The sequence below is a fragment of the Microcella sp. genome (genome assembly GCF_046296455.1).
Taxonomy (GTDB): Bacteria; Actinomycetota; Actinomycetes; order Actinomycetales; family Microbacteriaceae; genus Microcella.
Genome location: NZ_JBKBLF010000003.1, coordinates 109821 through 162155, shown reverse-complemented (window position 1 = coordinate 162155; position 52335 = coordinate 109821). Strand labels below are relative to the sequence as shown.

Below are 52335 nucleotides of genomic sequence, written 5' to 3'. Positions count from 1 at the left end.
CCCCGGCAGAGCATCCGCTCTGCCGGGGCCCGGCCGTGTCCGGCGCGCTTCCGCGCCGGTCGTCGGTGGTCTAGGCCGCCTCGGCCCGGCGGCGTGCGATCAGCAGCAGCATCGTTCCGACGACGAACAGCGACGCGATCACCCAGAGCCAGAGCATGATCTCGACGCCGGTGTCGGCGAGCGAGAGCAGGAACACGTTCGAGAGCGTCGAGTCATTCGCCCCGCCGCCGAGCGTCAGGTCGCCGGCCTGCAGCGCGCCGCCCATCCAGACGAGCTGCGCGGTCGCGCCGCCGCTGTCGACCTCGTCGATCGAGCACACGGAGGTTGCGGGCAGGTCGTCGAAGGTCACCGTCACGCCGTGCGCGATCTCGGAGGTCACGCTCGTCGGCGCCTCGGGGTCGGTCTCACCCGGCACCGTCGGCCACCCGCCGGGCAGCATCGAGACGATCACGCCGTCGCGGTTCCACGTGCAGGCCGTCTCGATGATGAATACCTTGTCGCGGCCCTCCGCGGCGAAGGGTCCGGTGACGGCCTTCGTGATCGAGAAGCTCGCCAGCATGAACGTGTTCTCGATGCCGACGACGTGCTCGTCATCGGCGGCGACAACGAACTCGGCGTCGGTCAGCACCACGCTCGTGGCACCGCCCGTGCGGGTCTCGGTCACGGTGCAGTCGGCGCCCGCGGGAATCTCGTCCCACCGAGCGCTCCACCCGCCGGTGTCGGTGAGCTCGCGCGTCGCACCGCCCGGAATGTCGAGCTCGGTGACGACCCCGTCGATCTCGAGCGTGCACGCGAGGCTCGCCTCGAACGGACCCTGCACGTAGACCCCAGCGGCGTCGCCCGCGAAGGTCTTGTCGACCCGCACGCTGCCGACGTCGAAGGTGTTGGTGACGACGAACCCGACCGGCTCGTCGCCGACGACGACGCTTTCGAGGTCGATCGTCGACGACGTCGCCCCGGCCGTGCGGGTCTCGGCGGCCTCGCACTGCGCGTCGTGCGGCAGACCGGTCCAGGTCGCGCGGTAGAGGGTGTCTGAGCTCAGCTCGCGCGCCGCGCCCCCGGGCACCTCGATCGACTGCTCGACGCCGTCGATGTCGCGCGTGCAGGTGAGCTCGACCTCGAACGGCCCAGCACCCCAGGTCTGCCAGCCAGCGCCGTCGCGCTCTTTCGTCACCGAGACCTCGCCGAGGTCGAAGCGGTTCGTGACGGTCACCTCGTGCGTGATCTCGTCGATCACGACGCCCGCCGTGAGGCCCGCAAAGGGCTCGCCGCCGTCGACCACGATCGAGGTGGCGGATGCTCCGCCGGTCTTCGACTCGGTGACGGTGCAGAGCGCGCCGACCGCGAGGTCGTCGATCTGGATCGGGTCGTCGCCGCGCTCGACAGTGAACGACCCGGTGTAGACGGTGCGCTCGCCGGTGGCGTCGTCGAGCTCGCACACGACGTCGAGCTGGAAGGGAGCATCCGCCCAGGCATCGGCCCCCACGCCCGTGACGGCCTTTGTCAGCGTCAGGGCGCCCACGGGGTAGCTGTTCGTGATCGCGACCGAGCTCGAGGTTCCGAGCACGACGTCGGCGGTCGCGTCGTCGACCGAGACCGGGTCGCCGCCGTCGACGACGACGACGAGCGCCGTGCCACCGGCATCCATCGTGTCGGTCTCGGTCACGGTGCAGAGCGCCCCGTTGGGCAGCCCGTCGATCGTCCAGGTGGCGCCATCGGCGAGGCTCGAGCGCATCGGCGTCTCGGCCGCGTAGCCCGTGCCGTAGACCGCCGATCCCTCGAAGAGGCAGTCGACGGCGATCGGGAATGGACCGAACTCGATCGCCGCACCCGTCTCGTCGACCGCGGCGCTGTCGACGGTCTTCGAGACGCTGATCGAGGCGAGCTCGAAGGTGTTCTCGACCTCGAGCGCGGACTGCGCCTGATCGTCGAGCAGCACCGTGTCGTCGACAACGACCGTGAAGCTCGTTCCGCTCGCGACGTCGTCCGTCAGCTCGGCGCCGTCGGCATCGAGCAGCCGGCTCGACGTGGCCCCGGCCGGATCGGTCTCGGTGAGCGTGCACTCGGCACCCGAGGGCAGCAGGGTGTAGCTCACCGTGCCGCCGGGGCTCACCGAGCGGGTCGCCCCGCCGACGATCTCGACGGCGATGCCGTCGCGCTCGCACGCAAGGCTCACCTCGAAGGGTCCGGCACCGAAGCCCGCACCGGCGCCGACGACCGACTTGGTCACCTCGAGCTCGCCCGTCAGGTAGTAGTTCTCGAGGGTGACGCGGCCGGGCTCGGTCGCCGTGATGACGATGTCGACGCCGTCGATGACCGTGCCCTCGTCGTCGACCATGCGGTGCGCGTCGGCGCCCGTCAGCGCGACATCGCGCTCGAACACGGTGCACGTCGAGCCGTCGGCGAGGTTCTCGATCGTCGTCACGCCGTCGGCCGGCACGGTGACATCGCTGTCGAACGAGACGATGCCGTCGGCGGTCTCGCAATAGAGCGCCGCCGTGAACGAGTCGGGGGCGAACTGCCCGACGCCGCCGCCGATGACGTCTTTACTGATCGTGAAGCTCGAGACGCCGTAGCGGTTCGTGAACTGCGTCGAGTTGCGGGTGACGGGGCTCGTGGCGTCGGCCGCGAGCGAGGGGATGCTCACGGTCGTGCCGTCGATCGAGGTCGCCGTGCCGTTCACGGTGCGCAGCACCGCGGTGGAGTCGGCGTTCTGGTCGTTCGTCTCGGTGACCGTGCACGCCGCGCCGGCGGGAAGGCCCGTGAGCGTGCGGGTCTCGCCGTGCCGCAGCGAGAAGGCCATGGGCGAGGAGGCGAAGTCGTCGGCGAGCACGGTCTCGGACTGGAAGGTGCAGGCGACCTCGTACTCGAAGGGATCGGCCGGGTAGACCGGCTCGCCCTCTGCGTCGACCGCCGCGGTCTGCACCGTCTTGCCCACGGTGATCGAGGCGAGATCGAAGCGGTTGGTGACCGTTCGCGACACCGTCGAGCCACCCACGATCGTGACGTTCGTGGGGTTGGTGACCTGCGTGGCACCCGCGCTCGCGGTCTCAGTGATGGCGCACGACGAGCCCGCGGGCAGGTTGTCGATCGTGGCCGACAGGCTCGTCGCCGCGCTGAACGACAGCAGGCCGTAGTAGACCGAGTTCGAGGGTGCTCCGACGGTGGCCGGCGAGGCCGAGGCCGAGGATCGCGTGCAGCTGACGCGCACCGTGAAAGTGCCGTCGCCGTACTCTGCGGCACCGGCGCCCGTGATCGCCTTCGTGACGGTGAGCGAGCCCACCGCGATGGAGTTCGTGTAGTCCACCGCGTTGGTCGGTGCGCCGAGCTCGGTGTCAGGGGCGAGCACGATGCCTGAGGCCGTCGCCCCGCTCGTGGACGAACCGGCGACCCCGCCGACGGTGACGATCTTCGTCACGGTCGCGCTGCGCGTCTGGGTCTCGGTGACCGTGCAGACGGCGCCCGCGGGCAGGTCGGTGTAGGTGCGCGACCCGCCGTTGTTGAGCGTGAAGGTCGAGGGCGTCATCGTGACTGCCACGGGCCCCGAACCGGTGTCGTACGTGCACGCGACGCTGAACGAGAAGCTCGATTGCATGACGGGGTTGCCCGCCTCGTTGACGGCGCCATTCATGTTCACGGTCTTCGTGATGGTGAGCGAGGCCTCGTCGTAGGTGTTGGTGACGGTGCTCTGCTCGATCGCCGGCCGGTCGTCGAAGGCGGGAACGGGGTCGAGCACGGTCGAGGGGCTCGTGGGCAGCGCTCGCGAGACGACCTCCTGCGGGCTCACCACGGTGTCGGCAGCGCCCGTCGTGCCGACCTCGCTGACGTCGCACACGGCATAGAGCGGGATGCCGAGGATGCGCGTGGCGGCCGCGTCGCCCGTGAGCGTGAACGGCGATCGGTTCGCACCCGTGCTCGAGAGCAACTCGATGGGCTCGGGTTCGTGCTCGGTGCCGGCGCCGTCGATATCGACCGTGCAGGCGAGCGCGACGCGGAAGGTGCTGGGCGCGAAGCGCTCACCGGCCCCCTCGACGACCTTGGCGAGGTCGACGGCACCCGTCGCGAGCGCCACGCCCACCTTGCGGGGCTCGGTGACGAATCGGTAGGGCAGGTCGTTGACCCCGTCGAAGCCGCGCGCCGCGCCAGCGATCGAGTTGTAGGCGATCGAGTCGCGCGCGAGGTTCGCATCGGTCTCGCGCAGTACCGGCTCGAGCGCCGTGCGCGTGCGGTAGGCGACCGAGACCGACTCGCCGGGGGCGAGGCCGACGGGCGTGATGCCGCCGTCTTCGAAGTCGATGACGAACTTCAACGCGACGACGCTCTCGAGCAGCTCGGTCGAGGGCACGGCGGGCATGACCTGCCAGCCGGTCGTGGCGTTCTGCCGATCGAGCAGGCCGCCGGGGGCACTGCTCGTGACGCAGGGCCAGTACGACTCGACCATGGGCGGCGAGCTCGTGGGCGACATGCCCAGATCGTTCTGGATGTCGGCGCCGTTGCACGCGGGCGTCGCCATGTCGAGGCGGTCGGTGTAGTACACCGTCATGGCCTGGTCGGGGTAGCCGACGAGGCGCGGGCGCTCGAGCAGGATGGGCGCCCAGCGCGAGCTGCGGGCGTCGTTGATGATCACACCGCGGTCGTTCTCGCGGGGCAGCACATCGATCGACGAGATCTGGTGCACGCGCACGTTGCCCGCGTTAAAGAAGTAGCCGACCCACTCCTCGGTGCCGCCCGGGCGGGTGATCGGCACGCAGGGGTAGCGGTAGTAGAGCTCGCCGTCGACGGCCAGCGTCGGCTCTTCGCACGTCGCGGGGTTGCTCGCGACGGTCTTGATGACGCCGAGGTCGTCGTAGGGCGCGCCCGTCTCGGGGTCGATGAGCGCCGTGCCGTCGAGGTCGAGCGGCCCGGCTTCGACGCCCTTGACACCCTTGATGATCGTCATGGGCGCGCTCGGCAGGGCCCAGACGCGCGTCGACGCGGTGCACGACGGCACCTCGGTGATCGTGGCCTGCAGCACGCCGTCGACCGCGGGGGTGCACTCGTCGAACTCTTGGTCGCTCGTGACCGTCGCGGTGTTGAGCACGAAGTTCTCGGTCGCGCTGCCGGCCTCGAAGAACTGGCGGAACTGCAGCGGCGCGCTGATCGTCATCGACCAGTCGTGCTCGAGCACGAAGGCCGGGTCGATCGTGATCGTCAGGGGCTGGCCCGTCGGCTCGGCCGTGCCGAGCACGGCCGTGAAGGTCGGCGCGGTGACGGGAGCGTTCGCCTCGTCGAGCACCTCGATCTCGACGACATCCTGCGGATCGAACGTCAGACCGGTCTCGGGGTCGAGGCCGAGCACGAGCTGCGGGCCCGAGCCGTCGACGGGGATGAGGTCGACGACCTCGAGCCCCGTGAGCTGCTTGTCGAGCCCCGTGCCGCGGTTCGTCACCTCGATCTCGTAGGGCACGGGAGCCCCGAGCGTGAGCGGGCCGTAGGGGGTCTTGACGATCTGCACCTTGGCGGGGCGGTGCTGCACGAGCAGCTGCTTCGAGTCGTCGTCGGTCGCCTGCCAGAGCGGGGCATCCACCCCGTTATCGGCCCACGCGGTGACCGTGAGGTCGTTCGTGAACACGCCGATCTCGGTCTCTCCCGGAGCGGGCTGCGTGTAGATGTAGAGCGTCGACGGCACGGGCTCGCCCGCGGGCTCGACGAGCACGTCGCGGCGGGTGGCCGTGAAGCGCAGCGTCTGGCTGGGGTTGAAGGGGCGCTCCCACGCGGCGCCGTCGGAGCGCGTGTACTGCGCGCGCAGACCGCGGATGTCGGAGACCGTGACCCCGGGAGGCAGGGTGGGCAGGGCGAGCGAACTCGCGAGCGCACCCTCGACCCAGCAGGCGCTGAGATCGGTGCTGCCCTCGCATTCAACAGTGATCGCTCCCGTGCCGCCGTCGATCACGTAGTCGACGCCGACGAGCACGTCGACCTTCACACGGTTGATGGGAGTCGAGAACGAGTGCGAGCCGAAGGCGGTGAACGTGTAGGCGTTCCAGAAGCTCGGGCTGATGTCTTCGAAGAGCATGTCGGTCGAACGCACGGTTCCCGAGGGCTGACCCGTGAGTGTGACGGTGGCCACACGCGAGTTTCCGACGATCTGGGTCGCGGGAGTGCTCGGGGTCGCCGTCGTGTCGGCGACGATGCCCTTGGTGGCCGTGACGCCGTAGGTGTAGTCGACGACCGTGACCGCGGCCTCGTCGCGCGCCGTGAGCGTGACGAGCGTCTCACCGTCGGCCGGTGCCGTGACGCCGCCCGGGTCGACGATGCGCGCCTCGGCGGTGTTGTCGACGATCGGGCTGCTCGTCGAGTCGACGATCGTGCCCGGGTCGCTGCGCAGGGTCGGCCGCAACTGCGTGTCGACGATGACGCGCGTGCTCGCCTGCACGTCGATGCGACCCGTGTGCACGACCTCGAAGCCGATGACGTCGGCGAGCTGCGCCGTCGTCAGGGCGAGGGCGGCGGCGATCGTGTGCGTCGTCACGCTCGGTCCCTCGCGCGTGAGGCGCACCTCGCTCGCGGTCGCCCCCGACGGCACGGTAATCGAGACGATGTCGAAGAGATTGACGGCATCGAAGGGATCGGTGCCCGCGACGGGGTCGACGATCGCGAGCTCGTCGACGCGCGACACCGACTCGTTCGTGGCCTGCACCGTCATGCGCGCGCGGGGGTAGAGCGACTGCGGGGTACCGGGCGGCGGCGTGCCGAGCGGGCCATCGACCCAGGTCTTCGTGATCTCGACCGTCAGAGGCGTGTCGAGGATGAGGATGTCGTCGGCGGCCGTGCGCGACAGCAGCACCGCACCCTCGGCGTCGCGCCCCTGCATGAGGGCGGTGTTGCGCACCTGGCCGACCTGGCCCGGGATGTTGTACTCGGCCAGGCGCGTCGCCCCGAGCACGGCGGTGGCGGGGTCGGAGCGCCGCACATCGCGCACCTCGAAGACGAGGCGCAGGTCGCGGCTGAGCGACATCGACGGGGCAACGCCCGTGCCGACGGGCGGCGCCGTGGGCGTCGAGCCGATGCGCGCGGCGCGCGTCGGGCTCTCTTGCACCACGAGCCGCACGCCCGTGGCGTTCGCGCTCTCGCTCGCGCTGAGGGTGTAGCCGGGGAACGTGCCGTCGCACGCGCTGCCCGCGCAGGGGTTGCCGCTCGCGGCGGTCCAGCCCGATCCGGGCAGGTAGAGCTCGACGGCGACGACGCGGTCATAGGTGAGCAGCGGATCCATCGCGGGGGTGATCGCGGGGATGCGCACGAGATCGAAGGCCTCGAACACCGTGTCGGCGACCGGCGTCGTCGCGGGGTCGCTCGCCGAGTCGCTGATCACGACCGAGTCGAAGGCCGCGCCGCCGGTGCCCCAGCTGATCTCGACCGTGGCCTCGTCGGCTGAGCGCGCGTTGACGGCCTGCGTGCCCGTGCTCGCGACCGGCAGCCAGGTCTTGCTGATGGCTGTGACGTTGCCCGAGCCGTCGCCGCCCTCGGTGGCCGTCGGCAGCAGCGTGATCGACTCGGCGGCGTCGGCCGTCGCCTCGACGGGGTCGGCGGTCGGGTTGGCGACGCGGCTCTGCGCCGCGTTGGCGATGACGACCGCCTCGAGGCGCGTCGACGATGCGGCCTCGCCCGTGCCGTCGCGCAACTGGTCGCGCAGGCTCACCGACAGGTTGGGCTGGGCGCTGAACCCCGGGTTCAGCAGGGTGCCGAGGGTGTCGTAGTCGGCGTGCCGGTAGGTGAAGCGCACGCCCTCGATCGACTCGCGCAGGGCGGGGTCGATGGTCGTCGAGAGGAACGACGGCCCGGCGACATCGGTCGCCCCGGGCAGCGGCAGCCAGTCGGTGCCGTCGAAGTACTCAACCGAGAGCACGGTGCTGCCCGGCACGGCCGTAGCGACGATGGCGGTGAGATCGAACCAGTTCCAGAACTCGTCGGTGCTCGCGTCGAGCGGGTCGGTGATCACGAGCGACGTCGAGCCGACGGTCGAGGCGGTCGGGTCGACGGCCGCGGTCGGCAGCGGCGTGACCCGGGCCGGGATCGAGATGAGCGTCGTCGCACCGGCGATCGCGTAGAGCTCGTCGGGCAGTGCGGTCTTGCCGATCGAGGTGTTGACGCGCGAGGTACGGCGAGTGAGGTCGTCGCTCGCCTCGGCCGAAGCGATCGCGTCGGCGAGCGTGACGACATCGACGCGCACGGTGTTCGACTCGGTCGCATCGCTCACGACCGCGTCGGTCATGGCCAGGAAGGGCAGCACGGCGTACTGGCCCGGAGCCATGCCCTGCGGCAGGGTGCTGAGGAACCGCACGCGGATGTCGGTCACGAGCGCGGCATCCACCGGCTCAGGAAGCGAGTCGGCCGTCGTCGTGACGATCGCGGCCGCGAACTCGGTGTCGCCCGCGTAGCGGTAGCTGACCTCGGCGCTTGTGGCGCCGACGGGCCACTCGATGTCGGCCTGCACCCAGCTCGTGAACGAGAGCCCCTGGTCGGCGAGCGAGGTCGAGCCGGGCGCGGGCTCGGTGAGCGTGAGCTCGCGCAGGCCGAAGTCGCCGCCGTTCGAGCCGCCGAGCGTCGCGAGCACCTGCTGCCCACCGATGATCGAGTTCACATCGAACTGCTTCGTCGCGACGGGCCGGATGCTCGGCGGTCCGATGACGATCGAATCGGTCGCCTGCACCGGCGTCGTCGACTCGCTGTCGGCGACGACCCACGACGAGGCCGTGTTAACGATCGTCGTGGGCTCGGTGACGAGGGCGGCGGTCGCACTGAGCTCGGTGTCGAGCGTGATCGCGGCTGTCGCGCCGACGGCGATGCGGCCGCCCGTCGAGCTCGTGAAGACCAGGCGCAGGGCACGGATATCGGCCGCGTCGACGCCGCTCGGCAGGCTCGCGGTCGGCGCTGCGGTGCCCTGGCTCCACACCGAGCCGTCGAACCAGTCGACGCGCACCCGGTCGGCGCCGCTCGGCATCGTGAGCCCGCTGAACCCGGTCGGCTGCAGCAGTGAGAGCACGGTCGACGAGGTGTCGGCGGGCTCTTGCACGACGAGCGAGTCGACCGAGCCATTGCTCGAGTTCGTCGCGCCGAGCGCGATCGCGACGGGCGTGCCCGCGACGGCGGTGGCGGAATCGGGCGTGACGGTCTTGGTCACCTGCGAGGCGAGCGTGCGCTCGACCTCGAGCCGCACCTCCGCGCTCGACTCGACCGAGCTCGGGCGCGGCGGGTCGAGGGCGAGGTCTTCGCGGTTGGCGACGCTCACGGTGGCCGTGTTGGGCAGCACCGCGCCGTCCCAGTCGGCCGAGAGGTCGGCGGGCACCGTCGCGGTGGCATTGATCTGGATGCCCGTGCCGGCCTGCAGGCCCACGAGCCCGCCGCCGAGGTCGTCGATCACCCGCACGCTGAAGGTATTGCCCGTGATCTCGACGTCGATGGGCGGAATGGACTGGGCGGTCGTGACGGTCTGCAACTCAAGCGGCTCAGGCACGACGTCGTCGAGCGTGAGGTCGAGGCAGTCGGTCTCGAGCGACGAGCAGTTGATCGTGAACTGGTAGGTGACGGTGCCGCCGGGGGCGACGGCGGCGTCGGCGGCCGCCGGGATGGCGTCTTTCTCGAACTGCACGAGCACGGGCTCGTCGGGGTCGCCCTCCGCTGCCGTCGCGGGCTGGAAGGCGAGGAAGGGCGCGAAGAGGGTGAGCAGGGCGACGACCGCGATGCCGGGCAGGGTTCGACCGAACGGGCTGGAACGGCGCAGCATCCCGAATCGTGCCGTCGATCGACGAGGTGCACTGGATGCTGCTGCGGTCATGGTGCTGGTCCCCCCGGGTGCGCACCCGAGAGCGGGATCAGGCGACCCTGACCCCCGAACGGGTTACGTGAACACAGTTCATGCTTCGATGAACGGTTCTCAACCTAGCGGGAGCGGGGTTCGTTTTGCGTACCCCACGAGGGGGGCATTTGCCTCCCCTTTCGGGGGGCACGCGCCGCTCAGGGCAGCACGCCCACCGAAGCGAGGCCCGCGCGCAGCAGCGCGCCGCGCCCGCCCTCGAGCTCGTCGGCCACGCGCTGCGAGGCGGCCTCGTCGGGCGTCATCCACGTCAACTCGAGCGCGTCCTGCCGCGGCTCGCACGTGCCCGTCACGGGCACGACGTAGGCGAGCGCCACGGCGTGCTGGCGATCGTCGCTGAAGCGCGTCGGGCTCGGGAAGGGAAAGTACTCGGCCACCGAGAACGGCGTCGGCGAGGCCGGCAGCTGCGGGAACGCCATCGGGCCGAGATCCTTCTCGAGGTGCCGGAAGAGCGCCTCGCGCAACGTCTCGCCGTGCATCACCCGGCCGCTCACGAGCGTACGCGTGATGCTGCCCGCCGGATTGACGCGCAGCAGCACGCCGACCTCGGTGACGGCCCCCATGCCGTCGACCCGCACGGGGATCGCCTCGACGTAGACGAGCGGCAGGCGCTGACGGATCTGCTCGAGCTCGTCGTCAGAGAGCCAGCCCGGGTTGGGATCGGGGGTGCGCACGGTGGCCATGCTCCATTGTGTCTCGTGCGGCGGCCGCTCGGGGGCACCTGACACGATGGAGCCATGAGCGCGATGCAGCTGATCGACGAATCCGCCATCATCTGGTCGGCCGCCGAGGCCGATCGGGTGGGGCGGCCGCTGCTGGTGCTGCTGCACGGCTACGGCTCGACCGAGGGCGATCTGTTCGGCCTCGCGCCGCACCTGCCTCTGCAGCCCGTCATCGCCTCGCTGCGGGCACCCCTGCGCGCCGGGCCCGGGTACGCCTGGTACGAGCTCGACGGGGCGACCAACGAGAGCCGCCTCCAGGGAGCCGACGCCGCGGCGCGCGGACTGCTGCACTGGCTCGACAGCGTGCCGGCGACCTCGGTGGGGCTGCTGGGGTTCTCGCAGGGCGGGGCGATGAGCATCCACCTCATGCGGCACGCGCCCGAGCGCTTCGCCTTCGCCGTCTCGCTCGCCGGGTTCGTGGTGCCGGGCGAGGCCCCCGCCGACGCGCGGCTCGCGTCGCTGGCGCCCCCGGTGTTCTGGGGGCGCGGCACGCGGGACACCGTCATTCCCGACTCGTTCGTGACCGCGACGCAGCGATGGCTGCCGCACCACGTCACGCTCACCGAGCGCATCTACGAGGGCCTCGGCCACTCGGTGAGCGAGAGCGAGCTCGCCGACGTGCTTACGTTCTTGCGCGCGCAGTACGCCTGACCGCGGGCTGTCAGGGCAGAGGGCGAGAATGAGGGGATGACCGCGCTCGAGCCCGCCGCCGTGCTGGGCCGGTTCGCGCCCGCCACGCGCGAGTGGTTCACGGGCGCGTTCCCCGCGCCGACGCCCGCGCAGCTCGGGGCGTGGGACGCCATCTCGACCGGCCGCCACGCCCTCGTCGTCGCGCCGACCGGCTCGGGCAAGACGCTCGCCGCCTTTCTCTGGTCGATCGACCGCCTCGCGGCCGAGCCGCCGCCCGACGACCCGCGCCGTCGCACGCGCGTGCTCTACATCAGCCCGCTCAAGGCCCTCGGCGTCGATGTCGAGCGCAACCTGCGCTCGCCGCTCATCGGCGTGACGCAGACGGCCCTGCGGCTCGGCGGCACCGCGCCCTCGATCACCGTGGGCGTGCGCAGCGGCGACACCCCGAGCGCCGACCGCCGGGCGCTGCAGAAGTCGCCCCCCGACATCCTCATCACGACCCCCGAGAGTCTCTACCTCATGCTCACGGCGAGCGCCCGCGAGACGCTCGACGGCGTCACGACCGTCATCATCGACGAGGTGCACGCGGTCGCGGGCACCAAGCGCGGCGCGCACCTCGCCCTCACCCTCGAGCGGCTGGATGCCCGGCTCGCGACCCCCGCGCAGCGCATCGGCCTCTCGGCCACCGTGCGCCCCCCGGAGGAAGTGGCCCGCTTTCTGGGCGGAGCCCAGCCCGTGACGATCGTGCAGCCGCCGGCCGCGAAGACCTTCGACCTCAGCGTCGTCGTGCCCGTCGACGACATGACGCAGCCGCCGGCGATCGGCGGCGCCGACCCGCTCGACGCCTCGGGCGCCCCGCAGACCCCGTCGATCTGGCCGCACGTCGAGGAGGACATCGTCGATCGCGTGCTGCAGCACCGCTCGACGATCGTGTTCGCCAACTCGCGGCGGCTCGCCGAGCGGCTGACCGCGCGGCTCAACGAGATCTACCAGGGGAGAACCGAGACCGACGACCTGCTCGCGCGCGCCCACCACGGCTCGGTGAGCAAAGAGCAGCGCGGCGAGATCGAAGAGGCCCTCAAGACGGGCCGGCTGCGCTGCGTCGTGGCGACGAGCAGCCTCGAGCTCGGCATCGACATGGGCGCGGTCGACCTCGTCATCCAGGTCGAGGCGCCACCGAGCGTCGCGAGCGGCCTGCAGCGGGTCGGGCGCGCGGGGCACCAAGTGGGCGAGATCAGCCGCGGCGTGCTCGTGCCGAAGCACCGCCTCGACGTGCTGCACGCGACGGTCACGAGCGAGCGCATGACGGCCGGGCTCATCGAAGAGCTGCGCGTGCTCGCGAACCCCCTCGACGTGCTCGCCCAGCAGACCGTGGCGCACGTCGCCCTCGAACCGTGCGACATCGAGCAGTGGTTCGAGCAGGTGCGCCGCAGCGCGCCCTTCGCGACTCTGCCGCGCTCGGCCTTCGACGCCGTGCTCGACCTGCTGAGCGGCCGGTACCCGAGCGACCGGTTCAGCGAGCTGCGCCCGCGCATCGTGTGGGATCGCGTGAACGGCACGCTCACGGGCCGCCCCGGCGCGCAGCGGCTCGCCGTGACGAGCGGCGGCACCATTCCCGACCGCGGCCTGTTCGGCGTGTTCATCGCCGGTGAAGGAAACGGCCGCCGCGTCGGCGAGCTCGATGAAGAGATGGTCTACGAGTCGCGGGTGGGCGACGTGTTCGCCCTGGGCACCACGAGCTGGCGCATCCAGGAGATCACGCACGACCAGGTCATCGTGACCCCCGCGTTCGGCCAGCCCGGCAAGGTGCCGTTCTGGAAGGGCGACGGGCTGGGGCGCCCGGCCGAGCTCGGCCGCGCGCTCGGGCGCACGACGCGCGAACTGGGGGCGGCGACGCCGGATGCCCGGCACGAGCGCCTCGCGGCCGCGGGCCTCGACGCCCGCGCCGAGGCGAACCTCGGCGCGCTGCTGCGCGAGCAGGCCGAGGCCATCGGCCAGCTGCCGAGCGAGCTGACGCTCGTCGTCGAGCGCTTCCGCGACGAGCTCGGCGACTGGCGCGTGGTGCTGCACTCGCCGTACGGCATGGCCGTGCACGCGCCGTGGGCCCTCGCCGTGACGGCGCGCATCCGCGAGCGGCACGGCTACGACGGGGCGGCGATCGCGGCCGACGACGGCATCGTGGTGCGGCTGCCCGACACCGAGGCGCAGCCGCCCGGCGCCGAGCTGTTCCTCTTCGAGGCCGACGAGCTGCACGACCTGGTCACCGCCGAAGTTGGCGGCTCGGCGGTGTTCGCCGCGCGCTTCCGCGAGTGCGCCGCCCGCGCCCTGCTGCTGCCGCGCCGCGACCCCGGGCGGCGCAGCCCGCTCTGGCAGCAGCGCCAGCGTGCGAGCCAGCTGCTCGAGGTCGCCCGCGAGTTCCCCGACTTCCCCATCGTGCTCGAGACCGTGCGCGAGGTACTGCAAGACGTCTACGACCTGCCGTCGCTCGTCGAGCTCGCGGCGGGCATCGCGCAGCGCAGCATCCGCATCGTCGAGGTCGAGACGCCGAGCCCCTCACCGTTCGCGCGCAGCCTGCTGTTCGGCTACGTCGCGGCCTTCCTCTACGAGGGCGACAGTCCGCTCGCCGAGCGGCGCGCGGCGGCGCTCAGCATCGACCCCGCGCTGCTCGCCGAGCTGCTCGGGCGCGCCGAGCTGCGCGAGGTGCTCGACCCGGCCGTCATCGCGCAGCTCGAGGCCGAGCTGCAGCGCCTCGCCCCCGACCGCCGGGCGCGCGACGCGGAGGGCGTCGTCGACCTGCTGCGCATCCTGGGCCCGCTCTCTACGCCCGAGATCGACGACCGCACGCTCGACGAGGTCGACGTGACCGCCGAGCTCGAACGGCTCGCGCGCGAGAATCGGGTGTTCCGCGCGACGATCGCGGGCGAGCAGCGCTGGGCGGGGGTCGAAGACGCCGCCCGCCTGCGCGACGCCCTCGGCACGCCCATCCCGCACGGCGTGCCGGCCGCGTTCCTCGAGCCCGTACCCGACCCCGTCGGCGACCTCGTCGCGCGCTTCGCCCGCACCCGCACTCCCTTCGCCGCGACCGACGTGGCGAGCCGCTACGGCCTCGGCATCGCCGTGGCGACGGATGCCCTGCGCCGGCTCGCCGCCGACCGCCGTCTCATCGAGGGCGAGTTTCGCCCGGGCGCCTCGGGCACCGAGTGGGTCGACGCCGAGGTGCTGCGCCGCCTGCGCTCGCGCAGTCTCGCGGCGCTGCGCAAAGAGATCGAGCCCGTCAGCCACGGCACGCTCGGGAGGTTTCTTCCCGCATGGCAGCACGTCGGCAGCGCCGGCGCGGGCACGGGTGCGGCACGACCGGGGTTGCACGGCATCGACGGTGTGCTGCAGGCGATCGAGCAGCTGCAGGGGGCGGCGCTGCCGGCGAGCGCGTGGGAGACCCTCGTGCTGCCGAGCCGCGTGCGCGACTACTCGCCCGCCTGGCTCGACGAACTGTGCGCGAGCGGCGAGGTCGTCTGGGCCGGCGCGGGCAGCCTGCCCGGCAGCGACGGCTGGGTGAGCCTGCACCTCGCCGGCACTGCGCCGCTGAGCCTCGCCGAGCCCGACGAGCTCGAGCTCACCGAGCGGCAGCGGCGCGTGCTCGAGGCGCTCGCGGGCGGCGGCGGCTTCTTCTTTCGGCAGCTTGCGAGCGCGGTGGCCGTCGCGGGCGAGGCCGGCGGCGACGACGCGGCCCTCGTCGACGAGCTCTGGCAGCTCGTGTGGGCGGGGCTGCTGACGAACGACACGCTCGCGCCGCTGCGCGCCACGCTCGGGGGCACGGCGACCCGCAAGACCGCGCCGCGCACCCGCGGCTACCGGGGGTACGCGCGCCCGGCATCCGTCACGCAATCGGGGCCGCCCACGGTCGCGGGCCGCTGGTCGCTGCTGCCCGCGCGCGAGACCGACCCCACGCGCCGAACGGCCATCGCGATCGACCGCATGCTCGAGCGCCACGGCATCGTCACGCGCGGCGCCGTGCAGGCCGAGGGGCTGCGCGGCGGCTTCGCGCTCGCCTACTCGGTGCTCGCGCGCATGGAGGAGGCCGGCTCGGTGCGCCGCGGCTACATCGTCGAGGGCCTCGGCGCGGCGCAGTTCGCGACGCCCGCCACGATCGACCGGTTGCGCACCTTCAGCAGAGACGCGGATGCGGCCCCCGCCCTCGCCCCCCTGGTTCTCGCCGCGACCGACCCCGCCAACCCCTACGGCGCGGCCCTGCCGTGGCCCGCGAGCCTGCCCGACGCGGCCGCGGGGTCGACCGCGCACCGGCCCGGGCGCAAGGCCGGATCGCTCGTGGTTCTCGTCGACGGGCACCTCGCGCTCTACCTCGAGCGCGGCGGCAAGAGCGTGCTGACCTTCACCGACGAGCCCGCCGTGCTCGAGCCGGCCGCCGTCGAGCTCGCCGCCGTCGTGCGCGCGCGCTTGCGCTCGCTGCGCGTCGAGCGCGTCAACGGCGCGAGCGCGTTCGGCACGCCGCTCGCCGAGGCGCTGCAGGCCGCGGGCTTCGTCGCGACGCCCCAGGGCCTGCGCATCAGGGTGTGAGGTGAACCATGCCCGAGGGTGACACCGTGCACCGCGCGGCGGCGCGGCTGCACGCCGCGCTCACGGGCCAGACCGTGCTGCGAAGCGATGTGCGCGTGCCGCGCTTCGCGACCGCCGATCTGAGCGGCGAGCGCGTCGACGAGGTCGTCGCGGTCGGCAAGCACCTCCTCATGCGCATCGGCGACGTGACGGTGCACTCGCACCTCAAGATGGAGGGCGTCTGGCACGTCATGCGGCGCGGCGAGCGCTGGCGCCGCCCCGCCTTCGAGGCGCGCATGCTGCTCGAGACGACCGCGACCGAGGGCGCCCCCTGGCAGGCCGTGGGCTTCGCCCTCGGCGAGCTCGAGCTCGTCGCCCGCGGCGCCGAGGACGAGGTCGTCGGCTATCTCGGCCCCGACCCGCTCGGCCCCGACTTCGACCGCGACGAGGCGCTGCGGCGCCTCACCGCCGACCCCGACCGCCCCATCGGGCTCGCGCTGCTCGACCAGCGCAATGTCGCCGGCTTCGGCAACGACTACCGCAACGAGCTGCTCTTCTTGCGCGGGGTGCTGCCCGAGACGCCCGTCGGCGCGGTGGATGCCGCGGCGGCCCTCGACCTCGGCGTGCGCCTCATCCAGGCCAACCGCGACCGCGACGAGCGCACGACGACGGGCAACACGCGCCGCGGCGAGCGCCTGTGGGTCGCGCACCGCGACGGACAGCCGTGCCGACGCTGTGGCACGCGCATCCGTCGTGGCCTGCTCGGCGATGACGCGCTCACCGAGCGCATCACGTGGTTCTGCCCGAGCTGCCAGCGCTGAGGCGATGGCCTAGCGCTCGCTGATGACCTCTCTGATGCGGCTCGGCCGCCAGGCGACGATGCGCAGCGCGGTCGCGGCCACGATGGCGATGACGCCCGCGATCACGAGCGGCTGGGCCACGGCCTCGGCGATGCGCGGCACGACGTAGACGCTCGGGTCGTAGATGCCCGAGGCCGGCGGCACACTGAAGGCGAACTCGGCGTAGACCGTGAGTGCGAACCCCGCGAGCACCGCGATGGCGCCGACGATCCAGAGTGCTCGCAACCAGGGGTTGCCGGCGACGACGAGCTCGAAGTGGCGCTCATCGGGCCTGTCGTCGAGCACGTCGAGCGGCAGGATCTCGCTCGAGGGCTGCGGGGGCGTGGCGCGCGCGGTGCGCACGATCGCCGCGCGGCCCGCAGCGGGGGCCGCCCCGCGCGCGACACCGTCGTCGACCACGGGGGCCGCACCGGGGCCGCCGCGCTGAAAGCCTGCGGGATACCGGGGGTCGATGCCGCCCGACGATGCTCGTGCCATGGTGCTCCTTCGCTGCCCGGTCGACCGCGGCCAGCCTAACCCCGCGCCCCGCTCGTGTCAGAGGGCGCCCGGTAGCCTCACAGCATGATCGCCGCCGCCCTGCGCCCGCTCGTCGTCGTGGCCCTCGTCGGCGTCATCGGCTCGCTCGACGGCTGCCTCGACCAGGGCGGCACCGCCACCCCCGCGCAACCGGGCTCGCCCGCCGCCTCGGCCGAGGGCGTCGGCACGGTCACGAGCATTACCGACGGCGACACCCTGCGGCTCGAGGTCGACGGCGTCGAGTTGCGCGTGCGCCTCGTCGGCATCGACACGCCCGAGGTCTACCCCGAAGTGGAGTGCTTCGGGCCCGAGGCCGAGGCCGCCCTCGCGGCGCTCGCGCCCCCCGGCAGCACTCTCGCGTTCGCCTACGACCGCGACCCGCGCGATCCGTACGACCGCGAGCTGATGTACCTCTTCACGGCCGACGGCACCTTCATCAACTACGAGCTCGTGGCGCAGGGCGCGGCCCGCGCGGTGCTGTTCGAGCCCAACGACCGGTACTACGACGATCTCGTCGCCGCCGAGCGCGCGGCGCAGAATGCGGGGCTCGGGCTCTGGGGTCAATGCTGACCGAGGCCCCGCCCGGTCAGGCCCCGACGGGCTCGATGAGCTGAGGCCCGTCGCCCTTCAGGGGCGCGACGGGGTGCAGCACGAGCCGCTCGAGAACCGCCTCGCTCTCGTGCACGATCATCTCGACGAGATCCTGGTCACCCTCGACCGTGGGGTCGAGCCATTCATCCCAGACCTCGCGCGGCAGCATGACCGGGGCGCGGTCGTGGATGCTCGCCGCCGGCCCGTGCGCCGCTCGCGTCAGCATCGTGGCCGTCAGCAGCCACGGCGTCGGGGTGCCGCCCTCGGGGAACGGCGCGCGCCACCACGAGTAGAGCCCGGCGAACGCGTGCTCGCCCGCCTCGGGGTCGGTGATGTAGTGCGGGGTCTTGGTCGACCCGACCGTGTGCCACTCGTAGTAGCCGTCGGCGGGCAGGATCGCCCGCGACCGCACGAGGGCGTTCTTGAAGGTGCTCTTCTCGTGCACGGTCTCGCTGCGGGCGTTGAAGGTGGGGTACTTCGAGGCGAGCTCGGTCGCCCACCGCGGCACGAGCGACCAGCGGGCCGCGGTCACGAGGCGCGAGGGCATCCCGTCGGGGTCGTCTTTCGGCACGCGGTCGACGACGATCGGCACCTGCTGGGTGGGCGCGATGTTCCAGCTCGGGGGCATGGCGACCGCGTCGACCTCGTCGGCCTCGAAGTACTGCCCGAGCTCCTCGCCGCTCTTCGTGTTGGCGTAGCGACCGCACATCAGCAACCCCTCTCGGCGAGCGCCGCCCGCAGGCGCTCGGCATCCACTCGATAGATGGTGTGCACGGCGTCGTCGATGAGCACGACGGGGATCTCGTCCCAGTACTGCTCGTGCAGCGCGGGCTCGTCGAGGATGGAGCGCTCGACGAAGCGCACCCCCGCGCGCCCCTCGAGTACGCCCGCCACCACGGCGCGAGCATCGTCGCACAGGTGGCAGCCGGGCTTGCCGATGAGGGTCACGGTCACGAGGGGCACGCCCCCAGCCTAGGCACCTGCCTATGCTGGTCGGGATGCCCACCCCCGACAGCGACGCCGGACCCGGCGAGAGCGCGCGCGGCTCAGCGCCCGTGATCGCATTCTTCGACGTCGACAACACCCTGCTGCACGGCGCGAGCGTCTACCACCTGGGGCGCATCGCCTGGAAGCGCGGCCACGTGGGCTGGCGCGATCTCAGCCGCTTCGCCTGGCAGCAGGCCCGCTTCAAGTCGGTGGGCGAGAACCACCGGCACCAGCTGGCGGTGCGCGACCGGGCCCTCGAGCTCGTGGCCGGCCACTCGGTGCTCGAGCTCGAGGCGATCGCCGTCGAGACCTACGACGCCCACCTGCAGGCGCTGCTACTGCCGCAGGTCGTCGAGCGCGCCCGCGCGCACCTGGCGCAGGGCCACGAGGTGTGGCTGCTCACCGCGACCCCCGAGGCCTGCGCGCGCGTCATCGCCGAGCGGCTCGGCCTCACCGGCGCGATCGGCACCCGCATCGAAAGCGTCGACGGCGTCTTTACCGGTGCGCTGCTTGGGCCTGTCATGCACGGCGGGCACAAGGCCGATGCCGCGGCTCGGCTCGCGGGCGAGCGGGGCGTGCGGATCGCCGACTGCTGGGCGTACAGCGATTCGCGCAACGACATCCCCCTGCTCGAGCTCGTCGGGCACCAGCAGGTCGTCAACCCCGACGCCGCGCTGGCCCGTCACGCGGCGTCGCGCGGCTGGCCCGTCATGCGCGACCGCCCGCGGGCATCCCGCCCCTGAGCCGCCTTCGCAACCGTCGCCAGAAACGACGAAAGCGCCCGACCTGACGGTCGAGCGCTTCGCGCGGGCGGATGCCCTACTTCTTGTTGCGACGCTGGTGACGCGTCTTGCGCAGCAGCTTGCGGTGCTTCTTCTTCGCCATGCGCTTGCGGCGCTTCTTGATGACAGAACCCATGGGAAATCCTCTGATCGTCGACTGAACGGGAGCAACGGCCCGTTCAGGACCGTGTCATGTACCGGCCGAGTCTAGCCGACGTCGGCGATGGGCGTCTCGATGGCCGTGGCGACCGCCGATTCGGGGATGCGGAAGCTGCGGCCGAACCGGATTGCGGGCAGCTCGCCCGCGTGCACCATGCGGTACACCGTCATCGTCGAGACGCGCATCATGTCGGCCACCTCGGCGACGGTGAGAAAGCGCACCTCAGAGAGATCACGGGCCATCGGCAGTCTTCCTGTCGCTCACGCGCCCAGCGCCCTCGTGGCGCATGTGCACGGAGTTCAGAGTAGGGGCTGGTGTGACTCGTGTAAAGACGCCCGAGAGGGGGTCAGCGGCCCTCGTCGTGGTTCTTCCAGGGCAGGCGCTTGGTCACGGCCTCTTGCACGTCGTGCAGCTTCTCTTGCGCGCCCTCGATGATCGACCGGGCCTGGTGCGAGGCATCGGCCGCGACGCGGCCGACCGTGCTGCCCGCGCCGCTGACGTCGGCACCCGACCACGCGGCAAACACGGGCGAGCCGCTCTCGGGGTCGAAGTCGGCGCTGAGGAAGGGGATGATCCAGTCTTCGACGTCTTCGAGCGGGGCGGGATCGACGGCGTAGTAGCGGTGCTGGCCCTCGTCGCGCACGGTCACGAGGCCGTGGTCGCGCAGCACCTTGAGGTGCTTCGAGACGGTCGGCTGCGTCGCGTCCATGCGCTCGACGAGCTCGCCCACGCTGAGCTCGCCCGTGCCGCCCTCCCCCCGCAACGAGGCGTCGAGCAGGTGCTGCAGCAGTTCCCGACGGGTGGCGTCGGCGATCACGTCGAAGATGTCGGCCATGCCACCAGGCTAGTCAGCCCGGCCCGGGAGTACCATGACACGCGGTCTGCAGGCCGGTGAGGAGCGTCGATGGCCACGAGCAACCGCATCCGCGGCAACCGCCGCGACGAGCGCACAACGCCGCTCGCGCGAGCGTGGGCCGCTCTCGGCGAATCCGCCACCGCCTCGCCCGCGCGCTTCGCGATCCTCATCTTCACGGGCCTCATCCTCATCACCACGCTGCTGCTGACCCTGCCGATCGCGCGCGCCGGCAGCGGCACGGGCGGCACGCCCCTCGCCGACGCCGTCTTCACGGCCGTCTCGGCGATCTGCGTCACGGGCCTGACGACGGTCGACATGGCGACGCACTGGTCGCCCTTCGGCAACGTCGTCATCATCCTGGCCATGCAGATCGGCGGCATCGGCGTGCTGACGATGGCGAGCATCCTGGGTCTCGTCGTGGCACGCCGCATCGGGCTGCGCGCCAAGCTCATCGCCGCGAGCGACACGAACGCCGCGCGCGTGCACGGCGGCCCCGTGAGCGAGTCGCAGGCCGTGCGGCTCGGCGAGATCGGCGGGCTGCTGTTCACGGTCGCCGCGAGCGCCATCGTCATCGAGCTCGCGATCACGGCGCTCGTCGTGCCGCGGCTGCTCATCGAGGGCTTCGACCCGTGGACGGCCATCTGGCAGGGCTTCTACCTCTCGCTCTCGGCCTTCACGAACACGGGCTTCGTGCCCTTCGCGCCCGGCATGGAGCGCTTCGCCTCCGACCCGTGGATGCTCTCGGTACTCTCGATCGCGGTGTTCCTCGGCGCCATCGGGTTCCCCGTCATCTTCGCCCTCGCTCGCTGGCTGCGCACGCGCGCCCGCCTCACGATCCACGCCCGCATCACGCTGATCACGACGCTCATCCTCATCGCCGTCGGCTCGCTCGCCATCGCCGTGCTCGAGTGGTCGAACCAGGCGACGCTCGGCGGCCAAGACGGTCTCACGCGCCCGATGACGGCCATCTTCACCTCGATCATGTCGCGCTCGGGCGGACTGAGCACGATCGACATCGGCGAGATGAACGGCTCGACCCTGCTCGTGCTCGACATGCTCATGTTCGTGGGCGGCGGCTCCGCATCCACCGCCGGCGGCATCAAGGTGACGACGCTCGCCGTGCTGTTCTTCGCGGCGGTCGCCGAGGCGCGCGGCGTCGACGACATGGAGGCCTTCGACCGCCGCATCCCCAACGACGTTCTGCGCCTCTCGGTCAGCATCGTGCTGTGGGGGGCGACGATCGTGGCGACCTCGTCGATCATCATCCTGCAGCTCACCGACGAGCCTCTCGACCGCGTTCTCTTCGACGTGATCTCGGCCTTCGCGACGTGCGGGCTCTCGACGGGCCTCACGAGCAACGAGCTGCCCGACGCCGCCAAGTACACGCTCGCGGCCACCATGTGGGCGGGACGCGTTGGTACAGTGACCCTCGCCGCGGCCCTCGCCGCCAGTCAGCGCCGGCAGCTGTTCCGCCGGGCAGAAGAGAGGCCCATCGTTGGTTGAGAGAATCCGCCACGACGCTCCCGTGCTCGTCATCGGTCTGGGCCGCTTCGGCGCAGCCACGGCCGGCCAACTGCAGCGGCTCGGTCGCGAGGTGCTCGCGGTCGACGAAGACGCGGGCCTCGTGCAGAAGTGGGCCGAACGGGTCACGCACGCGGTGCAGGCCGACGCGCGCTCGCTGGATGCCCTGCGCCAGATCGGCGCCGACGAGTTCAGCATCGCCGTCGTCGCGACGGGGTCGTCGATCGAGTCGAGCGTGCTCATCACGGCGAACCTCGTCGACCTCAAGATCCCCCAGATCTGGTCGAAGGCCATCAGCCAGTCGCACGGCAAGATCCTCGCCCGCATCGGGGCGAACCACGTGATCTACCCCGAGGCCGAAGCCGGTGAGCGCGTCGCCCACCTCGTCTCGGGCCGCATGATCGACTTCATCGAGTTCGACGACGACTTCGTGCTCGTCAAGATGTACCCGCCGAAGCCCATCCGCGGCCTCTCGCTCACCGAGTCGCAAGTACGCAGCAAGTACAAGATCACGGTCGTGGGCGTGAAGAGCCCGGGCAAACCCTTCACCTACGCCACCGAGCAGACGGTGGTGTCGAACCACGACCTCATCATCGTCTCGGGCACCGAGGCCGACATCGACCGGTTCGCGTCGCTCGACAACTGAACCGGTCGATGCCGTGTGCGGCTATTCGGTCGGCTCGCTCGGCGCGGGGATCGTGCTCGGGTCGATGCCCTGCTCTTCGAGCCACTGCTCGAACTGCGCGCGGCGCTCGTCGCGGTTCTCGGCGCGCTGCTCCATGCGCTCGTCCAAGCGCTGCTCGACCCGCTCGCCGAGGCGCTCGAGCTGCTCGCCACCCCGATCGCCGTGCAGGCCGATCGCGATGATCCCGCCCGGTCCGCGCCCATCGGGCAGCGCCTGACCGAGCGCGACCCCGCCCGCGAAGGTGAGACCGAGCAGCAGCGCCGAGCCGACCGCGACGCCCGTGATGGCGAGCGCCTTCGGAACCCGCGAGCGCGCGGGGGCCGGGCTCGCCGGGGCGGTTGCGGTGGGCGCGTCGTCGGATGCGGACTGCGGCGTCGCGTCGGGCGTGGTGTCGTCGTTCGTGGCCATGGGGTGCTCCCTCGGATCAGTGACCCGCGACGGTTCGCGGATCGACGACCCCACGGTGCGAGCCGACCCTATGCGCTCCCTATGCGGCGCCTATGCTCCGGCAGCCAGTTGCCGTGCGCGTTCCTGTGCGGCACGTGCGGCTCGCTCGAACAGCTCGGCGAGGCGGGCATCCTGCAGCACCGCGATCGCTCGCTCGGTCGTGCCCTTCGGGCTCGTGACGCGGCGGCGCAGCTCGGCCGGGTCGTCGCCCGTCGCCTCGAGCAGCAGGGCCGCGCCCGTGACCGTCTGCTGCACGAGCAGGCTCGCGACGTCGGGCTCGAAGCCCATCGCCTCGGCCGCGCGCGTGAACTCCTCGATCAGTAGAAAGACGTAGGCGGGGCCCGATCCGCTGATCGTCGAGAGCGCGTCGATCTGCGACTCGGGTAGCTCGACGACCGTGCCGACCGTGCGGAAAAGGTCGTCAGCGAGCGCCAGGTGTGCGGCCGTCGCCCGCGAGCCGCCGCTGATCCCCGTGACGCCGCGGCCGATGAGCGCGGGCGTGTTGGGCATGGCGCGCACGACCGGGTTTGCCACGACGGCTTGCATCGACTGCGTCGTGATGCCGGCGGCGACGCTCACGACGAGCGCCTCGGGGTGCAGGCTCGGGCCCACCTCGGCCAGCAGCGCCGTGATCTGCGCGGGCTTCACGCCGAGCAGCACGAGCCGCGCATCCGCCACCGCCCAGCGGTTGGCCTCGGCGTCGTGCTCGGTGCCCCGCGCCTCGATGCCCTCGGCGCGCAGGGCCGCCGCGGAGGCGTCGGAGCGCGTCGTAGCGCGCACCGAATCGACAGCGATACCGGGCTGCCGCAGCCCGCGCAGGATCGCGCCGCCCATCGAGCCGGTGCCGAGGATCGCGATCGCGGGGAGGGAGGCGCTCATGCCACGAGTGTAGGTTGGTCGGGAGCCATCATCCGGGGGGAACGGCGCACGAGGGAGGCAGGAATGCAGACATCGGCGATCCGAGAGGTGCTGCTGGCGACGGCCGGGGTGCAGACCGTGGGCGCGGTCGGCGTCGTCGAACGGGCCGAGGGCGGGCACGTCGTGACCGCGCGGCTGGGCTTCGGACCGAACACCCCCGCGGGCGACGTCGTCGCCATCCTCGAGGCGGTGCGGGCCGGCATCCGGGCCGTCTCGCCCGACGCCGTCGACATCGTGCTCGAGCCCGAGATCGCCGCCCCGCGCGGCGACGCGAACCCCCCGACCGACGTCTTCGTCATCCGCGGCGCCGACTGACCTCTGCGGGCACGCAGATCACTACGCTGTGACGTGGCACGGCACCGTGCCGATCGGTATCCCCCTCGCGTAGGAGCTCCCCATGGACGTGCTGCACTCCGTCATCCTCGTCGGCCACTTCATCGGCCTCGCCGCCATCGTCGGGCCCTTCCTCATGCAGGCGCGCTGGAAGGGCCAGTACGCCTTCCCCGTCGTCCTCGGGGGCGCGATCACGCAGCTCGTGACCGGGCTCGTGCTCGTCGGGCTCGCCGAGATGGGTGGCGACGATGACGATCCGCTCAACTACGCCAAGATCGGCGTCAAGCTGACGATCGCCGTCGTCATCTTCGTCGCGGCGCTGCTCGGCTTCCTCAAGCAGCGCAAGACCGAGGGCGGAGGCGGCCGCGAGCTGCTGCCGTTCTTCCACGCCGCGGGCGGCCTCGCCCTCGTGAACATCGCCCTCGCCGTCTTCTGGTGATCCGTCGCCGTCTCGCCGCCGTGAGGTCGCGATGAGCGCCTCCGGCGGCGGGAAGGCCATCATCGCGGCGCTGCTCGCCAACACGGGCATCGCCGTGACCAAGTTCGTCGCGTTCCTGGTCTCGGGGTCGAGCGCCATGCTCGCCGAGAGCGTCCACTCGGTCGCCGATGCCGGCAACCAGCTGCTGCTGCTCGTCGGCGGTCGGCGGGCCCGCAAGGCGGCCGACTCCGAGCACCCCTTCGGCTACGGCCGCGCGCGCTACATCTACGCCTTCGTCGTGGCGATCATCCTGTTCTCGGTCGGTGGCGTCTTCTCGCTGTACGAGGGCGTCAGCAAGCTGCGCGACCCGCACCCGCTCGAGAACGCCTGGCTGCCGATCGTCGTACTCGTCATCGCGATCGTGCTCGAGTCGTTCTCGCTGCGCACCGCCGTGCGCGAGTCGAACCACGTGCGCGGCACGCAGGGCTGGATCCAGTTCATCCGGCGCGCGAAGGCGCCCGAACTGCCCGTCGTGCTGCTCGAAGACGTCGCCGCGCTGCTCGGGCTGACGTTCGCGCTGCTCGGCGTCGGCCTCACGGTCGTGACCGGAGACTCGCTGTGGGACGCCGTGGGCACGATCATGATCGGCGTGCTGCTCGTGCTCGTCGCCGTGGTGCTGGGTCTCGAGACGGGCAGTCTGCTCGTCGGGGAGGGCGCCTCGAACGACGACGTGCGCGCCATCCGCCAGGCGCTCGACGCGCACGAGGGCGTCACCGGCGTCGTGCACATGAAGACGCTCTACCTCGGGCCCGACGAACTGCTCGTCGGCGCGAAAGTCACCTTCACCCCGGGCATCGACATCGAGCGGGTCGCCGCGATCATCAACGAGCTCGAACTCGCCGTGCGCGCGGCCGTGCCCATCGCGCGCGTGATCTACATCGAGCCGGGGCTCGCGAGCGTCAGCGCCGCTCGCTGAAGAACGCGGCGAGCAGGGATGCGCACTCCCGCTCGTCGACCCCGCCGACCACCTCGGCCACGCGGTGGGGCAGGCGCCGCTCGCGCAGCAGGTCGACGACGCTGCCCGCGGCTCCGGCCTTCGCATCCCACGCCCCGAAGACGACGCGGTCGATGCGCGCGGCGAGGATGGCGCCCGCGCAGAGCACGCACGGCTCGAGGGTGACGACGAGCGAGCATCCGCTCAGCTGCCAGTCGCCCGTCGACGCGGCCGCCTCGCGCAGCGCGACGACCTCGGCGTGCGCGGTGGGGTCGTGCGTCTTCTCGCGCTCGTTGCGGCCTCGGCCGATGATCGCCCCGGCGGCGTCGAGCACGACAGCGCCGACCGGCACGTCGTCGCTCGCGAGGGCGGCGCGGGCTTCGGCGAGCGCCGCGGCCATCGCCGCCCGGTCGCTCTCGGTCACCGTGGTCATGGGCCGCCCTTCCACTAGATTGAGCCTATGCGAGTCCACGTTGCCGACCACCCGCTGATCACGCACAAGCTCACGGTGCTGCGCGACCAGTCCACGCCGTCGGCCACGTTCCGCGCGCTCACCGAAGAACTCGTCACGCTGCTGGCCTACGAGGCCACGCGGCACGTGCGCACGCACGAGGTGACGATCCAGACCCCCGTCGCCGAGACGGTGGGCCTCGCCATCAGCGAACCGCGGCCGCTCATCGTGCCCATCCTGCGCGCGGGCCTCGGCATGCTCGAGGGCATGGTCAAGCTCGTGCCGAGCGCCGAGGTCGGCTTTCTCGGCATGGTGCGCGACCACGACACGCTCGAGCCGAGCGTCTACGCCGAGCGCCTGCCCGACCACCTCGAGGGCCGGCAGTGCTTCGTGCTCGACCCCATGCTCGCGACGGGCGGCTCGCTACTCGCGGCGATCGAGTTCCTCTTCGAGCGCGGGGCCGACGACGTCACGGCGGTCTGCATCCTCGGCGCCCCCGAGGGCCTCGAGATGATCGAGAAGGCCACGGCGGGTCGCGACGTCACGATCGTGCTCGGCGCGCTCGACGAGAAGCTCAACGAGAAGGGCTACATCGTGCCCGGCCTCGGCGACGCGGGCGACCGGCTGTACGGCACCGTCGGCTGAGCCCGGCGCCGCGCGACTTGACGCTCTGCGGCGCGCTCGGGGATACTGACCCCATGACCGTCACCGCGAACCTCCTGACCGCCCCCGAGGCTGTGGAGTCCGCTGGCATGATGATGCCGGCGAGCGCTGACGTGTGCTGTCGAATGTGCGCCTAATCGGCCCCCTTCTGACACGTCCCGTGTCTGCCCGAGCCGCCCCGGCGACCCGATCCGGCGTCGAACGATGACCGATCGCCCCGCCGACGCGCTCTCCGCATCGGGCCCGGATGCTCCGGCTCCCGATGCGCGCACCCTCGACTCGCACCCTATGAACGGCACCGCCCCCGTCGGCGACGAGCCCTTCGACTCCGCAGAAAGCGTCTCCACCATGTCTCTCGCCACGCTGGCCCCTCGCTCCGCTCCCCCCGCCCTGACCACCGCGCCCTCGATCGCCGCCGCCCCGGCGCCAGCCGAGACGGCGACCCCGACCGCGCCGACGCCCGCTCCGCGGCTGCGCGCGGTGCCCGAGGGCACCGAGGCGCGGGGCTTCGTGCTCTACGTGGGCCTCGACGAGGCGAAGGCGGCGGCCGCCGGCATCGACCTCGGCCGGCTCGTGCTCGAGCTCAAGCGGCTGACGGGCGAGCTCGCCCCCGGCGCCGAGACCCACGCCGCTGTCGCCCTGGCCCCCGCGGGTGCGGGCGGCCGCGACGTCGATGTCGTGCGGCTCGCGCTGCAAGACCCTTCGGCGCTCGCGCGCTACCGCCGCGCCGACGAGCCCGCCGTCGAGAAAGCCCCCGACGGCGTGGTCATCGACATCTCGCGCAAGCGCGTGCTGCTCGACGGCGACACGGCGGCCCTGACCTACAAAGAGTTCGAGCTGCTGCAGTACCTCGTGCTGCGCGAGGGCCGCACGATCGAGCGCGCCGAGCTCATCGCCTCGCTGTGGGCCGACGGCGCCGAGGGCGATGACGATGTGCCGAATGAGCGCACGATCGACGTGCACGTGCGCCGGTTGCGCGCGAAGCTCGGCGGCTACGAAGACATCGTGCGCACCGTGCGCGGCGCGGGCTACCGCTTCGACCGCCACGCCGACGTCTCGATCCGCTACGCCTCGACGCCGAGCCCCGACTTCTTCTAGCGCCCGTCGCGGTCACGATCGGGCGGCGGAGAGCATCCCGAGACGAATCTGGAAAAATAACGGTTCGATAACTAGACACCGTTATCTTTCCGTTATACATTCGTCATGCGTCGATCGTTTGCTGTGGCGGGAGACGCGGAATGTGATTGCAGGACACTCTTGGTGCAAGGGAAGAGGGCCGGTCGCCCGCCTCGGCGACCGGCCCTTCTCATGCCCCCCGGCGACGCGCGATCGCGACGTGCGCCGACACAAGCTCATTCCCACGCATAGAGTTGGCGCATGACGGAGAAGGCGATCGCGGTCGGAGCCTGGGAGGCCCTGTTCCGCGCGCAGGTCTCGGTGCTGCGCCAGCTCAACGCCGAGTTCCCGACCAGCGAGATCTCGTTCACCGAGTACGACGTGCTGTTCAACCTCTCGCGGGCGCCCGAGCGTCGCATGCGCATCCGCGACCTCATCCCCCACCTGCTGCTCAGCCAGCCGAGCGTCAGCCGCCTCATCGACCGCCTGGCGGCGCGCGGCCTCGTCGACAAGCTGCCCGATGCGACCGACGCGCGCGGCACGATCGTCGCGCTGCGCCCCGAAGGCTACGAGCTGTTCAAGCGCGTCGCGGTCGTGCACGCCGACGCCATCGCGCGCCGGGTCGGGTCGCGGCTCGACGCGGACGAGCTGCAGCAGCTCACCGAGCTCTGCCGCCGATTGCGCGACTGAGCGCACCGGGCGACCGTCGTCGGCGCGCGGCGCCCCCGATGCCGAGCGTTTGTTCGGCCGAGCGCGGCTAGCCTCGCCTCATGGCCTCATCCCCCAGCATCGTCTGGCTGCGCGACGACCTGCGCCTCGCCGACAGCCCAGCGCTCACGGCGGCCGTCGAGCGCGGCGGGCCCACCGTTGTGGTGTACCTGCTCGACGAGGTCTCGCCGGGCGCTCGGCCCCTCGGCGGTGCGAGCCGCTGGTGGCTGCACGGCAGCCTGCAGTCGCTCGCCGCCGATCTCGCGGCGCTCGGCGGCAGCCTCACCCTGCGGCGCGGTGCCGCCGCCGAGGTCATCCCCGCGCTCGTCGCCGAGACGGGGGCCGGTGCCGTCTACTGGAACCGCCGGTACGGGGCGCTGCGCGACGTGGATGCTGCGCTCAAGTCGAGCCTGCGCTCCGAGGGGCTCGTGGTCGAGAGTTTCGGGGCCGCGCTGCTGCACGAACCGTGGACGATCACCTCGGGCTCCGGTGATCCGTACCGGGTGTTCACGCCGTTCTGGCGTGCGTGCCTCGCCGCGGGCGATCCCCGACCGCCGCTGCCGGCCCCCGCATCCATCGACGGCCTCGCCGCCGCCGGAGACGGCCTCGACGACTGGGACCTGCTGCCGACGCGCCCCGACTGGGCCGCGGGGCTGCGCGAGGCGTGGACGCCGGGCGAGCGGGGAGCGCGCGACCGGCTCGAGCGCTTCGTCGAGGAGGGCCTGCCGCTCTATCACCGCCGCGACGAGCCCGGCATCGAGGCGACGAGCCGCCTGAGCCCGCACCTGCGGTTCGGCGAACTCAGCCCGCACCAGGTCTGGACGCGCGTACACGGGCCGCTCGAGCCCACCGCGGCGGCCAATCGCGCGAAGTTCCTGAGCGAGATCGGCTGGCGCGAGTTCTCGTACAGCATCCTGTTCCACCAGCCGACGATCGCGACCGTCAACGTGCGCCGCGACTTCGACGCGTTCCCGTGGGGCGAGCCCGACCCCGCGCAGCTCGCGGCGTGGCGGCGAGGAACCACCGGCATCCCGATCGTCGACGCGGGCATGCGCCAGTTGTGGACGAGCGGCTGGATGCACAACCGCGTGCGCATGATCGTCGCCTCGCTGCTGACGAAGAACCTGCTCATCGACTGGCGCATCGGCGAGCAGTGGTTCTGGGACACCTTGGTCGATGCCGACGAGGCGAGCAACGCCGCCAGCTGGCAGTGGGTCGCGGGCTCAGGTGCCGATGCCGCGCCGTATTTTCGGGTCTTCAACCCCGTGCTGCAGGCCGAGCGCTTCGACCCCGACCGCGCCTACGTGCGGCGCTGGGTACCCGAGGTCGACAGCCCCGAGTACCCGCGGCCGATCGTCGATCTCGCCGCCTCGCGCACCGAGGCCCTCGCGGCCTACGAGGCGGTGAAGGCCGCCAAGAGTTCGGCCAAATGAGAGGCCTCTCATCCGATCCTCCTGGTGGTCTCATGCACGGGCGCGAGTCTGTAGTCATCACGGAGCGGGCGCGAGAGCGCACCGCATCCCCCACAGCTCGAAAGGACACTCTCATGGACGCGAAGAACTGGCTCGCGATCGGCGCCGCCTCGGCCCTCGGACTCGGCGTCATGGCCGCCGGCGCGGTTTCGGCGGCGAGCGCCCTGCCCCTCATCTCGGGCTCGACCAACGTCGAGGTGCCCGGCATCTCGGTCACCGACGACGTCAAGGGCACCGGCGGCGTGCTCGACTTCTCGGTCTCGAGCGACAGCATCGTCTCGCCCGAGCCGAGCTCGAGCCCCAGCCCGAGCCCCACCTCGAGCGCGAGCCCCGTCTCGCCCGCCTCGGCGCCGAGCCCCGTGACCCCGCCCTCGCCCGTCTCGCCCGCGTCGCCCGCCTCGGTCGCATCCCCGGCCTCGGTCGACAGCCCGGCGAGCGTCGGCTCCTCCGACTAGCCCCCGACCGCGTCCGGCGTTCGGGTCGTCGGACGCTCGCAGAGAACGCGCCCCGCTCCTCCTCGTGAGGGGCGGGGCGCGTTCGCGTGCGCTGATCGCGCGCTGTGCCCGCTCAGGGCTGCCCGGGCGGGCGGCCGCCCGGCTGCATGACGGCCATGCCGGCGATGCGCACCCCCTCGTGCGCGGCGGCGGCGAGGTCGGCGCCCGCGACGAGTGCGGTGATGAGCCCCGCCGTGAAGGCGTCGCCCGCTCCCGTCGGGTCGACCGCGGCGCGAGGCTCCACCGGCACCTCGACAGCGGGCTCGCCCCGGCGCGCGACGAGCACGGAGCCGGCTCCGCCGGTGATGACGACGGCCGGGCAGCGCTCGAGCAATACCTCAGCGACGTCGACGCGGTCGCGGCGGCCGGAGAGCATCCGGCCCTCGTCGAGGTTGGGCAGCAGCACGTCGATGCCGGCCAGGGCCGTGCGGAAGCGCTCGAGGCCGAAGTCGGCGATGAACCCTGTCGAGCCGGGGTCGAAGGTGACGAGCACCCCGTGCGCGTGGGCGCGCTCGACGAGGGCCGCGACGTCGTCGAGCGAGAAGGCGTCGAAGAGGCTGTAGCCGGTGAGGTGCAGCACGGCAGCGTCGGCGAGCAGGGCATCCGTCACCGCCGAGGGCGGCAGCGTCGCGTTCGCACCCCGATCGGTCAGCATCGTGCGGGTCTCGCCGTCGACGACGATCACGATCGTGCCCGTCGGAAGCGTCGGGTCTTCGCCGAGGTGCGCATCGACGCCGGATGCCCGCAGCGCGCTCGCGTGCCGGTCGGCGTCGCCCGCCCCCACCCGCCCCACGAGGTCGACCGGCGCGCCGAGCCAGCCGAGCCACGCCGCGGTATTGCACGCGGAGCCCCCCGGGTGGCGCGTGATGCTCGCACTCGTGTCGGTATCGGTGCGGATGGGACCGCGCGGCACGACGATGATGTCGTCGATCACGTCGCCGACGACGAGGGCGCGCGAACCGGTCACGGCGGGGCCGGTCAGGCTCGGGCTGACCATGCCGCGGCAATGCGGCCCGCGACGCGCACGTTGTTGCGCGCGAGGTCGAGGTTGACCTCGAGGCTGCGGCCCTCGCTGAGCTCGACGATGCGGCCCAGCAGGAACGGCGTGACCGCCTTGCCCCGGATGCCCTGGCGCTCGGCCTCGGCGATCGCGGTGCTCAGCACGCGGTCGTGCTCCTCGCGATCCCAGGCCTGCTCGGCGGGGATCGGGTTGGCGACGACGATGCCCTGCGTGTGGCCGAGCGCATCGTGCGCCGCCATGATGTCGGCGACCTGCTCGGCGGTGTCGACCGCCCAGTCGAGCGTGAAGGCGCTCTCGCGCAGCCAGAAGCTCGGGAAGACGGTCGTGCCGAGCCCGACCACGGGCACCGAGTAGGTCTCGAGCCGCTCGAGGGTCGCCGCGATGTCGAGCACGCTCTTGACGCCGGCCGAGACGACCGTGATGGGCGTGACGGCGAGGGTCGAGAGGTCGGCCGACTCGTCGAAGGTCTCGCTCGCACCGCGGTGCACGCCGCCGAGGCCGCCCGTGGCGAAGACGCGGATGCCGGCCTTTGCGGCGAGGTGGGCCGTCGCGGCGACCGTCGTCGCCCCGCTCGCTCCCCGCGCGGCGAGGATCGGCAGGTCGCGCACGCTCGCCTTGGCGAGGTCGTCGTCGGCGATGCGGCGCACGCCCTCGGCGTCGAGGCCGATGCGCGGCACACCATCGAGCACGGCGATCGTCGCGGGCGTGACGCCCGTGCTGCGCAGCAGTTCTTCGAACTCGATCGCGGCCGCATGATTGCGCGGGCGCGGCAGGCCGTGGCTGATGATCGTGGATTCGAGGGCGACGACAGGGCGACCAGCGGCGAGCGCCGCGGCCACCTCGTCAGAGAGCTGCAAGGCGGGATTCACTGCCCCAGGCTACCGGGCAGTGGGGGCATGGCCGTCGTCGTGCGCCGACGAGCGCTCGGCCTCGGCGCGGCGCCGGCGAGCGTCGCGCCACAGCTCGAACGGCAGCGGCAGCGACGACAGCACGATCACGATGATGACGGCGAGCTCGAGGTTCTCTTTGACCAGCGGCACCTGCCCGAGCAGGAAGCCGCCGAGCATGAAGACACCGATCCACGCGACGGCGCCGATGAGGTTGAGCACGACGAAGCGACGGCGCGGCATGCCCGTGATACCAGCGAGCACGGGCACAAGCGCGCGCAGGATGGGGATGAACCGGCCGATGATGATCGCGCGCGCGCCGAGCCGCTCGAACACCGCGGTCGTGCGGGCCACGACCGTGTCGGTGAGCGGCCAGCGCCGCCGGCGCAGCAGCGGAGGGCCGACCGCGCGGCCGATCTCGTAGCCGACCTGTGTTCCCCCGATTGCCGCCGCGAGCACGAGCGCGAAGGCGAGCCACGGCGGGATAACCGAGGGCAGCGTTGCGACGGTGAGGCCCGTGATGAACAGCAGCGAGTCGCCCGGTAAGAACGAGGTGGCGAGAAAGGCCGTCTCGACGAAGATGATGAGCGTCACGACGATGACGACAGCGTCGCCCGCCGCGTCGATGATCGACTGCGCGTCGAGCCAGTTCAGAGCGCCACCGCCGGGCTGCGCACGAGGCTCTGCGCGTCGCTGTACGCGTCGAGCAGCAGGGCGTTGTTGGCCTGCCACGAGCGCCCGACCACCGATCGGCGCGCGGCCTCGCCCATCGCGGCTCGGCGCGGGGGGTCGGCCGCGAGCGCGAGCGCCGCCTCGCGGAACGCGCCGGGCTGCGCCGGATCGACGAGCACACCGGTGCGGCCCTGATCGATGAGGTGCACGGGTCCGCCGACCGCGGGCGCGACGACGGGCAGCCCCGCTGCTTGTGCCTCTTGAATGGTCTGCCCGAAGGTCTCCTCCGTGCCGAAGTGCACAAAGACATCGAGCGCCGCGTAGGCGTCGGCCAGCTCCAGCGCTTCGAGTCGGCCCGTGAAGGTCACGCGATCCGCAGGTAGCTCGGCAGCGAGGCGCGCGCGATCGGGCCCGTCGCCGACGACGAGAAAACGGGTGCGGGGCATCCGGAGCAGTTCGCTCAGCCGGCCCACCTGCTTCTCGGGGGCGAGGCGCCCGACGTAGCCGATCAGCAGTTCGCCATCGGGTGCCGCTTGCGCCCGCAGGGCCTGCGCGCCGGGGCTCGAGCGGCGACGCGGGTGAAAGAGCTCGCTGTCGACCCCGCGCCCCCACACGCCGACACGCGGCACGCCGAGCTCGCGCAGAGCCGTGGCCGAGCTGGGCGTCGGTGCCAGCGTGAGCGTCGCGGGTTCGTGGATGGCGAGCACGAGCCGGTCGAGCACGGGCCGGGCGAAGCCCGCGCCATAGCGCTGCAGGTAGCCGGCGACGTCGGTCTGATAGATCGCGACCGTCGGGATGCCCACGCGCGCACCGTGCAGGATCGCCTGGCGCCCGAGCAGGAACGGCGCCGCGACATGCATGACGTCGGGAGCGAAGTCGTCGATCGCGTCGATCACCGCCCGCGTCGGCATCGCCACCGGGAACTGCTTGATCGGGATGCTCGGCACGCGGTGCACGGCGAAACCGAGGTGCCGCGGGCTCGGTGCCGTCGGGGCGATGACGATGGCCTCGTGCCCGCGCTGCCGCAGGGTCTCGAGCACCCGCAGCACCGACGTCGTGACGCCGTTGACCTGCGGGAGGAACGATTCGGTGACGACCGCGATGCGCACGGTTTGACCGTGACAGGCTCGATCGAGCATGAGGCGACCACGCCGCGACGCTCGGGTGAACGTCGCGGGAACGAGAAAGCCCGGCAACGAGAAGGCCCCCCGCTCACCGCGGGGGGCTGTTCGCGCGCCCGAAGGGACTCGAACCCCTAACCTTCTGATCCGTAGTCAGCGATCCTCCATGAAGGCATGTGGATGCATCGGTGTGCACACCGCTCATTCACACACTCTTGCGCAGCACTTTGGAAAGTGAATCATGCGCATTTCTGGCGAATGGATGCATGGTTCGGCATCGTGAATTGCACGAGGGTTGCACGAGGCAATCCAGCGGCAAGCAAGGAGAGTGCCCCGACGATGGTCAACAACAAGCGGCCTAAAAAGAAGTCACGTGAGTCCTGGGGCGCGATTCGCAAGCTCCCGAGCGGCCGCTATCAGGCCAGTTACCTGTACGAGGGAACCCGCTTCTCTGGCCCAACAACGTTCGACGCCATCAACGACGCGCGCGCCTGGCTCGCACGCGTTCGAGCCGACATCCAACGCAACGCCTGGCGAGATCCACGAGCCAAAAGCGTCGAGACGTTCGGGGACTATTCCACGACGTGGGTGGAACAACGGCTTTCGAGCAAAGGGGAGCCGCTACGCCCGCGCACGCGAGTTGAGTACCGGCGTCAGCTTGACAAGGGTCTGAGCGAGCTCGCGCACCTCCGTCTTGAGTCCATAACTGCTCCTGTCGTTCGGGGATGGCACGCTTCTCGATTGGAGAACAGTGGGAAAACTGCGGCAGCCCGGGAGGCAACACTGCTTCGCGCAATCATGTCGACTGCCATCGCCGACGGAGTAATCGATCGGAATCCGGTCGAACCAAAGATGTGCCGGTCCGATCCCGAGAAAGACTATGGCGCACCTACTGACAAGGAGTTCCAGACGCTGGTGCGCGAGATTAGCTCCTCAGAGCCCCGCCTCAAGCTTGCGATCCTGCTTGCGGCTTATGGAGGTCTCCGAATCTCCGAGTGGCGGGCTCTCCGACGAAGCGACCTTGTGATCAACGGAAGTCAATTGATGGTTCAAGTCGTTCGCCAAGCTCAGTACATACCGGGCGAAGGTTGGCACGTCGGGCCTCCCAAGTCTAAAGAAGGAGTGCGCGTGGTTGACCTTCCGGCGCATCTCCTCGAGGAAGTCCAACATCATCTAGCGGAGTTTGTGGAGCCTTCCGGGGACTCTCTGCTCTTCAAGCTACGCCGCCAGTCATCCTTTCTGCACAACTCTCAGTTCAATCGGCATTGGAACAAGGCCCGCGAGCTCGCGCACGTTCGAGAACAGAAGGACGGCAAGTGGGTAAAGCGCGTACGAAGTCACGACCTCCGGCACTTCCATCTCTCACGCTTCAGCGCCACAGGGGCGACGATTGCAGAAGTTCAAGCTCGCGGCGGGCACGCAACTGTAGAGGCGGCCATGGTTTATCAGCACGCCCTGAAGGGCCGTGGCGCAGAACTTGCAAACATGATCCCAAAGCTCCACTGATGGTCTCCGACAGGGTGCGACACGGCCGGCCCACGCCGGTCCTGTAATCCACGGCCTCATTAATGCCACCGGGAAGTTGCTACTCATGCCCCGGGTCGAAGAGGCCTTCGCTCCCAAAGGCATGGGGCAAGTGGGGCAGGTGAACCGCTTGGAATCAGAGAAATTTCTGGCTCTCGCCCCCCACGTGAAAAGCGCGCCCCGCCCGAAGCCGCCCGAGGTCTTTCCGGCGCCGTGGAGAAGTATCGATACGGAAGCGCGGGCCATGAACAATGCGGAGTTCCCGAAAAGCGGCACTGGTACGACGGGCATCGCACTTTGTCGCTTGGCGGCGACCGAGCAGAACCGGGCCGCCCTAGACCTGGCAGAGACACCGAGAACAGGACGTGGGGGATCCACCGCGCCGAACCCTCGACACCAACTCCCCGGTCCCGGACGCAGGCCTTAATCACGCCTGCGAGCCTCCAGATGGTGCAGAAAGGTCACATAGTCCGGGGTACTTGCCGCTGCGATCCAAAGGCTAGGGCAGGGGGCCGCGAAGCGCAAGAAAGGCCCGGCCAGGGGCCCCGCCTGAAGATTTGGGCCACGTCGCCGTCATACTTTCTGGACATTGCCTATACGTAGGCTGTACGTTACCTGTAAGAGCAGATTGCTCGGGAAGTGAGGCAAGAGTGAACGAGAACAGCACCCCGACCGCCGCCGGTGAACATCCATTGGCGCGCTGGGCGACGATAAACGAGGCCGCGGAAATCTTCCGCGTCAACCCCTCAACCTGCCGCCGTTGGGCTACGCAAGGCATTTTGCGGGCTGTGCGGATTGGCAAGACCACCCTGCGCGTAGACCTTTCATCCTTGCGTTACGAGTTGATTGGGGCGGCGGCATGACGAAACTGACTCCCGAGGCGAAGGCCCTGGTATCAAAGGCTGGCGCGGCCTGGGCCCGACACAAGTTCCTGCGCATTGCGGCGGTGACCGAGATCCGGGCGAAGATAGAGGCCGAATATGCGGAGGTGGAGCGTCGGTCTGCCCTGGACGTGAGCGAGGCTATTCGCATCGCGCTCGAGGGCGGAGCGACCCAATCCGCATTGCGGGAAGTCACGTCCAAAGACCAACGCACCTTCCAACGATTTCGCCTCTTTGACGGACTTGGGCCACTGCCGTGACGCGCCTGACGGTCTCGCAGGAGGCACTGGTCGCCGAGGTTTCGAATGCATGGCGGATGTACAAGGCTGAACGAGCCGGAGCCGAAGCTCGTATTCGGGCCCTCGTCGCGGCAGACGTCGCAAAGTCCGTTGCGACCGCTCGTCAGTCAGTGACCGCCGCGCTGCTAGTAGCTCTCGGGGCCCGCGTGCCCAAGCGTGCACTTAAGGAGGTCACAACCAAAGACCGCCTGTCCTTCAACGCTCTCCTTCCGATTACGGAGGCAGAGGAGGACGCAGCGGAGCTTGATCCCGCAGCGCCGGCTTTCGAGTGCTGGTGGGATGGCGACCTGATTCACGTCCGCCTCGACTCGGAAGCTCTGCCTGGTTCCGAGTGGAATCCGAACGAGCCCGACCACTGGACCGCGGTGTTCGACTACTTCGTCCGCCCGTCGGATGGCATGGTGTTCATCGATCCGCCGCTTGGACCGGCCGGGGTGCGCGGGAGTGCGGTTCGTGAGTGGATCCGAGTTGGTGAGAACATGAGGAAGATCGAGCAATGGGCCGCAGCAACGGCTCCCTCTTGATTCGTCCTTTCCGACACCCGAAGGCGGCCCCCACCTATCGGTGGGGGCCGTTTTCGCGCCGCACGCCTTTACCCCTAGCTATATAGCTATTACAAATATTTAAGTATCTATACAAGTAGAAGTAGAGGTCCGGAGGGAGGGCGGGACCCCTGCATCTATCCCGGAGTCGGATTGGCCAAAAATGGCGGAAGGGTCACGATCCGCAGAGAGACACGCGAACCGACTGATTTCGAGAGGTTCGCGGGGCGATAAACCTCCCCGATGCCCCATCGCACATCCGCCTCGCCGCCAGAGCTGACCCATGACTCTGACTAGCGAGGAATCAGGACGCGGGAACCGCGGCAGCGGTCATGGGGGCGTCGGCTGAAAAGAGAGAGCAGCGCGCCACTCCAACCGGGTCGCGTTCGGGAACGCAAGTTCGTAGATTGCCCAAGACGCTTCCTCTTCTCCTGAGACGGCCAATCGCACCACGGCGTCCAGCAAGGTCTTCGACAGCCGAGCGCACTCGTCACGCAGCCGATGGAGTTCGTCTGCGCTGTCCCCGGTCGAGCCACACCACTCCCGCAGCAACCGCGTCAGCGGAATTACGAAGTCGTTCTGGTACTCCAGCTCCCAAGGATCAAACTTGGTGAATCGGCCACGATCGTCCAGCCCCGGGCGGGCTTGCAGGACGCGCCGCGCCTCGGCCTCCATCGCACGCACGTGTTCGAGTACGCGCTCGGAGTGCAGACCCGCTGCGCGGTGCGCCAGATCAACGGCGGTAGACCAGCCATATGAGACGCCAGTGGAGTCCTCTATGTGTTGCGCCCCGGCGACCAGGAGCCGTAGCTCCCCTCCCAGCACTCGGTTGATGCGAGCCGGGTCGATGATCGTCACGGTTCCTCGCTTTGCCTTGCTCGAGTTAACGGTGACCGTGTCCCCGGCCAGGAGATTAAACACGTCGACAACGGCCTGCGACTCGACTTCGTCCGGCGTGGACGATAGAGCGCTCCAGACCGCCTCGGCACCGAGGAACTCATGTCGATCGGGCCAGCGACACTTCAGCTGGGAGGGAGGAACCAACTGAGTCGGCGCGTCGCGTTGCTGGACGAAGCTGACTTCCACGCGGGCCGGAGGCCCAGGTCGCACCCCGGTTATCTCGACTTCGACGCCCGCTTTGGCGATAGACGGTCGGTGAAACCAGCGGTCGCCCACCAGGAACTCTTCAAGCTCGGACATGACACCCATTTCGATTGTGGACTTCGTCCTTTGGCACTGCTCAGGCCCTTCCTTCTACCTCGGGCGAGTCCACCCGGCCCAGCGCTCCGAGAAAGTCGCAAGGTACGACGTGAAGGTGAAACCTGCGCTCTCGCGCTTGAAGAAATGCATGGGATCCTTCCGATCAAAAGTATGTGTGTGTGCACGTTACTATATAAGTGCATACGCACGCAAATCGATAGATTCAAGTCATGACTTCCGAAGCTGAGCAGACCTGGCGCGCGATCTACCGTGCGTACACCCGCTTGGCTCCGACGATCGACAAGCAGTTGAAGTCTGCAGTCGGCATGACCTACTCCGAATATGAAGCCCTCTCCCAACTGAAGGCAGCGGCCGGGGCGTTGACGATGGCCGACCTCGCCTCGTACGTCGCTGTAACCCGAACGCACGCCAGCCGATTGGTGGACGCGCTGGAGCACGCCGGATTAGCGAAACGAGAGCCGAACCCGGACGACAAACGAAGCATCTTTGTAGCGATCACGCGCGAAGGAGTGCGACGTCTTCAGACGTCCGCGCCAGCGGTCGAATCCATACTCGCCACGAGTATCGGAAGTGTTCTGTCGGGAGAGGAGATTCATCTTCTTTCGTCACAGGCTGATCGGGTGGCGACACACGAGGCTTGATGAGTTCGACACTTGACCGCAAGGCGAAGCGCCTGCGCAGACGAATCGAGCCAACGAGCGGGTGACTTGCGGACGGCAGCTCCCAAGAGACACGTCAGACACTCAGCCAGCGATCGCTGAGCCATTGGCACTGCCCCTACTGGCGTCAACCCACGCAGCATCCGACACACTCCAGAACGGATGCTCCGCCGTCGCCACCACCGACCCCGAGGCGGTACTCACCGTGACGAGGTCTTTCACACCCTCACCCTCGATTAGCGCCGTCACCGGACGCGCGCCCGCCTCACCCGACTCGGGGTCAGCTGCGCACACCTCGTCGCCGAGGTCGATGTGCTCGATCGGCTCGGTGGAACCGTCGGTCATAAGCACGAGCGTGGCGGGGGCGAAGCTGTTGCCGATAGCGCAGGAAGCCCCATCGTCTGTACGACTAGCGACGTTGCCAGCTGGGCGAGCTCCGCCTCCCGAGACGGCCGGCGGCCGCACTGGGGCTGGCGCGGGCCGGAAGCTCGGGGTGCTGAGCACGTTCGAGATAGCCATACGCAAGGAGGCTGCAAGGGGCCTCCGGAGAGTGGGAGTGGCGGCGATGCTCGCCAGGCTGGTCTGCACCCCAACTTGGTTGAGCTACTCCTAGAAACCCGGGATAGACCGTATCTGCTACGGCAAATCCTCGAGTGGGGTCACGTGAGACTTCAATACGACTCCCAGCAGCCGTGACGCCGTTTCGTCCACGAAAATGTGGCCGTGATGACTTTCCAACTCAAGATAGGCGAGCAATACGTAGTCCCCGGAAGCCCTGATCAACTCTCGCTTGAGATCAGTGAGAGGCCCGTTGTCGGGTTCGCGACGAGCACGGCGTGAGTAGATGGTCACGAGCTCGTCTCGAACAACGGCACGGGTACCGAGGACTTGATTGCCGGGCTGTTGCATAAGCTCGTCAACCCAAGAAGCGTGCGGCACACGGCCATCAGCTACCGCGGCCTTGACCAAGTTAGTCAGCTTGTCCATTGTTATGCGATGAGTCATCGGAACGGACCAAGTTCTGCTTTTGCGCCATCTACCAAGCCCCTAATCAACACCTCAGCTTCATCGTAGATGTCCGGGCTTGCAAGCAAACGTCTCGGATCAATTGCCACCGGATCTAGCTCGAGAAGCACCCCAGGTCCGTTTCCTTCATTAGCAATCTCTTCTGCTATCGATCGGCTGGTTGTCCAGGACGTGAACTGGCTGTTCGTATCACCTCCGTTGTGAAGCGCAGGGTCGGCATGTCCTCCTCGAGGTCGAGCGACCCCGTGAACGGCGTCATCGTAGCCTGCGTGACCAAACGGAACACCTCGGTACAGCGTTTCACCTGCCTCTTGGAGAGTTGCCGTACTCGACGCCACCCCTGGACGCACCGCACCACCACCAGGAGCTACTTGCGGTCGCACGGGAGCAGGTGCGGGCCGGAAACTCGGGGTGCGATTGAGCACGTTCGAGATACCTGTGCGCACTGCCGTGATCGCCGAGGCGCCGGCACCCGATGTCGTGATCGACCGGATCGCAGAACTCAGCAATGGCCCAGCCGCACCACCGACGGCACCCAAGGCACCACCGACGGTGGTGTCGAACAGGAACGAGCCCACATCGAACGGTTTGCCGCTCTCGGACTGCTTGATGACGTTGGTTACCGCAGCCCCGGCAGCGCCGCCGGCGATCGCACACGCCACCACACCGGCACCGGCCGTGGCAACCGTGCAGCCGATACCGACGGCCAAACCGACCACGACTCCGGCGATCTCCGCCTTGTAACGGTCAACGAACGAGGCAGTGGCGTTCCACGCTGACTTGATCAGGTTCGTCGTCTTCTTCCACGCCGACTGAACGCCCGCCCACAGGTTCCCCCAGAACAGACCCGACGGGTCGGACCACGTCACCGGATTGTTCGCCGAGTAGACGTAGGCGTTGAACTGCGCAGGCACTCCGGGACTCAAGAGCGGATCAACGCTGATGAAGGACCCGACTTCAGAGTCGTAGTAGCGAGCTCCCAGGAGGGTCAGGCCCGTGTTGTCTTCCACCGCCCCCAAGAATCCGCGATCACCAGGCAGGTCATCGGATGCACCGCGGGTGCCACCGAATGGGTCGGTGTAGATGCGCTCGACGGCGGTCGCTGCCCAGTTGGTATTCGGAACTGCTGCGACCAATGTGCCCTGGTGATCAGCCACGAAGGACGTCACAGCCCCCAACCCGCCCGAGTTGCGCATGGCGACAATGCGCCCGGCGAAGGAGTAGTGGCGAGTGGCCGACAGCTCCGGCTCTTCTGTGGTTCCGGCGATGAGCAACTCTTGCCCGCCGGGCAGATACACCGTGAGCCCAGCGGCGCTGTCGCGCAGCATTCGGTTGCCGGACGCATCGTAGGCGTACTCCTCGCCGCCTGCGGCGGACAGTTCCCCCTCGACATCCCACACGAAGCCTTGCGTTACACCGCCTGAGCTGCTCGATACCCGGTTGCCAGCCTCGTCATATGCAAACTCGGTCATGGTGCTTGAGCCGCCTGCGACCGCTTCGACCATGCTCGTCAACTGGTGCGGACCAGCCGTCGCGGCACCGTGGGTGTACGTGGTCGTGATGGTCGCGTCCGCGCCAACCCCGTGCTGCACCATGCTCGTACGGTTGCCGAGCGGGTCGTAGGTGTACTCCGTCCAATAAGGGGAAACTCCGCCCACGTCGCCCGCGGTGATCGCCTCTTGATCGGTGGCGCAGTTGCCGTCCCCAGCCGTCCAGGCGACGCTCAAGCGTTGCAGGCCGTCGTAACCGAAGCACTGGTTATCGTGCAGGGCTGAGCTGGATCCCGACTGGTCTTTGATGCTGATGACATTTCCGGCATCGTCGTAGGCGTAGCGCAAATCAAGATCAGTGGCTTGTTGTTCGCGTTGCAGCGAGATTCCGGCTAGGCGCTTCGTTTCTGCCTCGTAGGAGTAGCCGACGCGGGCAGCGTAGGTGTTGCCCAGATCGAGTGCCTGCAGGCGACCGTCAGCTTCGAAGCCGCTGTCGGCCACGTACACGCCCCACCCGAAACCGCCGCCCATCCAGGCCGGGATTGATGCTGTGTCGAACTGGGTGGTGACCACCTCGGAGCCCAGCGCGATCGCGCCCGTGCTGTCGGTGATGCCTGGGTGCTTCACCGTCGCTACCTGACCATCGGCCGTGTAGGTGTACTCGGTAGTGAAACTCAACGACTCCAGCATGTCGGTATACGGCGCGATCTCGGGAAGGGTCATCGTGGTCGACAGGGGTCGGTACGCGTCGTCGTACACATCGACAGAGCTGGTGTAGGGGTTGCCGTCAACGAACCGTGTCGACGAAGCCTGCGCCCCCAGGACGGAGTCACCGTTTTCGTCAAGGGCCGTGTCGTACTGCCACTGGGCGCGCACTGCACCTGTCGGTGACCCGTCGCGCAACGTCAGGGTGCGGCCGAGCGCGTCGTAGGTGTAGGCCACGGTCTGCCCGTTGCCGTTAGTGCGCGTGACCGCTCGATTGAGTGCGTCGTACGTGGTGGTCGTGGTGCCACCATCGGGGTCGGTTGCGCTGGTCTGTCGGCCGGCGAAGTCGAACTCGTAACTCCAGAGGTTGTTCTCCGCGTCTCGCATCTCGACCATTTGGCCGGCGCTGTCGAACTCGTACGTCGTGCTCTGATGCTGCAGTGCCAGCACCTCAGCGGGCGTGTCCGCATCGGCGGCTTGGTCTGCGTCTCGCACGTACTGGCGCAGCTCGATCGTCCGGCCGCGCCCATCCATGATGGCCATTTGCGGTGTTGCGCCCATCGGAGGGATTTGCAGAGTTCGCGCACCGTCGTAGTGCGTCACCGACCGCCACTGCTCGTTCTCAGGCACGGTGGGGTTGCCAATCCAGAACACCTGGCCGATCTGACGTCCGGCCGCGTCGTACTCGAACGTGGTCTGCGAACCCACACCACCGGGTGTTTCGATCGGCGTCATCGATGGAACGCCCGTGGCGTGCCACGGACTCGTCTGGCCCTTAATGCGGCCTGCAGAGTCATAAAAGACATGTGCCACAAGCTGCCCGCGCTCCGACGCGCTATCGTCGCGGTTCACGCCGGCGTTCACTGACTCAGACTGGTACTGGAATGGTCGAAGCAACCCGTCGTAGTGGGTCACACTCGTGTGCTGGGTTACCCCATCCGCTCCGAGCGAGCGAGTAAGGACAGAATTCAGGCCCGTCTTCTCCACCGAGTACTCGTACTCCAGCGACGGGTCTGCAAGTCCCACATGTTGCGGGAAGACCACGGAGACAAGGCGCCCCAAGGCGTCATAGGTGCCGGTGGTTGTGCGACCGTTTGCATCGGTCGTAGAGGTGACCATGCCGGTCAGCGGGTTGAAGGTGGTCGTTGACGTCATCGGCACGGCCGGTCCAGCACCGTCGGGGTCTGCTGTTGTCGATGTGATGGACTGCACCAACCCGCCGCTGGACTGCGTATAGGTCATGGTGGAGACATTGCCCAACGCGTCCGCCAAGGAGGTGGGGCGTCCGCGAAGATCGTAGGCGAGGACTTCCTTCACGAGCACCTGTCCGACGCCGTCGGTTGGGTCAAGGCGTCGCGAGAGGTGCGTTTGACCTTGCGCGTCGTACTCGGCGGTATCCCATGAAATCACCGCCGCCGTGGAAGCTCCTGTGGCGTCACAGTCGGTCGCGGTTACCTTCGTAGACTCCACCAGCGACACCTGGAACGACGCTGCGAGAGCTGCGGCGACGCCTGACGTTCCGGCGTGAGCGTAGGCGACCTGCGTGCACACGTCATCGCTAGAGACCGCTACGTCGCCAAGGTCGTTTACCGATACCAATTGGGCGTATGCGTTGGAGTTCGTCACGGACTTCGTTCGGAAGTCCACCTCGCCCGCGGCATTGAAGGTGAACCCGTGAGTAGTCGTCGACGGGATCCGGGTGGAGTTCACGTCCTTGTTGTTCGTCGCAACAATGACCGGATCTCCGGGGACCGTGATGACCTGGCTCACAGGGGTTGCCCCGTTGTACTCGACGGCGGAGAACACTTGGCCTTGGAATCGAAGCCGGTCAGTGGCCGTGACGACTTCTCCAGCTGGCCCTGCGGTGAGGGTGACTGTGGTTCCCAGTCCGCGGAAGTACTGGGTTCGACTTGACCGACTCTCCCCCTCCGCGCCGACCGTGGTGAGAACCTCCGCGAAGCCTCTGAACTCGGAGTACGTGACTTCCTTGGGTTTCACCAGTGCACTGGTGGGTTTCGCCCATGCGGCTCCACCCAGATAGTCGAACGCCGTCACCACGTTCACGGATCCGGTTATCAGCTCGTCACCCTCAGCAGTTCGCGCTGCGCCGGACTCGGCGATCTCCTTGACAACGTACTTGTGAAAGAAGTCGACGATTTCGTTCTCTTGGCCCTCCGGAGTCCACTCCACCGGATAGCAGAGTCGGTCATTGTCGCGCAGAGCCGTCTCGCTTGTGCCCGGAACTCCCCCGTCGTTGATTCCACACTCCGTCTCATAACCCACGGTCACCGTCGCACCGGTTTCAGTGCTGATGCTCGAGAGGCGAGGTCGGGGCAATGGCAACTGGTTGTCGTTGGGTACTTCGACGCGGTTGCGAAGGAACTCGTACGTGAAGTCGATGCTGGGTCGTTCTATGTCGTCCGTGGTGCTCGTCGTGCCGGCGTGACCGGTCTCGGTAATGGAGGAGAGGACCAACATCGGGTCAACCGCGAACTGCAAGTTCGTCCCAGCCCCCTGGGGTCGGAACGTCTGTCCCAGCTTCCACGACGTCACTGGTTGGTAGGCCGCGCCGTCGAATGCGTGAGTTTTGATGGTCGCGAGGCGATACCGGCTAAAGAAGGCTGGCGTGAAGCTGCAGTCCTCATCAGTGGCCGCCGTGCACACGACATCGATCGGGGTATCGGGCCAGTGATTGTCATCAACGGAAGTTTGGGCGGCGGAGCAGAAGGAGCTGGGATTACTGAGGTCTGTGATGCAGCGAGGACCGTAGCTGAACTCCACTTTTGCTGGCGCCTGGCCTGTGCTGTCGGTGCGGGTACCGAACTCGATTTTCGCCAGGCGGCCGCCTGCGGTGTATGCCGCCGTTCGTTCGGTTTCGGGCCGTTCGCCACTGCCCCAGACGTCGTAGATGTAGTGGTTGGACTCCTTCTCGTAGAAGTAGGTCATCGTATTTCCCAACGGGTCGATGACGTGTTCCAAGTTCCACCGGTAGACCTGCGTACACATGGATTCGGCGAACCCACCGTCTGCTTCCGGCTCGTAGCATCGTTCGCCGGAGTTGTTGCCGAACACGGGCACCGTCCACGCGGAGTTCAAGTTCGACGGACCGTTAGGCACTGATCCGCGACCAAAGAAGTACTGGGTGCCATCGGTTGTGGTCACCTTCCAGTACTCGCCAATCTCGCCACCGTTGCTTGCGCCGGTGAGCCGTTCAACTTTGGTGCCGTCGCTGAACTTCGAGTGCCATCGGTTCGTGCTGCCTTCCCGAATCAGCTCCGACGCACCGCCATTGAAAGACATCGTCGCGTTTTCGGTACCCCAGCACAGATCCCCGCTGGGACGGTCTTCGTTGTTCGACGGAGCCGTATCGTCGTCCATGCATGGCGTGTAGGTACGTTCGATGAACCCCGTGGTGAGATCAAAACCTTCGCCGATCGGACCTGTTTGGTTGTTCGTTGTCGGCAGGCGACCGTCAGACGCCGCGGAGTTGTACGACACCGCCAACTGCGGGGCTGGACCGGATGCCGGCGACGGCACCTCCAAACCCATGGACCATGTGAACGCGCCGGTGTTGCCCGAGTTGCCCCAGGTCGCGGCCGGGGAAAGGCTGGTGGCACCCCAGTTTCCTTGCGCCCCCGACACTCCCGCAGACACAGCCAAGGACCCACCGCTGGTACTGCCGGAAGCAAGCGTCATCGAACTCGCGCTTGACGCAGATACGGTTGCGGAGGCGAGGCTGGCGGGCTCGACAGGCTCGGCCGTGTCGACAGGCACAACCGCGGTGATGGTCTGCGCTTCGCCATTGTTGACGGTGGGAAGCACCTGCGGTGCACATTCGGTGGTTGGTTCGGTGCAGTCGGGAATCCACACGAATCGCAGCCGGGACGCCCAGTCCGACCCGCCGAGGCCGGCAAAGGTGTCGTAGGCGACCGTCAAGGTCACTTCCGACTCAGCCGGTTCCGTGAGAGAAGCGTCGGTGACATCGAGCAGGATGCCCTGCACGCCCGCCGCCTCCGTTTCGGCCTCGCCAGCAACCCGCACCAGCACCGCATCCGGACCGGTGCTCTGCTCGACTGCCTCGACCGTGACGGACACGCCACCGACTTCAGCCTCGACTGGACCTCCCGGCGGTGGTGTGGTCGTTTGCGGCAACACAACCGAGGATGCGTTGGCTCCAGCAGCTGCTGCGAGGGCTGCAGGCTCTTCCGGTTCGGTGAGAACGACCAGTTCTTCATCCTCGGTCGGCGTCACCGCTGGCGGGGGCTCGATCGGCTCCGATCCCGGGGCGGTCGGCGCGGTTCCGCCAAGGGGAACGGCGGGGATGGTGTCTTCTTGGCCGAGTGATTCCAGGAACTCGTCGAAGGCGTCCTCTCGAGCCTGCAACCCGAACGGGGAGCCTTCGTCTGCCAACACCGGGGCGACGGAACCCAAGGCGAACGGGTCCAGCGTGAGGGTGAGGGTCAGAATAGCGGCTGTGGCGGCAAGTGTGCTTCGGCGACGCTTGCCCCGTTGGGGGTTGCGGGGGGAGGTGGTGTTGAACATGAGTGAGCTCACTCCCCTTGCGTGGTGGGATCGAGGGCGCTCTCGCCCGCGGACAGGTCGGTGGCTTCTGCGCCTTGGCATAGGCGTCGAATCTTCGATTCATTGACAATGTCGCCGGTGAACAGGCGCACATTGTCAATCTGCCCCTGCCACCATGCAGTCGCTCCGCCAGCGCTTTGCCCTCGTCCGACGGCGAGAACGCCTCCCGCGTTCCACGGCGTAGCCGTGCGCGCGACGGTTGACTCGTTCGGAACGGCCGGCTCTGGTTGTTCCGGAGTGCCGATATCGCACGTCCACAACGTCATGGATGCTGGATTGCTCGCGTCCGCTGCCGCATAGGCGCCAACCAAGTGAACCCATTCGCCCTCGCTGGCGGGGATCGCCGAGGTGACCGTCGTGGACGCGGTCCCGTCGGCGGTGTCGGGCATGGTGAATGCCCAGCAACCTTCGGGCATGCCCGCACAAGTAGGCACATACTGCAGCTGGAAGCCTGAAACCTCTACGCCGTCCTGGCTAATGATCGTCGCCGGAGCAGTTCCCGTGAAGTTCGGGTCGAGGAGCACGTGGGCGGAGACGACGAACGAATCCGTCGTGTCGATCACGGGTCGCTCCGACACGGCAGCGTCTCCCGTTCCGTCGAAGACGAGCGAGGAGTCGCCTTGACGGGATTGGAACAGGGTGTGCGGTCCTTCACCCCATGTCGCACCGGTGATCGTCAGTGGATGGCCGGGGGTGCCGAAGCTGTCGGTGGCGGTGTTCCCTTCGCCTTCATCGAGAATCCACACCACGTCTTCGATCGGTGTTGCTACCCGGAAGAAGTAGGAGGTCACCAACGAGGGATTCCCGGCGGTGTCGACGGACACAACCGTGAGCGTCACATCCCCCGATGAAGGGGCTGTGAAAGGCACCGTTGCGGTTCCGTCTGGCGTCATAGCGATCGTCAACGGGTTGCTGGCGTCGTTGAAGCCGTATCGGAAGGACACCACATCGTTCGCGGCGCCCTTGTTGAACAGGAACGCACCGTCCATGCCCACGCCGCCTCGTTCGACGCCCTCGAGGTAGATCGCCTCGACACTGTCTGTGACAGGGGTGACGTCAGGAGATGGCGGGGCGCTGGTGTTGACGGCGAAGACGCACCATCCGGACCATAGCCCCGCGCGGGGCCAGGTGCCATCGGCGTCGGTTCCCCTGACGCGCCACGCGTAGGTGTTGCCGTCGACCAATGGCTGTGTCGTCGGGATGGCGGCCGTTGCGTTTTGCCCGCTTGGGACAGTGGACGTGTTTGCGCTTGTCCACAGATTCGTGGTGCCCAATGTCCATGACCCTGGAGTACCGGTAGCAGTCACGATCTCGAAAGCGGCCGTGACATTCTGCCCGTCCGGATCAGACATGAGCGCCGATAACGTCGGGCGGGTGCTTGCCACAGCGGGCGCAGCCCCCGTGGACGTGTTCGGTTGGCAGGCGATGACCTTCGGGGCGGTGATTTGCAGGTTGGTCGGCGCGACCGGGGCACGGTTGTAGACCATCGTGAAGGTCGCGTCGTGACGGAATCGCTTCCAATAGGTAATCGACCCCTCGTTCACCCGCAACCCCATGCGCAGTGCCGTCTGATTGTTCGTCGCACCCCACTGGGCAAGCACCTTGGCGTCAAAGTTCCGGAAGCCCGTGTTCGTTGGCGAGCACGTGGACCGGTGATACTCCGTCCGGGTCTGCCCGGACTCATGCCATGCAAGACCGCCGAAGGTATTGCCAGAGCCAACGTCACCCGTTCGACGAAGGGTGGTTGCCTGCGCGGTGCAGTAGGCCGAGTGCACACCGTTGACGCGGAACGACGCCGACTGAATGTCAGAAGACGCGAGGCTCTGCAGGATCGACAGGCCGGTGAACTCCCACGCCAACCGCTGGTAGAACTGCACATTGCACGAGGAGGTCGTGGAGCAGTAGCCGGTGCCCTGACCGGGACCGGAACTCATGTCGCCCCACTTGTGGAGCGTGTTGGTGTAGCCGCCGCTTCGCACGGCCACCCAATCCGCAGCGCCCTTGCCAGAGATCGTCGGGTCGATGTACACCGGCCACACCGTGGAGCTGCTGGCGAGCATGTCGGCGTCGGCTTCGACCAGCAACGATTGACCGTCCAAGCTCAAGTCGATAGGAACGACCTGGTCGCCTTCTGCCGGCCAGCTGGTGCGGTCGACGTCGACGATGTCTCCGTTGTCGGTCTCGACGGTTGCTCCGGCGGCAGAGTCCCACATTGCCGGTGCGGCTGCTTGGAATTGGATCTCGTCGTTGGCGTCAATGATCTCCACGGAGTTGTCGGTCTCTCGGTAGGTCAGCCCTGCCGACACCGCTGTGGCGAACTCGATCACCAACCCCTCGCTCGAGGCACCCGGCAGCACCGAAGTTCCCAGCAGGTCTGCAAGGTGATCAGCGGAGCTCGGCTCGGCCAGCTCGATCACGGGGATGAATCCGGTCGCGTCGATGTTGACAGTGACGAAGAGCCGAACCCCTTCGCCGAGGTCGTAAACCAGCTGAGAGCCCTCGATGCTCGGCTCCGGCAGAGCAATCGGGAACCAGATGGCGAAGTCGTGGCCGTCCTTCTCGATCGTGCCCAGCGGCGCACCACGGCCTTGGAGCCCGCCCGGGTTCAACTCGATGGGGAACACCGGCGCGGCAACCTCCAACATGCCTTCCTCATTCGAGAGGGAGGAGGCGGTCATTGAAGCGGCGGGAGACTTCGTTCCGGCACCGGAAGCGCTGGGCGCCGAGTCGCTGTTGGATGGAGCCTGGATGGTGGGGTCTAGCTCCACCCATTCGCCGTTGACCTGAACGCGCGAAGGTACGGCAGTCACATCGAGACGGGTCAGACCGTCGCCGGTCGCCCAAGTTGTGTGCCAGGGCGTGCGTTCGGCCAGTACTTCGACGTCTTGCTTGCAGTGAGAGGCGATCGGGGCAGCGTCCTCGAAGGACTGCGCTTGCGTGACCGAGCAATCGATGGCCGAGTTCGACGTCTGCAGCATCCACCCGACGACTGCCCATACGCCAACGCCCACAACTAGCGCTGCCACAAGGCTGAGCGCGACAACTTTCTGCCATCGAGTCGCAAACCACGAACGCACCAAGGTCCCCCGTCTCACGCATTCCACCAGGATGCGTATCGCCGCTAGGCACCCCACGCTTGATCCGAAATGCCCTTGTGGAGCCCGAACGGCTGGCGCTGAACTACGACCGCGGCGCCAGCATATGGGCCGACAAGGTTGAGCGGAATACAACTTCAGGCGATCCTTCTACCCCCATTCGGGGGTCAAAATGGCGATCGTGTAGCGATGCTGTCCAGTTGGGCCCAGATTGAAGGCCGGCTGTTCAACCCGGGCAAACACCGACGGTTCACGAGCGCAGCGGTCTGGAACGCTGTTTCCATGTCTCCGTCCGGATGGCTAGGCGAGGTGAACATCGAAGCGTGGTCCCATGGCATCTCGACCGGCTCGGTCGAAACACGCGCAATGTCCTCGAGCTCATCGAGACCATCTAGAGCAAAGGACAGACGTTCCGCTCTCCCACCGAGGGCATCAGCACCAGTGGCCCCATGGGGGAAGCCATGCTGACGATCATGACCGCGTTCGCGCAGCTTGAGCGTGACACCCTCGTCATACGAACCCGCGCTGGCCTGACATTCGCCCGAACTCACGGACGGCTCGGCAGCAGGCCGCCCAAGGTCGACGACAGGCTCAGTGAACGTGCCCGAAAGCTCGCAGCGAGCGGGGACTAAACCCGAGTGGAAATCGCGGAGATGCGCCAGATCAGTCGAGCCACGTTGTACCGGGCGCTGCAGCCGCTTTAGTCAGCGGCTTCACCGACCGGCGACCGCAACCCCGAACTGGCCGTTCGCGCGTCTCTCTCCTGCACCAACGCAAGCAGATGAGCAACGCGTTCGTCGGCCGAGCCGAAGCCTTCTGGTCGATAGAGCCGATCCACGTAGGCGTCGACCGCGGAGTGCGCGGTGCGCAACTCGATGGGCATCACGACGGGATCGTAAAGATCAGCGAGTGTCGAATCCGGATACAACGCCCGAGCATCAAGCACGGCGCGTCCAAGCTCCGCCAAGCGACCCCTTTCGGCGTCGCTGATTGGTGGGAGCACGAAGTTGTTGTACACGACGTCTTTCGAGTACCGCACGTCGCTCTTGAGCCGACCGCCTACGGTGCGAAGCCAGTCGTTGTGCATTGCGCTCGTCAGCAGAGCAAAGAGGTCTTCAGTCGCGCCTTCGATCGCGAGGCACGAATCTGCGATGACGTTTCCGGGCCCGAAGAACTGCATAGGTACATACGGCCTGCGTTCCGACGATACCCGCGGGATCGCCAGCACTGTGGTGTCGGGCGACTGGGTGATCTGTGCGAATAGGTGCGGAATATCCGCAAGGCCCGGTCTGGCTGATGCGGCCCGAACCTCGCGTGTTGCTGCGATGCGCGCGGCGACCCGGGGCATCGCCCGCAGCTGCGCCGGCGATATCCCCTTAAGCCAGAGAGTGAACCGTTCAGCGCCCTGCAGAAACTCCTTCGCGCCGATGTACGGCAGGATCCATTTCGCGGCGTCGGGTTCGGTTGCCAGGAGCTCGTCGCGCTCGTGCGGCAACAACAGCAGGTGGCCGCCATCTGCGGGCATATTCCCGAAGGCCATTCGGGGCCCTCCGCTGATTTGCTCTTGACGGTTGGACACCACGAATTCGCCACCGGCGATCAAGTAGGGACTGATCGACTGGACAAGGTCGAGGACTGGCTCGCCGGCGATGTCGGGGTAGTCGAACAGCTGGGCGGGGTGCCGCTCGGTTCTGGCAAATCCGACGATCACGCAGTGCACTGCGGCGACGCCTCGGGCTGCGTTCGTCCAGCGGAATGTACGGTGGGCGAAGGTGATGTGGTTGCCGTGCTGGTACAGCCGCGGCCACAGAATGCCGGGCTGCTCGCCCTGGCTGATCGAGTTCGTTGACACGAAGGCAGTCTGAATAGCAGGGTTCGCT

The 52335-nt window shown here is 68.7% G+C and carries 41 protein-coding genes and 1 pseudogene (1 of these 42 cut by a window edge); 21 read left to right on the top strand and 21 right to left on the bottom strand.

What is annotated here, in order from left to right; genetic code table 11:
- Positions 1-70: 70 nt before the first annotated feature.
- Together ACK4HH_RS03105 and ACK4HH_RS03100 are read right to left on the bottom strand one after the other, a co-directional pair.
- Positions 71-9763, bottom strand: a complete 9693-nt coding sequence (locus tag ACK4HH_RS03105; RefSeq protein WP_409648194.1) for a DUF5979 domain-containing protein — start codon at positions 9761-9763, stop codon at positions 71-73.
- Positions 9764-9993: 230 nt separating this feature from the next.
- A complete protein-coding gene (locus ACK4HH_RS03100; protein WP_409648193.1) occupies positions 9994-10536 on the bottom strand; it encodes an NUDIX hydrolase family protein in 543 nt (180 codons plus the stop codon).
- 54 nt (positions 10537-10590) lie between these two features.
- Here ACK4HH_RS03100 and ACK4HH_RS03095 point away from each other — a divergent pair, with 54 nt between their 5' ends.
- Genes ACK4HH_RS03095 through ACK4HH_RS03085 form a run of 3 tightly spaced genes read left to right on the top strand, consistent with a single transcriptional unit; the run spans position 10591 to position 16580 of the window.
- Complete coding sequence (locus ACK4HH_RS03095) at positions 10591-11226, top strand: alpha/beta hydrolase (RefSeq protein WP_409648191.1); 636 nt, start codon at positions 10591-10593, stop codon at positions 11224-11226.
- 36 nt (positions 11227-11262) lie between these two features.
- Complete coding sequence (locus tag ACK4HH_RS03090) at positions 11263-15780, top strand: DEAD/DEAH box helicase (RefSeq protein ID WP_409648190.1); 4518 nt, start codon at positions 11263-11265, stop codon at positions 15778-15780.
- Positions 15781-15788: 8 nt separating this feature from the next.
- Positions 15789-16580, top strand: coding sequence for a DNA-formamidopyrimidine glycosylase family protein (locus ACK4HH_RS03085; protein ID WP_409648189.1), 792 nt, complete (start codon positions 15789-15791; stop codon positions 16578-16580).
- A 9-nt stretch (positions 16581-16589) separates the two neighbouring features.
- Here the strand turns inward: ACK4HH_RS03085 and ACK4HH_RS03080 are convergent, their stop codons facing one another.
- Positions 16590-17096 (bottom strand): hypothetical protein, encoded by a 507-nt coding sequence (locus ACK4HH_RS03080; RefSeq protein ID WP_409648187.1) that lies wholly within the window; start codon positions 17094-17096, stop codon positions 16590-16592.
- Positions 17097-17180: 84 nt separating this feature from the next.
- On the opposite strand from ACK4HH_RS03080, the gene ACK4HH_RS03075 reads away from it, so the two are divergent.
- Entirely contained in the window at positions 17181-17705 is a 525-nt protein-coding gene (locus ACK4HH_RS03075; protein WP_409648186.1) for a thermonuclease family protein, read from the top strand.
- Positions 17706-17721: 16 nt separating this feature from the next.
- Here ACK4HH_RS03075 and ACK4HH_RS03070 read toward each other — a convergent pair whose 3' ends face one another.
- Positions 17722-18435, bottom strand: a complete 714-nt coding sequence (locus ACK4HH_RS03070) for an SOS response-associated peptidase (RefSeq protein WP_409648184.1) — start codon at positions 18433-18435, stop codon at positions 17722-17724.
- Positions 18435-18689, bottom strand: coding sequence for a glutaredoxin family protein (locus tag ACK4HH_RS03065; RefSeq protein WP_409648183.1), 255 nt, complete (start codon positions 18687-18689; stop codon positions 18435-18437). Before ACK4HH_RS03065 ends, ACK4HH_RS03070 begins: the two co-directional genes overlap by 1 nt.
- A gap of 35 nt (positions 18690-18724) precedes the next feature.
- Between ACK4HH_RS03065 and ACK4HH_RS03060 the strand changes: the two genes are divergently transcribed.
- Entirely contained in the window at positions 18725-19456 is a 732-nt protein-coding gene (locus ACK4HH_RS03060; RefSeq protein WP_409648182.1) for an HAD family hydrolase, read from the top strand.
- A 76-nt stretch (positions 19457-19532) separates the two neighbouring features.
- On the opposite strand, the gene ACK4HH_RS03055 is transcribed toward ACK4HH_RS03060, so the two are convergent.
- The 3 genes from ACK4HH_RS03055 to ACK4HH_RS03045 form a co-directional block, all read right to left on the bottom strand.
- Positions 19533-19631 (bottom strand): 30S ribosomal protein bS22, encoded by a 99-nt coding sequence (locus tag ACK4HH_RS03055; RefSeq protein ID WP_003792170.1) that lies wholly within the window; start codon positions 19629-19631, stop codon positions 19533-19535.
- A 71-nt stretch (positions 19632-19702) separates the two neighbouring features.
- On the bottom strand, positions 19703-19897 hold the full coding sequence (locus ACK4HH_RS03050) for a helix-turn-helix domain-containing protein (RefSeq protein WP_409648180.1): 195 nt from the start codon (positions 19895-19897) through the stop codon (positions 19703-19705).
- 104 nt (positions 19898-20001) lie between these two features.
- Complete coding sequence (locus tag ACK4HH_RS03045; RefSeq protein WP_409648179.1) at positions 20002-20490, bottom strand: ArsR/SmtB family transcription factor; 489 nt, start codon at positions 20488-20490, stop codon at positions 20002-20004.
- 69 nt (positions 20491-20559) lie between these two features.
- On the opposite strand from ACK4HH_RS03045, the gene ACK4HH_RS03040 reads away from it, so the two are divergent.
- Positions 20560-22014: a TrkH family potassium uptake protein gene (locus tag ACK4HH_RS03040; protein ID WP_409648178.1), complete on the top strand. Its 1455-nt coding sequence runs from the start codon at positions 20560-20562 to the stop codon at positions 22012-22014.
- Complete coding sequence (locus ACK4HH_RS03035) at positions 22007-22678, top strand: potassium channel family protein (RefSeq protein ID WP_255160839.1); 672 nt, start codon at positions 22007-22009, stop codon at positions 22676-22678. Before ACK4HH_RS03040 ends, ACK4HH_RS03035 begins: the two co-directional genes overlap by 8 nt.
- Before the next feature lie 21 nt (positions 22679-22699).
- Here the strand turns inward: ACK4HH_RS03035 and ACK4HH_RS03030 are convergent, their stop codons facing one another.
- Positions 22700-23125, bottom strand: a complete 426-nt coding sequence (locus ACK4HH_RS03030; RefSeq protein ID WP_409648176.1) for a hypothetical protein — start codon at positions 23123-23125, stop codon at positions 22700-22702.
- A gap of 90 nt (positions 23126-23215) precedes the next feature.
- Positions 23216-24043: a pyrroline-5-carboxylate reductase gene (gene proC, locus ACK4HH_RS03025; RefSeq protein ID WP_409648174.1), complete on the bottom strand. Its 828-nt coding sequence runs from the start codon at positions 24041-24043 to the stop codon at positions 23216-23218.
- Between the two features lie 63 nt (positions 24044-24106).
- Here proC and ACK4HH_RS03020 point away from each other — a divergent pair, with 63 nt between their 5' ends.
- The 3 genes from ACK4HH_RS03020 to ACK4HH_RS03010 all read left to right on the top strand — a co-directional run bounded on the left by ACK4HH_RS03020 (position 24107) and on the right by ACK4HH_RS03010 (position 25809).
- Positions 24107-24397, top strand: a complete 291-nt coding sequence (locus ACK4HH_RS03020) for a hypothetical protein (RefSeq protein ID WP_409648173.1) — start codon at positions 24107-24109, stop codon at positions 24395-24397.
- 82 nt (positions 24398-24479) lie between these two features.
- Positions 24480-24854: a hypothetical protein gene (locus tag ACK4HH_RS03015; protein ID WP_409648172.1), complete on the top strand. Its 375-nt coding sequence runs from the start codon at positions 24480-24482 to the stop codon at positions 24852-24854.
- Positions 24855-24885: 31 nt separating this feature from the next.
- Entirely contained in the window at positions 24886-25809 is a 924-nt protein-coding gene (locus ACK4HH_RS03010; RefSeq protein ID WP_409648171.1) for a cation diffusion facilitator family transporter, read from the top strand.
- Here the strand turns inward: ACK4HH_RS03010 and ACK4HH_RS03005 are convergent.
- Positions 25793-26260: a nucleoside deaminase gene (locus ACK4HH_RS03005; RefSeq protein WP_409648169.1), complete on the bottom strand. Its 468-nt coding sequence runs from the start codon at positions 26258-26260 to the stop codon at positions 25793-25795. The two genes, ACK4HH_RS03010 and ACK4HH_RS03005, sit on opposite strands and share 17 nt — an antisense overlap.
- A 27-nt stretch (positions 26261-26287) precedes the next feature.
- Here ACK4HH_RS03005 and upp point away from each other — a divergent pair, with 27 nt between their 5' ends.
- The 5 genes from upp (at position 26288) to ACK4HH_RS02980 (ending at position 30692) form a co-directional block, all read left to right on the top strand.
- Positions 26288-26923, top strand: a complete 636-nt coding sequence (gene upp / locus ACK4HH_RS03000) for a uracil phosphoribosyltransferase (RefSeq protein ID WP_409648168.1) — start codon at positions 26288-26290, stop codon at positions 26921-26923.
- Between the two features lie 366 nt (positions 26924-27289).
- Entirely contained in the window at positions 27290-28039 is a 750-nt protein-coding gene (locus ACK4HH_RS02995; RefSeq protein WP_409648204.1) for a winged helix-turn-helix domain-containing protein, read from the top strand.
- Between the two features lie 279 nt (positions 28040-28318).
- The gene (locus ACK4HH_RS02990; RefSeq protein ID WP_409648167.1) at positions 28319-28747 is read left to right on the top strand and encodes a MarR family winged helix-turn-helix transcriptional regulator; all 429 of its coding nucleotides are present in this window, start codon (positions 28319-28321) and stop codon (positions 28745-28747) included.
- 80 nt (positions 28748-28827) lie between these two features.
- The gene (locus tag ACK4HH_RS02985) at positions 28828-30198 is read left to right on the top strand and encodes a cryptochrome/photolyase family protein (protein ID WP_409648165.1); all 1371 of its coding nucleotides are present in this window, start codon (positions 28828-28830) and stop codon (positions 30196-30198) included.
- A gap of 113 nt (positions 30199-30311) precedes the next feature.
- Positions 30312-30692 carry a hypothetical protein gene (locus ACK4HH_RS02980; protein WP_409648164.1) on the top strand — a complete coding sequence of 127 codons (381 nt, stop codon included), beginning with the start codon at positions 30312-30314 and terminating at the stop codon, positions 30690-30692.
- Positions 30693-30804: 112 nt separating this feature from the next.
- Here the strand turns inward: ACK4HH_RS02980 and ACK4HH_RS02975 are convergent, their stop codons facing one another.
- Genes ACK4HH_RS02975 through ACK4HH_RS02960 form a run of 4 tightly spaced genes read right to left on the bottom strand, consistent with a single transcriptional unit; the run spans position 30805 to position 34420 of the window.
- Positions 30805-31698: a carbohydrate kinase family protein gene (locus tag ACK4HH_RS02975; protein WP_409648162.1), complete on the bottom strand. Its 894-nt coding sequence runs from the start codon at positions 31696-31698 to the stop codon at positions 30805-30807.
- A gap of 11 nt (positions 31699-31709) precedes the next feature.
- Complete coding sequence (locus ACK4HH_RS02970; protein ID WP_409648161.1) at positions 31710-32621, bottom strand: pseudouridine-5'-phosphate glycosidase; 912 nt, start codon at positions 32619-32621, stop codon at positions 31710-31712.
- A 9-nt stretch (positions 32622-32630) separates the two neighbouring features.
- The gene (locus ACK4HH_RS02965; protein WP_409648159.1) at positions 32631-33233 is read right to left on the bottom strand and encodes a DedA family protein; all 603 of its coding nucleotides are present in this window, start codon (positions 33231-33233) and stop codon (positions 32631-32633) included.
- A 56-nt stretch (positions 33234-33289) separates the two neighbouring features.
- Positions 33290-34420, bottom strand: a complete 1131-nt coding sequence (locus tag ACK4HH_RS02960) for a glycosyltransferase family 4 protein (RefSeq protein WP_409648157.1) — start codon at positions 34418-34420, stop codon at positions 33290-33292.
- Between the two features lie 351 nt (positions 34421-34771).
- On the opposite strand from ACK4HH_RS02960, the gene ACK4HH_RS02955 reads away from it, so the two are divergent.
- The 4 genes from ACK4HH_RS02955 (at position 34772) to ACK4HH_RS02940 (ending at position 37660) form a co-directional block, all read left to right on the top strand.
- The gene (locus tag ACK4HH_RS02955; RefSeq protein ID WP_409648156.1) at positions 34772-35938 is read left to right on the top strand and encodes a tyrosine-type recombinase/integrase; all 1167 of its coding nucleotides are present in this window, start codon (positions 34772-34774) and stop codon (positions 35936-35938) included.
- 668 nt (positions 35939-36606) lie between these two features.
- Positions 36607-36819, top strand: a complete 213-nt coding sequence (locus ACK4HH_RS02950; protein WP_409648155.1) for a helix-turn-helix domain-containing protein — start codon at positions 36607-36609, stop codon at positions 36817-36819.
- Entirely contained in the window at positions 36816-37097 is a 282-nt protein-coding gene (locus tag ACK4HH_RS02945; protein ID WP_409648154.1) for a hypothetical protein, read from the top strand. Before ACK4HH_RS02950 ends, ACK4HH_RS02945 begins: the two co-directional genes overlap by 4 nt.
- Entirely contained in the window at positions 37094-37660 is a 567-nt protein-coding gene (locus ACK4HH_RS02940) for a hypothetical protein (protein ID WP_409648153.1), read from the top strand. Before ACK4HH_RS02945 ends, ACK4HH_RS02940 begins: the two co-directional genes overlap by 4 nt.
- Before the next feature lie 348 nt (positions 37661-38008).
- Here ACK4HH_RS02940 and ACK4HH_RS02935 read toward each other — a convergent pair whose 3' ends face one another.
- Positions 38009-38878: a hypothetical protein gene (locus tag ACK4HH_RS02935; protein ID WP_409648152.1), complete on the bottom strand. Its 870-nt coding sequence runs from the start codon at positions 38876-38878 to the stop codon at positions 38009-38011.
- Positions 38879-39108: 230 nt separating this feature from the next.
- Between ACK4HH_RS02935 and ACK4HH_RS02930 the strand changes: the two genes are divergently transcribed.
- Positions 39109-39540 (top strand): MarR family winged helix-turn-helix transcriptional regulator, encoded by a 432-nt coding sequence (locus ACK4HH_RS02930; protein ID WP_409648151.1) that lies wholly within the window; start codon positions 39109-39111, stop codon positions 39538-39540.
- Between the two features lie 102 nt (positions 39541-39642).
- Here the strand turns inward: ACK4HH_RS02930 and ACK4HH_RS02925 are convergent, their stop codons facing one another.
- From ACK4HH_RS02925 to ACK4HH_RS02910, 4 genes are all read right to left on the bottom strand, one after another.
- Positions 39643-39903, bottom strand: coding sequence for a Hint domain-containing protein (locus tag ACK4HH_RS02925; protein ID WP_409648149.1), 261 nt, complete (start codon positions 39901-39903; stop codon positions 39643-39645).
- A gap of 291 nt (positions 39904-40194) precedes the next feature.
- A complete protein-coding gene (locus ACK4HH_RS02920) occupies positions 40195-40545 on the bottom strand; it encodes a hypothetical protein (RefSeq protein ID WP_409648148.1) in 351 nt (116 codons plus the stop codon).
- A 14-nt stretch (positions 40546-40559) separates the two neighbouring features.
- Positions 40560-47321, bottom strand: coding sequence for an RHS repeat-associated core domain-containing protein (locus ACK4HH_RS02915; protein ID WP_409648146.1), 6762 nt, complete (start codon positions 47319-47321; stop codon positions 40560-40562).
- A gap of 8 nt (positions 47322-47329) precedes the next feature.
- Positions 47330-50338 carry a hypothetical protein gene (locus ACK4HH_RS02910; RefSeq protein ID WP_409648145.1) on the bottom strand — a complete coding sequence of 1003 codons (3009 nt, stop codon included), beginning with the start codon at positions 50336-50338 and terminating at the stop codon, positions 47330-47332.
- 380 nt (positions 50339-50718) lie between these two features.
- On the opposite strand from ACK4HH_RS02910, the pseudogene ACK4HH_RS02905 reads away from it, so the two are divergent.
- Positions 50719-51087, top strand: a pseudogene (locus tag ACK4HH_RS02905) (recombinase family protein); the annotation flags it as partial.
- 68 nt (positions 51088-51155) lie between these two features.
- Here ACK4HH_RS02905 and ACK4HH_RS02900 read toward each other — a convergent pair.
- Positions 51156-52335, bottom strand: partial view of a class I SAM-dependent DNA methyltransferase gene (locus ACK4HH_RS02900; RefSeq protein WP_409648144.1) — the 3' portion only. It continues 1574 nt past the right edge of the window; only the last 1180 of its 2754 coding nucleotides appear in the window; its start codon lies beyond the right edge, outside the window; the stop codon is at positions 51156-51158.

Excerpts from the sequence above, each read along its gene's own strand:
- ACK4HH_RS03085 (WP_409648189.1), top strand. The coding sequence starts at position 15,789 with ATGCCCGAGGGTGACACCGTGCACCGCGCGGCGGCGCGGCTGCACGCC.
- ACK4HH_RS02910 (WP_409648145.1), bottom strand. The coding sequence starts at position 50,338 with ATGCTGCAGACGTCGAACTCGGCCATCGATTGCTCGGTCACGCAAGCG.
- ACK4HH_RS03095 (WP_409648191.1), top strand. The coding sequence starts at position 10,591 with ATGAGCGCGATGCAGCTGATCGACGAATCCGCCATCATCTGGTCGGCC.
- ACK4HH_RS03090 (WP_409648190.1), top strand. The coding sequence starts at position 11,263 with ATGACCGCGCTCGAGCCCGCCGCCGTGCTGGGCCGGTTCGCGCCCGCC.
- ACK4HH_RS03055 (WP_003792170.1), bottom strand. The coding sequence starts at position 19,631 with ATGGGTTCTGTCATCAAGAAGCGCCGCAAGCGCATGGCGAAGAAGAAG.
- ACK4HH_RS03080 (WP_409648187.1), bottom strand. The coding sequence starts at position 17,096 with ATGGCACGAGCATCGTCGGGCGGCATCGACCCCCGGTATCCCGCAGGC.
- ACK4HH_RS03060 (WP_409648182.1), top strand. The coding sequence starts at position 18,725 with ATGCCCACCCCCGACAGCGACGCCGGACCCGGCGAGAGCGCGCGCGGC.
- ACK4HH_RS02915 (WP_409648146.1), bottom strand. The coding sequence starts at position 47,321 with ATGTTCAACACCACCTCCCCCCGCAACCCCCAACGGGGCAAGCGTCGC.
- ACK4HH_RS03005 (WP_409648169.1), bottom strand. The coding sequence starts at position 26,260 with ATGACCACGGTGACCGAGAGCGACCGGGCGGCGATGGCCGCGGCGCTC.
- ACK4HH_RS02935 (WP_409648152.1), bottom strand. The coding sequence starts at position 38,878 with ATGTCCGAGCTTGAAGAGTTCCTGGTGGGCGACCGCTGGTTTCACCGA.
- ACK4HH_RS03030 (WP_409648176.1), bottom strand. The coding sequence starts at position 23,125 with ATGGCCACGAACGACGACACCACGCCCGACGCGACGCCGCAGTCCGCA.
- ACK4HH_RS02995 (WP_409648204.1), top strand. The coding sequence starts at position 27,290 with ATGTCTCTCGCCACGCTGGCCCCTCGCTCCGCTCCCCCCGCCCTGACC.
- ACK4HH_RS03105 (WP_409648194.1), bottom strand. The coding sequence starts at position 9,763 with ATGCTGCGCCGTTCCAGCCCGTTCGGTCGAACCCTGCCCGGCATCGCG.
- ACK4HH_RS03040 (WP_409648178.1), top strand. The coding sequence starts at position 20,560 with ATGGCCACGAGCAACCGCATCCGCGGCAACCGCCGCGACGAGCGCACA.
- ACK4HH_RS02985 (WP_409648165.1), top strand. The coding sequence starts at position 28,828 with ATGGCCTCATCCCCCAGCATCGTCTGGCTGCGCGACGACCTGCGCCTC.
- upp (WP_409648168.1), top strand. The coding sequence starts at position 26,288 with ATGCGAGTCCACGTTGCCGACCACCCGCTGATCACGCACAAGCTCACG.
- ACK4HH_RS02925 (WP_409648149.1), bottom strand. The coding sequence starts at position 39,903 with ATGACCGACGGTTCCACCGAGCCGATCGAGCACATCGACCTCGGCGAC.
- ACK4HH_RS02980 (WP_409648164.1), top strand. The coding sequence starts at position 30,312 with ATGGACGCGAAGAACTGGCTCGCGATCGGCGCCGCCTCGGCCCTCGGA.
- proC (WP_409648174.1), bottom strand. The coding sequence starts at position 24,043 with ATGAGCGCCTCCCTCCCCGCGATCGCGATCCTCGGCACCGGCTCGATG.
- ACK4HH_RS03010 (WP_409648171.1), top strand. The coding sequence starts at position 24,886 with ATGAGCGCCTCCGGCGGCGGGAAGGCCATCATCGCGGCGCTGCTCGCC.
- ACK4HH_RS03070 (WP_409648184.1), bottom strand. The coding sequence starts at position 18,435 with ATGTGCGGTCGCTACGCCAACACGAAGAGCGGCGAGGAGCTCGGGCAG.
- ACK4HH_RS03050 (WP_409648180.1), bottom strand. The coding sequence starts at position 19,897 with ATGGCCCGTGATCTCTCTGAGGTGCGCTTTCTCACCGTCGCCGAGGTG.
- ACK4HH_RS02920 (WP_409648148.1), bottom strand. The coding sequence starts at position 40,545 with ATGGACAAGCTGACTAACTTGGTCAAGGCCGCGGTAGCTGATGGCCGT.
- ACK4HH_RS02990 (WP_409648167.1), top strand. The coding sequence starts at position 28,319 with ATGACGGAGAAGGCGATCGCGGTCGGAGCCTGGGAGGCCCTGTTCCGC.
- ACK4HH_RS03015 (WP_409648172.1), top strand. The coding sequence starts at position 24,480 with ATGGACGTGCTGCACTCCGTCATCCTCGTCGGCCACTTCATCGGCCTC.
- ACK4HH_RS02945 (WP_409648154.1), top strand. The coding sequence starts at position 36,816 with ATGACGAAACTGACTCCCGAGGCGAAGGCCCTGGTATCAAAGGCTGGC.
- ACK4HH_RS03075 (WP_409648186.1), top strand. The coding sequence starts at position 17,181 with ATGATCGCCGCCGCCCTGCGCCCGCTCGTCGTCGTGGCCCTCGTCGGC.
- ACK4HH_RS02955 (WP_409648156.1), top strand. The coding sequence starts at position 34,772 with ATGGTCAACAACAAGCGGCCTAAAAAGAAGTCACGTGAGTCCTGGGGC.
- ACK4HH_RS02930 (WP_409648151.1), top strand. The coding sequence starts at position 39,109 with ATGACTTCCGAAGCTGAGCAGACCTGGCGCGCGATCTACCGTGCGTAC.
- ACK4HH_RS03020 (WP_409648173.1), top strand. The coding sequence starts at position 24,107 with ATGCAGACATCGGCGATCCGAGAGGTGCTGCTGGCGACGGCCGGGGTG.
- ACK4HH_RS03100 (WP_409648193.1), bottom strand. The coding sequence starts at position 10,536 with ATGGCCACCGTGCGCACCCCCGATCCCAACCCGGGCTGGCTCTCTGAC.
- ACK4HH_RS03045 (WP_409648179.1), bottom strand. The coding sequence starts at position 20,490 with ATGGCCGACATCTTCGACGTGATCGCCGACGCCACCCGTCGGGAACTG.